Annotated in this window: 54 protein-coding genes, 1 rRNA gene and 1 pseudogene (1 of these 56 running past the window's edge); 33 read left to right on the top strand and 23 right to left on the bottom strand. The window is 62.9% G+C overall.

The features are described 5' to 3' along the window. Positions 1-344 precede the first annotated feature (344 nt). A complete protein-coding gene (locus AC56LY_RS18525; RefSeq protein ID WP_499582115.1) occupies positions 345-1271 on the bottom strand; it encodes a LysR substrate-binding domain-containing protein in 927 nt (308 codons plus the stop codon). 97 nt (positions 1272-1368) lie between these two features. On the opposite strand from AC56LY_RS18525, the gene AC56LY_RS18530 reads away from it, so the two are divergent. Beyond that, positions 1369-2244 carry an aldo/keto reductase family oxidoreductase gene (locus AC56LY_RS18530; RefSeq protein WP_499582117.1) on the top strand — a complete coding sequence of 292 codons (876 nt, stop codon included), beginning with the start codon at positions 1369-1371 and terminating at the stop codon, positions 2242-2244. Here AC56LY_RS18530 and AC56LY_RS18535 read toward each other — a convergent pair. The 5 genes from AC56LY_RS18535 to AC56LY_RS18555 all read right to left on the bottom strand — a co-directional run bounded on the left by AC56LY_RS18535 (position 2228) and on the right by AC56LY_RS18555 (position 6636). Beyond that, a complete protein-coding gene (locus tag AC56LY_RS18535) occupies positions 2228-4639 on the bottom strand; it encodes a penicillin acylase family protein (protein WP_499582118.1) in 2412 nt (803 codons plus the stop codon). The two genes, AC56LY_RS18530 and AC56LY_RS18535, sit on opposite strands and share 17 nt — an antisense overlap. A 189-nt stretch (positions 4640-4828) precedes the next feature. Next, a 5S ribosomal RNA gene (gene rrf, locus AC56LY_RS18540) occupies positions 4829-4941 on the bottom strand. A 107-nt stretch (positions 4942-5048) separates the two neighbouring features. Then, entirely contained in the window at positions 5049-5861 is an 813-nt protein-coding gene (locus tag AC56LY_RS18545) for a M48 family metallopeptidase (protein ID WP_499582119.1), read from the bottom strand. Beyond that, positions 5858-6322, bottom strand: a complete 465-nt coding sequence (locus AC56LY_RS18550) for a YbjQ family protein (RefSeq protein ID WP_499582121.1) — start codon at positions 6320-6322, stop codon at positions 5858-5860. The genes AC56LY_RS18545 and AC56LY_RS18550 overlap by 4 nt, the downstream gene beginning before the upstream one ends. Further along, entirely contained in the window at positions 6322-6636 is a 315-nt protein-coding gene (locus tag AC56LY_RS18555; protein WP_499582123.1) for a YbjQ family protein, read from the bottom strand. The genes AC56LY_RS18550 and AC56LY_RS18555 overlap by 1 nt, the downstream gene beginning before the upstream one ends. Before the next feature lie 139 nt (positions 6637-6775). On the opposite strand from AC56LY_RS18555, the gene AC56LY_RS18560 reads away from it, so the two are divergent. The 11 genes from AC56LY_RS18560 (at position 6776) to AC56LY_RS18610 (ending at position 16658) form a co-directional block, all read left to right on the top strand. Further along, on the top strand, positions 6776-8290 hold the full coding sequence (locus AC56LY_RS18560; RefSeq protein ID WP_499582125.1) for a B12-binding domain-containing radical SAM protein: 1515 nt from the start codon (positions 6776-6778) through the stop codon (positions 8288-8290). Between the two features lie 52 nt (positions 8291-8342). Further along, positions 8343-9476 (top strand): MlaE family ABC transporter permease, encoded by a 1134-nt coding sequence (locus tag AC56LY_RS18565; protein WP_499582127.1) that lies wholly within the window; start codon positions 8343-8345, stop codon positions 9474-9476. After that, complete coding sequence (locus tag AC56LY_RS18570) at positions 9476-10333, top strand: ABC transporter ATP-binding protein (protein WP_499582129.1); 858 nt, start codon at positions 9476-9478, stop codon at positions 10331-10333. Before AC56LY_RS18565 ends, AC56LY_RS18570 begins: the two co-directional genes overlap by 1 nt. Before the next feature lies 1 nt (position 10334). Continuing rightward, positions 10335-11282: an MlaD family protein gene (locus AC56LY_RS18575; protein ID WP_499582131.1), complete on the top strand. Its 948-nt coding sequence runs from the start codon at positions 10335-10337 to the stop codon at positions 11280-11282. Positions 11283-11290: 8 nt separating this feature from the next. Next, positions 11291-11914 carry an ABC-type transport auxiliary lipoprotein family protein gene (locus tag AC56LY_RS18580; RefSeq protein ID WP_499582133.1) on the top strand — a complete coding sequence of 208 codons (624 nt, stop codon included), beginning with the start codon at positions 11291-11293 and terminating at the stop codon, positions 11912-11914. After that, complete coding sequence (locus AC56LY_RS18585) at positions 11911-13053, top strand: VanZ family protein (protein WP_499582135.1); 1143 nt, start codon at positions 11911-11913, stop codon at positions 13051-13053. The genes AC56LY_RS18580 and AC56LY_RS18585 overlap by 4 nt, the downstream gene beginning before the upstream one ends. Positions 13054-13086: 33 nt before the next feature. Continuing rightward, complete coding sequence (locus AC56LY_RS18590; RefSeq protein ID WP_183555244.1) at positions 13087-13410, top strand: (2Fe-2S) ferredoxin domain-containing protein; 324 nt, start codon at positions 13087-13089, stop codon at positions 13408-13410. 2 nt (positions 13411-13412) lie between these two features. After that, entirely contained in the window at positions 13413-14042 is a 630-nt protein-coding gene (locus AC56LY_RS18595) for an alpha/beta hydrolase (protein WP_183555243.1), read from the top strand. 103 nt (positions 14043-14145) lie between these two features. Further along, positions 14146-15291 carry a D-alanyl-D-alanine carboxypeptidase family protein gene (locus AC56LY_RS18600; protein WP_499582137.1) on the top strand — a complete coding sequence of 382 codons (1146 nt, stop codon included), beginning with the start codon at positions 14146-14148 and terminating at the stop codon, positions 15289-15291. Between the two features lie 129 nt (positions 15292-15420). Next, entirely contained in the window at positions 15421-16347 is a 927-nt protein-coding gene (locus AC56LY_RS18605; protein WP_499582139.1) for an aldo/keto reductase, read from the top strand. Continuing rightward, a complete protein-coding gene (locus tag AC56LY_RS18610) occupies positions 16347-16658 on the top strand; it encodes a metal-sensitive transcriptional regulator (RefSeq protein WP_183555322.1) in 312 nt (103 codons plus the stop codon). Before AC56LY_RS18605 ends, AC56LY_RS18610 begins: the two co-directional genes overlap by 1 nt. A gap of 32 nt (positions 16659-16690) precedes the next feature. Here the strand turns inward: AC56LY_RS18610 and pssA are convergent, their stop codons facing one another. Further along, positions 16691-17473, bottom strand: a complete 783-nt coding sequence (pssA, locus tag AC56LY_RS18615; RefSeq protein ID WP_499582141.1) for a CDP-diacylglycerol--serine O-phosphatidyltransferase — start codon at positions 17471-17473, stop codon at positions 16691-16693. A gap of 140 nt (positions 17474-17613) precedes the next feature. Between pssA and AC56LY_RS18620 the strand changes: the two genes are divergently transcribed. Both AC56LY_RS18620 and AC56LY_RS18625 read left to right on the top strand, forming a co-directional pair. After that, entirely contained in the window at positions 17614-18588 is a 975-nt protein-coding gene (locus AC56LY_RS18620) for a CAP domain-containing protein (protein ID WP_499582143.1), read from the top strand. A 62-nt stretch (positions 18589-18650) separates the two neighbouring features. Then, positions 18651-19217 carry an Hpt domain-containing protein gene (locus tag AC56LY_RS18625; protein WP_499582145.1) on the top strand — a complete coding sequence of 189 codons (567 nt, stop codon included), beginning with the start codon at positions 18651-18653 and terminating at the stop codon, positions 19215-19217. On the opposite strand, the gene AC56LY_RS18630 is transcribed toward AC56LY_RS18625, so the two are convergent. Together AC56LY_RS18630 and AC56LY_RS18635 are read right to left on the bottom strand one after the other, a co-directional pair. Further along, on the bottom strand, positions 19207-19422 hold the full coding sequence (locus AC56LY_RS18630) for a hypothetical protein (RefSeq protein WP_183555324.1): 216 nt from the start codon (positions 19420-19422) through the stop codon (positions 19207-19209). The genes AC56LY_RS18625 and AC56LY_RS18630 overlap by 11 nt on opposite strands. 212 nt (positions 19423-19634) lie before the next feature. Further along, the gene (locus AC56LY_RS18635; RefSeq protein WP_499582147.1) at positions 19635-20216 is read right to left on the bottom strand and encodes a DUF1439 domain-containing protein; all 582 of its coding nucleotides are present in this window, start codon (positions 20214-20216) and stop codon (positions 19635-19637) included. Between the two features lie 206 nt (positions 20217-20422). On the opposite strand from AC56LY_RS18635, the gene AC56LY_RS18640 reads away from it, so the two are divergent. Further along, positions 20423-20815: a Rap1a/Tai family immunity protein gene (locus AC56LY_RS18640; RefSeq protein ID WP_499582149.1), complete on the top strand. Its 393-nt coding sequence runs from the start codon at positions 20423-20425 to the stop codon at positions 20813-20815. Further along, positions 20796-20930, top strand: coding sequence for a hypothetical protein (locus AC56LY_RS18645; RefSeq protein ID WP_499582151.1), 135 nt, complete (start codon positions 20796-20798; stop codon positions 20928-20930). Before AC56LY_RS18640 ends, AC56LY_RS18645 begins: the two co-directional genes overlap by 20 nt. Before the next feature lie 80 nt (positions 20931-21010). Here AC56LY_RS18645 and mnmE read toward each other — a convergent pair whose 3' ends face one another. From mnmE to rpmH, 5 genes are all read right to left on the bottom strand, one after another. Beyond that, a complete protein-coding gene (mnmE, locus tag AC56LY_RS18650) occupies positions 21011-22390 on the bottom strand; it encodes a tRNA uridine-5-carboxymethylaminomethyl(34) synthesis GTPase MnmE (protein WP_499582153.1) in 1380 nt (459 codons plus the stop codon). A gap of 103 nt (positions 22391-22493) precedes the next feature. Further along, a complete protein-coding gene (yidC, locus tag AC56LY_RS18655) occupies positions 22494-24173 on the bottom strand; it encodes a membrane protein insertase YidC (protein ID WP_499582155.1) in 1680 nt (559 codons plus the stop codon). 8 nt (positions 24174-24181) lie between these two features. Next, positions 24182-24454, bottom strand: coding sequence for a membrane protein insertion efficiency factor YidD (gene yidD / locus AC56LY_RS18660; protein ID WP_499582157.1), 273 nt, complete (start codon positions 24452-24454; stop codon positions 24182-24184). Further along, complete coding sequence (gene rnpA / locus AC56LY_RS18665) at positions 24451-24846, bottom strand: ribonuclease P protein component (protein ID WP_258838052.1); 396 nt, start codon at positions 24844-24846, stop codon at positions 24451-24453. Before rnpA ends, yidD begins: the two co-directional genes overlap by 4 nt. Positions 24847-24873: 27 nt before the next feature. Continuing rightward, positions 24874-25008, bottom strand: a complete 135-nt coding sequence (rpmH, locus tag AC56LY_RS18670; protein ID WP_040378179.1) for a 50S ribosomal protein L34 — start codon at positions 25006-25008, stop codon at positions 24874-24876. 358 nt (positions 25009-25366) lie between these two features. Here rpmH and dnaA point away from each other — a divergent pair, with 358 nt between their 5' ends. The 4 genes from dnaA (at position 25367) to AC56LY_RS18690 (ending at position 31275) form a co-directional block, all read left to right on the top strand. After that, on the top strand, positions 25367-26794 hold the full coding sequence (gene dnaA / locus AC56LY_RS18675; RefSeq protein WP_183555234.1) for a chromosomal replication initiator protein DnaA: 1428 nt from the start codon (positions 25367-25369) through the stop codon (positions 26792-26794). A gap of 96 nt (positions 26795-26890) precedes the next feature. Then, positions 26891-27997 carry a DNA polymerase III subunit beta gene (gene dnaN / locus AC56LY_RS18680; protein ID WP_499582159.1) on the top strand — a complete coding sequence of 369 codons (1107 nt, stop codon included), beginning with the start codon at positions 26891-26893 and terminating at the stop codon, positions 27995-27997. A 92-nt stretch (positions 27998-28089) separates the two neighbouring features. Next, a complete protein-coding gene (gene gyrB / locus AC56LY_RS18685) occupies positions 28090-30594 on the top strand; it encodes a DNA topoisomerase (ATP-hydrolyzing) subunit B (RefSeq protein ID WP_183555232.1) in 2505 nt (834 codons plus the stop codon). Between the two features lie 243 nt (positions 30595-30837). Next, positions 30838-31275 carry a hypothetical protein gene (locus AC56LY_RS18690; RefSeq protein WP_499582161.1) on the top strand — a complete coding sequence of 146 codons (438 nt, stop codon included), beginning with the start codon at positions 30838-30840 and terminating at the stop codon, positions 31273-31275. Between the two features lie 123 nt (positions 31276-31398). Here AC56LY_RS18690 and AC56LY_RS18695 read toward each other — a convergent pair whose 3' ends face one another. Together AC56LY_RS18695 and AC56LY_RS18700 are read right to left on the bottom strand one after the other, a co-directional pair. Then, a complete protein-coding gene (locus tag AC56LY_RS18695; RefSeq protein WP_499582163.1) occupies positions 31399-31722 on the bottom strand; it encodes a hypothetical protein in 324 nt (107 codons plus the stop codon). 26 nt (positions 31723-31748) lie between these two features. Continuing rightward, on the bottom strand, positions 31749-32855 hold the full coding sequence (locus AC56LY_RS18700) for an NHL repeat-containing protein (protein ID WP_499582165.1): 1107 nt from the start codon (positions 32853-32855) through the stop codon (positions 31749-31751). 545 nt (positions 32856-33400) lie between these two features. On the opposite strand from AC56LY_RS18700, the gene leuA reads away from it, so the two are divergent. Further along, on the top strand, positions 33401-35083 hold the full coding sequence (gene leuA / locus AC56LY_RS18705; protein WP_183555319.1) for a 2-isopropylmalate synthase: 1683 nt from the start codon (positions 33401-33403) through the stop codon (positions 35081-35083). A 33-nt stretch (positions 35084-35116) separates the two neighbouring features. Here leuA and AC56LY_RS18710 read toward each other — a convergent pair whose 3' ends face one another. Next, positions 35117-36754: an ATP-binding domain-containing protein gene (locus AC56LY_RS18710; RefSeq protein WP_499582167.1), complete on the bottom strand. Its 1638-nt coding sequence runs from the start codon at positions 36752-36754 to the stop codon at positions 35117-35119. 189 nt (positions 36755-36943) lie between these two features. Here AC56LY_RS18710 and AC56LY_RS18715 point away from each other — a divergent pair, with 189 nt between their 5' ends. The 8 genes from AC56LY_RS18715 to AC56LY_RS18750 all read left to right on the top strand — a co-directional run bounded on the left by AC56LY_RS18715 (position 36944) and on the right by AC56LY_RS18750 (position 44197). Further along, positions 36944-39724 carry a DUF6701 domain-containing protein gene (locus AC56LY_RS18715; protein WP_499582169.1) on the top strand — a complete coding sequence of 927 codons (2781 nt, stop codon included), beginning with the start codon at positions 36944-36946 and terminating at the stop codon, positions 39722-39724. Then, the gene (locus AC56LY_RS18720) at positions 39721-40212 is read left to right on the top strand and encodes a pilus assembly FimT family protein (protein ID WP_499582171.1); all 492 of its coding nucleotides are present in this window, start codon (positions 39721-39723) and stop codon (positions 40210-40212) included. Before AC56LY_RS18715 ends, AC56LY_RS18720 begins: the two co-directional genes overlap by 4 nt. Continuing rightward, positions 40202-40654, top strand: a complete 453-nt coding sequence (locus tag AC56LY_RS18725; RefSeq protein ID WP_499582173.1) for a prepilin-type N-terminal cleavage/methylation domain-containing protein — start codon at positions 40202-40204, stop codon at positions 40652-40654. Before AC56LY_RS18720 ends, AC56LY_RS18725 begins: the two co-directional genes overlap by 11 nt. After that, complete coding sequence (locus AC56LY_RS18730; RefSeq protein WP_499582175.1) at positions 40651-41493, top strand: type II secretion system protein; 843 nt, start codon at positions 40651-40653, stop codon at positions 41491-41493. Before AC56LY_RS18725 ends, AC56LY_RS18730 begins: the two co-directional genes overlap by 4 nt. After that, a complete protein-coding gene (locus AC56LY_RS18735) occupies positions 41490-41993 on the top strand; it encodes an MSHA biogenesis protein MshP (protein ID WP_499582177.1) in 504 nt (167 codons plus the stop codon). The genes AC56LY_RS18730 and AC56LY_RS18735 overlap by 4 nt, the downstream gene beginning before the upstream one ends. A 98-nt stretch (positions 41994-42091) precedes the next feature. After that, on the top strand, positions 42092-43006 hold the full coding sequence (locus AC56LY_RS18740; protein ID WP_499582179.1) for an AraC family transcriptional regulator: 915 nt from the start codon (positions 42092-42094) through the stop codon (positions 43004-43006). Between the two features lie 64 nt (positions 43007-43070). Then, positions 43071-43694 (top strand): HAD hydrolase-like protein, encoded by a 624-nt coding sequence (locus AC56LY_RS18745; protein WP_499582181.1) that lies wholly within the window; start codon positions 43071-43073, stop codon positions 43692-43694. Between the two features lie 86 nt (positions 43695-43780). Next, entirely contained in the window at positions 43781-44197 is a 417-nt protein-coding gene (locus AC56LY_RS18750; RefSeq protein ID WP_499582183.1) for a hypothetical protein, read from the top strand. A 52-nt stretch (positions 44198-44249) separates the two neighbouring features. Here AC56LY_RS18750 and AC56LY_RS18755 read toward each other — a convergent pair. Continuing rightward, a pseudogene (locus tag AC56LY_RS18755) lies at positions 44250-44525 on the bottom strand (transposase); the annotation flags it as partial. Positions 44526-44611: 86 nt separating this feature from the next. Beyond that, entirely contained in the window at positions 44612-45178 is a 567-nt protein-coding gene (gene folE, locus AC56LY_RS18760; protein ID WP_482896576.1) for a GTP cyclohydrolase I FolE, read from the bottom strand. 143 nt (positions 45179-45321) lie between these two features. On the opposite strand from folE, the gene AC56LY_RS18765 reads away from it, so the two are divergent. After that, positions 45322-46233, top strand: a complete 912-nt coding sequence (locus AC56LY_RS18765) for a hypothetical protein (protein WP_499582184.1) — start codon at positions 45322-45324, stop codon at positions 46231-46233. Positions 46234-46260: 27 nt separating this feature from the next. Here the strand turns inward: AC56LY_RS18765 and nudC are convergent, their stop codons facing one another. Continuing rightward, positions 46261-47082 carry an NAD(+) diphosphatase gene (gene nudC / locus AC56LY_RS18770; RefSeq protein ID WP_499582186.1) on the bottom strand — a complete coding sequence of 274 codons (822 nt, stop codon included), beginning with the start codon at positions 47080-47082 and terminating at the stop codon, positions 46261-46263. A 431-nt stretch (positions 47083-47513) separates the two neighbouring features. Between nudC and AC56LY_RS18775 the strand changes: the two genes are divergently transcribed. Next, positions 47514-48338: an AraC family transcriptional regulator gene (locus AC56LY_RS18775; protein ID WP_499582188.1), complete on the top strand. Its 825-nt coding sequence runs from the start codon at positions 47514-47516 to the stop codon at positions 48336-48338. A 90-nt stretch (positions 48339-48428) separates the two neighbouring features. Here AC56LY_RS18775 and AC56LY_RS18780 read toward each other — a convergent pair whose 3' ends face one another. The 3 genes from AC56LY_RS18780 to AC56LY_RS18790 form a co-directional block, all read right to left on the bottom strand. Further along, positions 48429-49589 (bottom strand): MFS transporter, encoded by a 1161-nt coding sequence (locus AC56LY_RS18780; RefSeq protein WP_499582189.1) that lies wholly within the window; start codon positions 49587-49589, stop codon positions 48429-48431. 849 nt (positions 49590-50438) lie between these two features. Then, entirely contained in the window at positions 50439-50864 is a 426-nt protein-coding gene (locus tag AC56LY_RS18785) for an organic hydroperoxide resistance protein (protein ID WP_499582191.1), read from the bottom strand. A gap of 216 nt (positions 50865-51080) precedes the next feature. Then, entirely contained in the window at positions 51081-52091 is a 1011-nt protein-coding gene (locus AC56LY_RS18790) for a LacI family DNA-binding transcriptional regulator (protein WP_499582193.1), read from the bottom strand. 268 nt (positions 52092-52359) lie between these two features. Here AC56LY_RS18790 and AC56LY_RS18795 point away from each other — a divergent pair, with 268 nt between their 5' ends. Together AC56LY_RS18795 and AC56LY_RS18800 are read left to right on the top strand one after the other, a co-directional pair. Next, positions 52360-54783, top strand: coding sequence for a TonB-dependent receptor (locus AC56LY_RS18795; protein ID WP_499582195.1), 2424 nt, complete (start codon positions 52360-52362; stop codon positions 54781-54783). Between the two features lie 86 nt (positions 54784-54869). Further along, on the top strand, positions 54870-56210 hold the 5' portion of the coding sequence (locus AC56LY_RS18800; RefSeq protein ID WP_499582197.1) for a GH1 family beta-glucosidase. Its footprint extends 3 nt past the window's final position; the window shows 1341 of its 1344 coding nt (coding positions 1-1341); the start codon lies at positions 54870-54872; its stop codon lies beyond the right edge, outside the window.

Here is a 56210-nt window from a genome sequence, read left to right on the forward strand (position 1 = left end):
ATGCCGCCAGCGTTCAATCTGAGCCAGGATCAAACTCTTCAGTTCAATCTCTGTTTGTTGGCATTTCTGCCACCCTACCTTACGGCAGGGGTCGCTCACTCAAAATACTGACCGTTACTCATTGCTGAGCAACGTATTTCTTTTTTGTGAACATTTGATAATTTAAGTAATCAAGAACCGAAGTTCTTGGCACCTTCATCAAACGCCCACACTTATCGACTGTTAATTTTTAAAGAACTTATTCGGTGCTGCTTCATCTGCCGTTTGCTTCGAATCGTTTTGTTCGCTGCAGCAGAGGAATGAGATTATGCTCGACTAGCTGAGCTTCGTCAACAGCTTATTTTTCAGTTGTGTGACAAATGTGGCCCGTTTTCACGCTCGCTGCGGATGAAGTCAACGAAGGCACGCAGCGGTGCCGGCACCAGCTTGCGGCCCGAGTAATACAGGAACGGGCCGGAGAACTGCGGCCACCATGGCTGCAGCACTGGCTCGAGCAGCCCCTGCGCGACATACGGCGCCAGCCAGTCCTCGAAGAGGTACACCATGCCCAGACCCTGCACGGCCGCATCGATGGACAGGTCCAGCGCGCCGCCGATCTGCACCAGCAATTGTCCGTTGGGTTCGACGGTGATGGTTTCTCCATCGCGTTCAAACACCCACTGGATCATCGCCCCGCTGGCAAAGCGCGCCCGGATGCAGGCACCTGGCGACAAGTCACGCGGATGTGCAGGCACGCCATGCCGGGCCAGGTACGCGGGTGATGCCGCCGCCGCCATGCGCTGGATGCGCGGCCCGATCGGCACGGCAATCATGTCCTGCTCGAGCCGCTCTTCATACCGGATACCGGCATCGCACCCCGCGGCCAGCACATCCACGAAGCTCTCTTCCGCGACCACCTCCAGGCGGATCTCCGGATACCTCGCCAGGAATCGTGGCACGATGGCGGGAAGTACCAAGCGTGCTGCACTCATCGGCACGTTCAGGCGTAACAGGCCCGTCGGCGTGTCGCGAAAGCCATTGATCACATCTAAAGCGGCGTCGATCTCCTGCAATGCCGGATCGAGCCGCGCCAGCAGGCTGCTGCCTGCTTCGGTCAGCATCACGCTGCGCGTCGTCCGGTTAAGCAAGCGCACGCCGAGCCGCGTTTCAAGACGTCGCACCGCCTCGCTCAGGCCAGATGCGCTGCCATCCGTCGCGCGCGCCGCCTCACGGAAGCCGCCGGCACGCGCCACTGCGACAAAGGCAGACAACTCTCCCAGATCGGTTTTCATTGTTCGTTTTTTCGTACAACCTGTGTGGATTTGCCTGGATTGTCACACAGACGCATGCGTCGTATCGTGATTCCACTTACCCACAAGAAGGAAAAACATGTCCAACATTGAACAGGCAGGCACCTATACCCTCGGCGACCGCACCGTACGCCGTCTCGGCTACGGCGCCATGCAACTGGCCGGCCCTCACGTGTTCGGTCCGCCGAAGGATGTGGACGCGGCCCGCGCCGTGCTGCGTGAAGCGGTCGAGCTTGGCGTGAACCACATCGACACGTCCGATTTCTACGGTCCGCACGTAACCAATCAATTGATCCGCGAAGCGCTGCATCCTTATCGCGACGACCTGGTGATCGTGACCAAGATCGGGGCGCGCCGCGGTCCGGATGCCAGCTGGCTTCCGGCCTTTTCCGCGCCGGAACTTGAACAGGCCGTGCATGACAATCTGCGCAACCTGGGACTGGATGTACTCGATGTGGTCAACCTGCGCGCGATGTTCGACATGTCCAAGCCGGCAGAAGGTTCGCTCGAGGCGCCGCTGACCAAGCTGGCAGAGCTGCGCCAGCGCGGTCTGATCCGCCATATCGGCCTGAGCAACGTCACGCCGCAGCAGGTGGAAGACGCCCAGCGCATCGTGCCGATTGCCTGCGTGCAGAATATGTACAACCTCGTCCATCGCCAGGACGACGCCCTGATCGATGCACTGGCCACAAAGGAGATTCCCTACGTACCCTTCTTCCCGCTGGGCGGCTTCACGCCCTTGCAGTCGGATGCCCTGTTCGGCGTCGCGCAACAACTCGGTGCGACACCAATGCAGGTGGCGATCGCCTGGCTGCTGCGCCGTGCGCCGAACCTGCTCCTGATCCCAGGCACCTCATCCGTGGCGCACTTGCGCGAAAACCTGGCCGCTGCGCAACTGGTGTTGCCGGACGATGCGATGACGGCGCTGGACGGTATCGCTACTCCCGCAGCGTGACGGTCGTGTAGTTGGGGTCGGCCTTGATCTTCTCTTGCGTAAAAGGAAGGCTTGGCCAGCTCTTGCGCGAATACAGCAACGTCTGGTCGGCATACCACGGCGATGTGGGGTCGACCGACTGCCCATACGTCAGCATCGCCTGCGCCACCGGCCCCTGGTCGTCGAACGTCACGGTCTGCAGATAGCTCTGGCCCCAGTGCGCGCCGACATAGCCTTGGGCCGTCAAGCTGCTGCGCATCGTCAGCGAGCCATACGTGCCTTCCTGATTCCCATTGCCCCCATGCAGTGGAATACGCACGCCGTTGCGTAGCTCGACCTGGTAGTCACCCAGTCGGCCATCGAGTGGCACGCCGAGCGACTGCAGCTTGTCGGCCGCCGTCCTGAGCGCCACCAGCATGGCGGGCATGGCCGCCGGCGCCACGCCGGCCGGCGTGTTGACCGGATCCGTGGGGTCGAACGGCCGCGCCCATTTGTTGGGGATCGCCGTTGCCAGCGCCCAGAATTCGCGGAACAGCACCGCGCCGCGGCTGTCGAGATCGGCGCGCCGGTCCCATGCTTGCAGCGTCGTGCAGGCTTGCTGCACCAGTGTGCTGCTCGCGCTGCTGCAGGCGGTCAACAACTCGGGCAGCACCAGCTCGGCCGCATAGACGCGGTTCGAGAACGCAAGCGCCTGCATGTCGGCAAGGTTCAACTTGTTGCGCTGGGCCAGCAGATCCTCGACCTGGCGGAACCCGATTCGCGTGCGCAGGCTTTGCTCGGCATTCACGCGCCCGTAGAGTGGCGAATAGCCCAGTGGCGCCGGGCCAGTGAGCAGCGCCTTCGGATTGGTTAGCCAGTAACTGTCATTCGAATTGCCGACGTAATCGGTGCGTATCATCCACGGCGCCGTGGCCGGCGCGTAAATGCCGGCCGGCGCGCCCACATCCTGCCCCCAGCCGCAGCTGCTCTTTGACCCGTCGAACAGCAGCGCCGCCTGCAGCAACAGGCAACCATTCCCGAACTTGTCTGCATTCATGTGCGGCACGACACTGGCGTCCGCAAACAGCGTATTGCCGTCGCGGTCGGCCGCCACCGTGTTCACCCATGGCAGCCCCACCACCTTGTCGAGCGAATCCTTCAGCGTGCGCACACTGGTGGCGGTGCCGATGCCCAGCCACTGCTCGAGCATCCGGGTATTGCTGCGGTTTGGGTCGGCCAGTACATAGGCAGCCTGAGACGTCCAGGTCAGTCCCGCCGCCGGCCGGCTGATGACGGCGCCCTGGTGGCTGAAATAAAATGTCTTGGTGCGCCGCCCGATCAGGCCATCGGGGAGCAGCGCCTCGACCGTCACCGTTTTCGACGTCATCGTGCGCCGCGTCCCATCATATAGATAAGTGGTGCCACTGGCGTCGCCGGGATCCAGCGCCAGCCGGAAGGTGGTGAAGTGATTGGCGAACGTGACCGTGTGGCTCCAGGCCACGTCGCGGTTGAAGCCGATGACGACGGCCGGCACGCCGCCGATGATCACGCCCATCGCGTCGTAGCGCCCCGGCACGGTCAGGTGGGCCTGATAGAAGCGGTCGGTCGTGGTCCATGGATAATGCGGGTTGCCCAGCAACAGCCCGCGCCCATTGGCGGACAACTCCTTGCCCACGGCCAGCGCATTGCTGCCGAAACCTTGCCGGTTGAGCAGGTCGAGCTGTGCGACCAGCGACGACGCATCGATCTTGCGTGGCGCCACCTTGGCCAGCGTCACGGTGGCGCCAGGAACCCGGCCAGCCGCAACGAAATCACGGGCGAAGGCTTGGCCCGATGCGTGCAATGCCTTTTCCGCCACCACCAGCATCATGTCGTCGAGCGAGATCGGCCTCACCCATTTCGTGTTGGCACAGGCCGCTGGCAACTTGCTTCCCGCATCCTTCAAGTACCGGTTGTAGCCTTCAACATAGCCTTCAAGCAGGTCGCGTGGCTCTTGTGCACCGCTGGCATAGCCGGCGCGCAATTGCTCAATTTCGAGGTAGCCTTTGAAGAAGAAGTCACTGTCCTCGTTGTTCAGGTCCATGAACCCGCTGCCGCCGCCATACTCGTCACCCGTGCGCTGGCGTGGCCGCGCGTCGGCGCCAAAGAACAGCGAGCGCTCACCGCGCACGGTCAGCACCGCATCGGCGAACATGCAGACATTGTCCTGGGCATACGCGTATGCCAGTCCATAGCCCAGGCTGCGGAAGTCATCGGCCCGCACATGCGGCACGCCATGCGCGGTGCGTGCGAGTTCGACGTTGATGCGGGCGGCGGTGGCTGGCGGTGATGGCAGGACGGCCGGATCGTCATCACGATCCCGACCGCAGGCACCCAGCGCCAGCACGAGTACGATTGCAAGGAGGCGACGGGGCGCAGCAGGATGACGACGTTGCATGAGAGACGCTTTCTGCGGCAGGCGCCGCGCGATCGAACCATGGCGAAGTAAAACTAATGCAATACTTTAAACCTAAAATAGTGCCAGGGTGCTATTTCTCTCGCGTGAATGCAGCATCGATGCGACAAACACGACGCCGCAAAGCAAAAAAGCCCACCAGACACCTGGTGGGCTTTCTCTATATAACTAGCCTGACGATAAACTACTTTCACACTGGTTGCAGCACTATCATCGTCGCAAAATCGTTTCACGGTCCTGTTCGGGATGGGAAGGGGTGGGACCGATTTGCTATGGTCATCAGGCATAACTTGCTGGAAAACTGTTCCTCTACTGGGCAACAGGCTTCCTGAATTCCGGCTCACATTCTAACAAGCAATTTCCGATACCGCCAGCTTTATCGCATACCCCGTCAAAAACGCGGCAACGGCTGCACCGGGCCAGCCTGCAAGCCGGCCTGACGCATCGCCACTTGCACCGCATCGATGCGCGCGGCCATCGACGGATGCGACGCCAGGTAATGCAGCACGGCCGGCGTCTTGCCCTCTTCGCGCTGCAAGGTGGTGAACAATTCGGTGGCGCCGCCAGCATGCCCGTAACGACATTGCAAGATGGCCAGTGCCTTCGCATCCGCAGCGGCTTCACGGCCGCGCGAATACCCCGACTCACCCAGATGCTGCGCCGGCGCCAGCACGCCTGCCGTCCCGCTGCCGTCACCCGTGAGCACGGTGGCAGCGGTAATCAGCACCACGCGCCGCCCGACTGCGCGCAGGTGATCGCGGTTGGCCATATGCGACAGCTCATGGGCCAGCACGAACGCCATGCCGTTTTCGGACTGCACACTGTCGAACAGCGCCGAGAACACGACCACCACGCCGCCCGGCGCAACCATCGCATTGGGCGTGTCCGAGCGGTTCACGCGCACCGTGACGGGCCCGCTGACGCCGGCGCATTGACGCATGCCATCGACCAGATCCTGGGCCCACGCTTCGCGCGTGCGCATTGCCGGCTCGCTCGCGGGCGGCGTCCATGCCACCATCTGCGTCAGTTGCGCCTCGGTCTCCGGTCCCATCCGGTCCACCACCACATCAATCAGCCAACCCAGCACCAGATAACCGACCACCACCGCCGCCGACAGCGCGGCCAGGATCAGCACGAAATCCTTGAGCGGATGGCCGGGCGTGACGTTGTCGTTGTGCTCGGGCAGCGACGCCTGGTATTTCATGGTGCGGCGCTCTGTTCCACATAATAGATGGCGGTGCCGTAGGCCAGCACTTCGACGCCGTTGATCTGCTGCTGGTTACCGGTCAACGGCATTGTTTCGAGGCGCACGTTGACGATCTCGTGGGCGCCCGGGCAGCTTTCCTTCAGGCGCAGCACCGCTTCACGCTTGGCGCGATCGAGCAGCGTTTCATACGACTGCACCGGCCCGCCCACCAGCGAGCGCAGCGCCGACGCCGCCTTCTTGAAGTGATCGACCGCCACCACCACGCTGCCGGTGACCAGTTCGCTGCGCGCCACCGGCGCAGACCCGAGCACGGTCTTCAGCGATGTCGCTGGCAAGCCCAGCCACGTTTTTTCCCTGGCGATGATGGAGCGGTAATGCCTGGCTTCTGCCATGCGTCCAAACACATAGCCGAGCGCAATCGGCACCGACCAGAAGACAATCAGGAAAATCAGGTCCATCAGCCCACCGTCACCGCAGTGCCGTAGACATAGATCTCGGCGGCGCCAGCGGCCACCGACGAGGTCGAAAAGCGCACATTGACGACGGCGTTCGCGCCGATCTGCGTGGCCTGCGCCTGCATGCGCTGGGTCGCCTGGGCGCGCGATTCTTCCAGCAACTCGGTGTAGCCCTTGAGCTCGCCGCCAACCATATTCTTCAGCCCCGCCATGATGTCGCGGCCCACGTGCTTGGAGCGCACCGAACTGCCGGAGACAACGCCGTGGCACGCCGTGATGGTCTTGCCCGGAATGGTTTCGATATTGGTCATCAACATGGAAGACACTTTCTAAATAAGGAGTGGTCGATTGTAGACACCAATCTTTATTTGAAGCAATGTCAACTGCATAGTCACGCGACCATTGGTGGCATCACAGTAAAATACTGCCTTCAAACCCCCTCAGCCTGCCGCTACCATGTCGATCCTGCTCACCACCCTGAACGCCCGCTACACGCACGCCTCGCTTGGACTGCGCTACCTGCTGGCCAATATGGGGCCGCTGCAGGACCAGACCCGCATCCAGGAATTTGTCACCGGCGCCAAGACCGCCGACCTCGTCGAGCGCATCCTGGCGCACGCGCCGCGCATCGTCGGCTTCGGCGTGTATATCTGGAACGTCGAAGAAACCACGCGCCTGGTGGCGATGCTCAAGCGCGTCGCACCCGCCGTGAAGATCATCCTGGGCGGCCCGGAAGTCTCACACGAGACGGGCGAACAGGAAATCGTTCAGCTGGCCGACTACGTCATCACCGGCTGGGGCGACGTCACGTTCCCCAAGCTGTGCGGCGAGATTCTCAATGGTCCCAAGCCCTTGATGAAGATCCACGCCGGCGTGCAACCGCCGATGGACGCGATCACCCTGCCCTATGCGCTGTACAACGACGACGACATCGCCAACCGCACCCTGTACGTGGAAGCCTCGCGCGGGTGCCCGTTCAAGTGCGAGTTCTGCCTGTCGTCGCTCGACAAGACCGCCTGGCCATTCCCGCTCGACGCGTTCCTGGCCGAGATGGAAGCAATGTACGCACGCGGTGCGCGCCTCTTCAAGTTCGTTGACCGCACGTTCAACCTGAACGTCAAGACGAGCCTGCGCATCATGGACTTCTTCCTCGACAAGATCGCGCAGTATCCGGACGACCCGATCTACGCCCACTTCGAGCTGGTGCCCGACCATCTGCCCGATGCGCTGAAGGACACCATCGCCAAATTCCCGGCCGGCGCGCTGCAGTTCGAGATCGGCATCCAGAGCTTCAATCCCGAGGTGCAGGCGCTTGTGAGCCGCCGCCAGAACAACGAGAAGGCGGCCGAGAACATCCGCTGGCTCACACAGCACGCCACCGCCCACCTGCACGTCGACCTGATTGCCGGCCTGCCCGGCGAAGACGTGGCCAGCTTCGCGCGCGGCTTTGACCAGCTGGTGGGTCTGGGCGCCGAGGAAATCCAGTTCGGCATCCTCAAGCGCCTGCGCGGCACGCCGATCATCCGCCACACCGAAGCCTTCGGCATGGTCTACGACCCGTACCCGCCGTACACCGTGCTGGCGACGGACAAGATCGACTTTGCGACCATGCAGCGCCTGGTGCGCTTTGCGCGCTACTGGGATCTGGTGGCCAACTCCGGCCGCTTTGCCAACACCACGCCGGTGCTGCTGGGCGAGGCGCCGTTCGACAACTTCATGGCGTTTTCGGACTGGATCTACAAGCGCACCGATGCGACGCACCGCATTGCGCTCGATCGCCTGGCCAAGCTGGTGGCCGAGTACTTACAGGTGCGCGGCATGGCGGCGCATGAAGCGGCCAGCCTGCTCGCCAGCGACTACGCCGGCAAGGTCGATGCACCGGCGCGCACGCCGCAAGCGGTCGCGGGCACAGTCGCGGATACGGTGCGCGCGGTGGCCCCATCGCGCCAGGCACGCCACCTCGCGGCCTGATCGCGAAACCAACAATGTGGCAGCAGGCGCGATTCTCTTTTACACTGCCGCAATGCAGATTGAAAATGCGCCAACATTAACCATTCAACAGGCCGGCCAGGGGGCGGGCCAATCTGTCATCGCCAGCGGGGTCTGGCAAGTCCACGGCCTGTCGCAGCACGGTATATTGAAGGGCATCACGCGCCAGCTCGCGGGCCTGAAAGACAAATCGGCCTGCACCTGGGACCTGTCCGGCGTCGATAGCCTCGATCACATCGGCGCCCAGATGTTCTGGAATACTTGGAACAAACAGCGTCCGCAGCGCCTCACGCTCGACCCACGCCAGGAAGACCTGTTCAAGCGCATCGAAGCAGCCAGCAAGATCACGCTGCCACGCCAGCGCGTCAGTCCCTTCGACTGGCTGATCAAGCTGGGCGCCGGCATGCTCGACTTTTTCGCGCACCTGCGCAGCTTCATTGGTCTGATCGGCATCGTGATCCAGGACCTGTGGCGCTTTGCGCGCCGCCCTGCCACAGGCCCGTGGCGTGAAATCTCGGCCAATATCTATCACTCGGGTTTCCAGGCGCTGGGCATCACGGCGATCGTGGGCTTCTTGATCGGGATCGTGCTGTCGTTCCTGTCGTCGCAGCAGCTGCGCATGTTCGGCGGCGACGCCTACCTGGTCAACATCCTCGGCATGGCGGTGATCCGTGAACTTGGCCCGCTGCTGGCCGCGATCCTGGTCGCCGGCCGCTCCGGCTCGTCGATCACGGCGCAGCTGGGCGTCATGCGCGTGACCGAAGAACTCGATGCGATGCTGGTGATGGGCGTCTCGCACGGCTACCGCCTGATCCTGCCGAAGGTGATCGCGCTGGCGATCTCGATGCCGCTGCTGGTGGTCTGGACCGATGCGATGGCCTTGCTGGGCGGCATGGTGTCGGCAAAAATCGAGATGGGCATGTCGTTTCGCTACTTCCTGCAAAAGCTGCCCGACGCGGTGCCGTTCGTGAACTACACCATCGGCCTGCTCAAGGGCGCGACCTTCGGCGTGCTGATCGCGCTGATCGCGTGCCACTTCGGCCTGCGCATCAAGCCCAATACCGAAAGCCTCGGGCGCGGCACCACGACCTCGGTCGTCACCGCGATCACGGTGGTGATCCTGGCCGACGCGGTCTACGCGATCATCTTCAGCAACACGGGATTCTGATGGCCGACACCCAACCGCAATCCCCCCAGCGCCTGAACCTGCGGCCCGATGAAGACGTGGGCAAACCCGTCGTCGAGATCCGCAATCTGTGGACCCGCTTCGGTCGCACCGTCGTGCACCAGGACCTGAACCTCGAGATCTACGATGGCGAGATCCTGTCGATCGTCGGCGGCTCGGGCACCGGCAAGACCGTGCTGCTGCGCCAGATGCTGGGCCTGGAGCGCCCGTCGCAGGGCAGCGTGCACGTATTCGGTGAAGACATCAGCGCGGCCAGGCCCGAGCAGCTGCAACGCATGCGCAACCATTGGGGTATGCTGTTCCAGCAGGGCGCGCTGTACTCGGCGCTGAACGTATTCGACAACATCGCCCTGCCGATGCGCGAGCTGCATGCACTGCCCGAAGACGTGATCCGCGACGCGGTGCTGCTCAAGATGGACATGGTGGGGCTAGGGCCGGAGCATGCGGCCAAGATGCCGTCCGACCTGTCCGGCGGCATGGTCAAGCGCGCGGCGCTGGCGCGGGCACTGGCGCTCGAACCGCAGCTGCTGTTTCTCGACGAGCCGACCGCAGGCCTGGACCCCGACCTGTCGGACGCTTTCGTCACGCTGATCCAGACGCTGCACCGCGAACTGAAACTGACGGTGGTGATGGTCACGCACGATCTGGACACGCTGTTTGCGCTGTCCTCGCGCATCGCGGTGCTGGCCGAAAAACACGTGCTGGCCGTCGGACCATCGTGCGATGTGCTCAAGGTCGAGCACCCGTTCATCAAACACTTTTTCCTGGGCCCGCGCGGCCAGCGGGCACTGGAAGTGCTCGACGAGCGCCGGACCCGGAACGAATCGGAGACACACTAGTATGGAAAACAGGTCACATGCGCTGATGACCGGCATCTTCACGATCGCCCTGCTGGTGGCGACGGTGCTGATCGGCCTCTGGTTCAACCGCGACAAGACCGAGCTGGTGCAGTACGAGATCGTCACTACGCAGTCGATCCCCGGCCTGAACCCGCAAGCCACGGTGCGCTACCGGGGCCTGGAAATCGGCCGCGTCGACACGATCGTTTTCGATCCGCGCGTCACCGGCCAGATCCTGATTCGCCTGTCGGTCGATGAAGCCTCACCCATCACCAGCACCACCTATGCCTCGCTTGGCTACCAGGGCGTGACGGGCATCGCCTTCATCCAGCTTAACGACGAGCGCACCGGATCGCCGCGTCTGGCCACCGGTGGCGAGCGCATTGCCCGCATCCCGCTGCGTCCCGGCCTGCTCGACCAGCTGGAAGACCGCGGCTTGGCCATCCTCGACAAGGCCGAAAAGATCACCACCAGCCTCGACGAGCTACTCAGCCCCGAGAACCGCGCCACGATGCTCGGCGCGTTCGAGAGCGTGGACCGCGCCGCCGAGGCCTACGCGGCGATCCCACAGCGCCTCGATCCGGTACTTGACCGCCTGCCGTCACTGGTCACGAAAATCGATCGCAGCATGGACTCGATCGACACGCTGGCCACCAGCGCCACCTCGATGACGCGCAATTACGACAACCTGGCCACGCGCCTGCAAGCGCCGGACGGCCCGATCGAACGCCTGAACAGCACCATCGGTGCGCTCGGCGCGGCCACCAGCGAGCTGGAACTGGAAACGCTGCCGCACGTGGTGCAGATGACCGACGAAGCACGCGCCTCGCTGCGCGCCGTGCGCCGCACCGCAAATTCGTTCTCCGACCGCCCGCAAAGCATCCTGTTCGGCACACCGGGCGACGCGCCCGGACCGGGCGAGCCGGGCTTCGCGCCCCCGACCAAATGAGGACCACCGTGAATCTCCGCCCCTACCGCCTCGCCGTTGCCGTTACCGTTGCTGGCGCCGCGCTGCTGGCCGGCTGCGCCAGCAACAAAGGCGCGCCCAATACCATCTATGACTTCGGCGCGCCATCGGCCCAGGTGTCCACGCCCGTGCAACCGGCGTCGCTGCCCCCGATCGTGGTGATGGATGCCACCGGCGGCGCCGTCCTCGACAACGAGCGCATGGTCTACCGGCTGAATTACGCCGATCCGCTGCAAGCCCGTACCTACGCCGGCAGCCGCTGGAGCGGCACGCCGCTCGCCCTGGTCACGCAGCGCCTGAAAGTGCGCCTGGCGCAGGCCGGTGTCACGGTGCTGTCGGCCACCGACGCCGCCAACCGCGTGCCGATCCTGCGTATCGAGATCGACGACTTCGTGCACGCGTTTTCCAGCACCAGCGCAAGCGAAGGGCAGATCCTGCTGCGCGCGTCGGTCCTGGCCGACCATCGCCTGGTGGCCCAGAAAAGCTTCGCACATAGCGCCCCTGCCCCGAGCCAGGACGCTGCGGGTGGCGTGGCCGCACTGGCCGCCGGCACCGACCGGATCGCGCTCGATCTGAAGAACTGGCTGTCGACCCTCGACCTGCAGGGCAAATGAGCGACGAGGCCATCTCCGCCGAAGTCGCGGCCGGGCGCTCGCGCGGCTCGCCGATCGTGCGCGCCGCGCTGATGGCGTATCTGCTCCTGATCATCTACGCCAGCTGGTTTCCGTTCACCGGCTGGCGCGATACGGGCGTGGCGCCGCTGGCGTTCCTGAACCTCGTCAAGCAGCGCTACTTCACGGGCTTCGACGTCGGCGTCAATATCGTCGGCTACATCCCGTTCGGGATGCTGCTGGTGCTGTCGTTCTATCCCCGTGTGCGTGGCGTCTGGGCGGTGCTGCTGGCCGCGCTGATCGGCATCTTCACCACCGGCGTCATGGAAACCGTGCAGAACTTTTTGCCCAGCCGCGTGCCGTCGAACCTCGACTTCGTCACCAATGCGGGCGGCGCGCTGCTCGGCGCCGTGCTGGGCGCCTTGTGGGCCCCTGGCCTGCTCGATCGCAGCCGCCTGTTCAAGCTGCGCCAGCGCTGGTTCGCACCGCATGCGAGCCAGGGCCTGGTACTGGTGGCTATGTGGCCGCTGGCGCAGATCTACCCGCAAAGCTATCTGTTCGGCCATGGCCAGGTGCTGCCGATCGTCTCCGGCTGGCTGTCTTCGTGGTTCGATACCGACATCGACCTGGTGGCGATGCTGCGCCCCGGCGTGACGATGAGCGTCGAGCAGTACTGGCTGTCCGAGACCATCATCACCGCCTGCGGCATGACCGGCGCCGCGCTCACGCTGATGTGCCTCGTGCGCCGCGGCGCGCCGCGTTTCTGGCTGATGATCGCTCTCCTGGGGTCGGCGCTGGTGCTCAAGGCGTTTGCCAGCTCGCTGCTGTTCCGGCCCGATAACGCGCTGGTCTGGGTCACGCCAGGCGCCGAAGGGGGCTTTTTGATCGGCATGATCATGCTCTCGGGCCTGGTCTTTGCGCCGCAGGTGGCGCAGCGGCGTCTGGCGGTGGTGACGCTGATACTGGCGCTGGTGGTCGTCAACACGATTCCGGTGAACCCGTATTTCTCGTCCACGCTGCAGGGCTGGGTGCAGGGCAAATTCCTGAACTTCAATGGCGCGGCGTGGTTCCTGTCACTGAGCTGGCCGTTCTTCGCGCTCTGGTTCCTGCTGCTGCCGTCACATAAACTCAATCGCCAGTAAGATAATACTTCTGCCTTTTTCGACGAGAACGCCATGACCGACCAACCGTTTTACCAGCACCACGTATTTTTCTGCATGAACGAGCGCGAAGGCAAGGATGCACGCCAGAGCTGCGGCAAGTGCGGCTCTGAAAAAGCCCAGAAACACGCCAAGAAGCGCATCAAGGAACTGGGCCTGAGCGGCGAAGGCAAGGTACGCATCAACCAGGCCGGTTGCCTCGACCGCTGCGAAGAAGGCCCCGTGCTCGTGGTGTACCCGGAAGGCGTCTGGTACACCTACGTCGATAACGAAGACATCGACGACATCATCGATACCCACCTGGTCGGCGGCAAGGTCGTCGATCGTCTCAAGATCTGACCATGAACATCCACTCGCAAAAATTCTATCTGGACGGCGACGCCGGCAAGATGCAATGCCTGCTCGACTTGCCCGACGACGCCCCGCGCGGCATCGCGCTGGTCGCGCACCCGCACCCGCTGTACGGCGGCACCATGGAAAACAAGGTGGCGCAGACGCTGGCGCGCACCTTCGTCACGCTGGGTTACGCCGTGGCGCGCTTCAATTTCCGCGGTGTCGGTGAATCCGAAGGCGTGTACGATGACGGCAAGGGCGAAGTGGACGACATGGCCATCATGTACGAGCACATGCGCGCGCGCTACCCCGACCTGCCGGTGACGCTCGCCGGTTTTTCGTTCGGCACCTTCGTGCAGGCGCAATTCGCGCTGCGCCTGGAAGCCGAGGGTCGCGCGCCCGAGCGCCTGGTGCTGGTGGGTACTGCGGCCGGCAAATGGCCGATGCCGCCCGTGCCGCAAGACACGATCCTGATCCACGGCGAGCAGGACGACACGATCACGATGCAGCAGGTATTCGACTGGGCGCGCCCGCTCGATATCCCGGTGATCATCATTCCGGGCGCCGATCACTTCTTCCATCGCCGGCTCGGCCATATTAAAAATCTGGTCGTTCAACTGTGGCGCCGTGACATTTAACGGTCACAGTCCCCTATAATCATTCCCTTCTCTTGAGGCAGTGCCCCCGGGCATTGCCTTGCGCTCTACCACCGCTTCACCTTTTACAATGACGAACGTTTCCATGAAAAAACTGTTAGCGGCCTTTGCCGCCAGCCTGGTAATGATCTCGGCCAGTGCGCAAACCGTGCCGGCTCCATCCATCGCAGCCAAGTCGTGGTTACTGCTCGACACCACAAGCGGCCAGGTCATTGCGTCGCAAGACCAGAACATGCGCATCGAGCCGGCATCGCTGGCCAAGATCATGACCGCGTATGTCGCGTTTGCTGCAATCCGTGACAAGCGCCTGTCGATGAACCAGATGGTCAATGTGTCCGAGCGCGCCTGGAAAGTCGACAGCAGCAGCTCGAAGATGTTCATCGACCCGCGCGTGCCAGTCTCGATCAGCGACCTGCTGCATGGCCTGATGATCCAGTCGGGCAATGACGCCGCCGTGGCGATCGCCGAAGCCGTCGCCGGCGACGAAGCGACCTTCGTTACGCTGATGAACCGCGAAGCGCAGCGCCTGGGCCTGAAGTCCACGCGGTTTGCCAACCCGCACGGCCTGCCGGACGCGAACAACTACTCGACCGCAGCCGACCTGGCCAACCTGGCCTCGCACGTGATTCGCGACTTCCCCGAGTTCTACAAGATCGACTCGATCAAGCAGTTCACATACAACAAAATCACCCAGCAGAACCGCAACCGCCTGCTGTGGCTCGACCCGACCGTCGACGGCATGAAGACCGGTCACACCGATTCGTCGGGCTACAGCATGATCTCGTCGGCGCGCCGGCCGAATGGCAGCACGGGCGAGCGTCGCCTGGTCGCCGTCGTACTGGGCACCAGCTCGACCGAGGTGCGCACGCAAGAGAGCCAGAAGCTGCTGAACTGGGGCTTCCAGAACTTCGACACCGTCAAGCTGTACTCGAAAGGCCAGGCGATCCAGACCCCGCAGATCTGGAAGGGCTCGCAGCCGACCGTCAAGATCGGCTTCACGCGCGACATCCTGGTGACCGTGCCGAAGGGCGTGGCCGGTAAGCTCAAGCCGGTGCTGGAGCGCCGCGATCCGCTGGTCGCGCCGCTGGCGCGCAATGGCGCGGTCGGCACGCTCAAGATGACGGTCGACGGCAAGCCGCTGCTGGTGCTGCCGGTGGTGGCGCTGGAAGAAGTCCAGGAAGCGAGCATCTTTGGCCGCGCCTGGGATTCGATGCGTCTCTGGATGCAGTAATCCGGTCATCAGTATCTGACAAGCCTGCCCGCGCAGCTGCGCCGGCGGGCTTTTTTCATGGGAGCCCGGCAAGGAGTTGGCGATGGCAGGGCTATAATCGTGCAATCCTGTCATGACGAAAGAAACACGATGTCGCCTGCCCTGCCTGCCGATCTGCACTGCCCCCGCACCCTTACGCGCGAAGGCGGCCCGATGCTCTCGCGCATCGTCGCCGGCATGTGGCGCATGACCGAATGGGCGATGCCGGTCGCGGCGCGCGTCGAGTTCATCGAACAATGCATCGCGCTGGGCGTGACCTCGTTCGACCATGCCGATATCTATGGCGACTACGGCGTCGAGATGCTGTTTGGCGAGGCGCTGCGCGCCCAGCCGTCGCTGCGCGCGCGTATCGAACTGGTGAGCAAGTGCGGCATCCGGCTCATGTCGGCCAAGCATCCTGGCCACACAATCCAGCACTACGACACCGATGCGGCGCACATCATCGCGTCGGCCGAAGAATCGCTGCGCCGCCTGCATACCGATCACCTCGACCTGCTGCTGATCCATCGCCCTGACCCTTTGATGAACTTCGACGAGATTGCCGAAGCGTTTACGCGCCTGCAGGCGGCCGGCAAGGTGCGGCACGTGGGTGTGTCGAATTTCACGCGCCACCAGTTCGAGTCGCTCAATCGCCGCGTTGCCCTGAGCACCAACCAGGTCGAGTTCTCGCCGCTGGTGACGGCGCCCCTGTTCGACGAAACCTTCGACGGCCTGCAAGACCTGCGCATCGCGCCGATGGTCTGGTCGCCGCTGGGTGGCGGGCGCCTGTTCGACCCGGCCAACGAGCGCGCCGCTGTGCTGCGCCAGACGATCCAGGGCATCGCCGAGCGTTTGAACCAGCCGTTTGCCAGCGTGGTGTTCGCGTGGATCATGCGCCTGCCAAGCCGGCCGATCCCGCTGACCGGCACCGGCCGCATCGCGGCGATTGCCGACGCGGTGGCCGGTACCACCTTTGAACTCACGCGTGAAGACTGGTTCCAGATCCTGCGCGCCGCGCGTGGCCACGAGGTGGCCTGATGCTCGAAGCCCACGTCAAGATCGTCGAAGGCAAGGCGTTGACGGCGCCGCAAAAGAAGGATCTGCTGAACCGGCTGGCGCGGATCGAGGGCCAGCTGCGCGGCGTGCAGAAACTGATCGCGCTGGCCGACACGCCATTGGACTGCGACGCAGTGGCGCAGCAGATGGCAGCGGCGCGCAAGGCGCTCGACCGCTCGTTCGTGCAGTTGCTGACCGCATCGATCGTGACGCAGACGAGCGGCGCGGCCGACCTGCCCGAGGCGCGCGAACGGGCCGCGCACCTGGCGGCGATGCTCGACAAGTTCGCCTGAACGAAAAAACGGCCCTTGTCAGGGCCGCCGGTTCACTCTTCGTCGTAGACTTTCGGCTGCGCCACCCCGCGCCAGCCCATCTTCCAGCCAATATTGAGCAGCAGCGTCAGGCTGATGTACACCAGGAAGAACAGCACGAAGAAACGCGTCTGCAGCACGGCCAGCAAGGCCGCGCAGACAGCGACGATGACGATCATCAGCTTGCCGCTCGGGTGCTTGGAGCTGGGGAAGCGGATCGTCGAGACCATCAGCGCGCCGACCACCACCATCAGGCCCGCCACCATGAACGCCTGGGCCATCTGTGTAACCGGATCGGGCCAGGCCACGACCACGGCCGACACGCACGCCGCGCCGGCGGTGATCGGCATGCCGACAAAGTAGCGCGGGTCGGTGCGGCCCTGGCTGATATTGAAGCGCGCCAGGCGCAGTGCGCCGCAGGTGACGAACACAAAGCAGGCCAGGCCACCCATGCGCACCAGCGTCGGATGCACGTCGGTCAGTTGCGTGAAGCCGTAGCAGTACAGCAGCAGGCCCGGGGCGCAGCCGAAGTTCATCACGTCGGCGATCGAGTCGAGCTGCATGCCGAAGCTGGACTGGGTATTGGTGGCGCGTGCCACGAAGCCGTCGAGCGCATCGAACACGCCGGCCAGCACCAGCAGGATCGCGGCCAGGCGAAAGGCCTCCGGATCGCCCACGCGCGCATTGTCGACCGAGATCACGATACTGGCGAAGCCGCAGGCAATCGACAGCAACGTGACGGAACTCGGCAGGGCGAACTTGGCGCGTGCGAGGCGTTGTTGGTTAATAGGCTTCAATGGACGACTCGACAAGATAAATGATGGCTTATTCTACAGCCTGCAAAACAAGGTGGTTGCGCGTTGACGTCACCACCCGCCATGACGTCCAGATTTGCCCTAGAATATCGAATTAAGCCCGTATTGACAGGAGTTGTAAAATGAGCTATACGCTCCGTTGGCAGTTAATGATCCCAGCCCTGGCTGCCGTCCTGGGCCTGGCTGGCTGCGGCAGCAGCGATAGCGACAGCATGACCCGGTCCGGCCAGGTCACCGGCGGCACCGCCGTCAATCCGGATTCCTCCGTCGCCCAGGATCCCACCGGCGTCGCGGCGCCGGCGCAGACCGGCAATATCGCCGTCGACGGGCGCAACTGGATCAATTACCGGCGCGGCCAGATCGGCGTCCCGCAGGTGCCCCAGAACACCCAGATCAACAACGCCGCGCTCGGGCATTCCGAGTACCTGCGCGTCAATAACATCATGAGCCACGACCAGGTCGCCGGACGCCAGGGCTTTACCGGCGCCGACCTGGGCGCGCGCCTGAACGCGGCGGGCTACACGCTGAACCCCGAGCGCGGCTACGCCTATGGCGAAGTGATCTCTGGCAGCAGCAACGGCTCCGGCTTCTACATGGCCGAAGAACTGATCACGGCGATCTACCACCGCTTCGTGATCTTCGAGCCGATGTTCCGCGAAATCGGCACCGGCGCGGCCACGGCCAGCAGTGGCTATCGCTACTTCACCGCCGATTTCGCCAGCCGCGACGGCTTCGGCCCCGGCATCGCACGCGGTACGCTCGTGACCTGGCCGTTCAATGGCCAGACCCAGGTCGTGCCGAACTTCTTCAGCAATACCGAGCAGCCCGACCCGGTCCCCAATGCCAACGAAGTGGGCTATCCGATCAGCGTGCACACCAACCTCGATGCCAACGTCACGGTGACCAGCTTCACCGTGCGCCCGCGCGGCGGCAGCGACCTGGCCGTGCTGCGCATCGCGCCCCTGTCCGACAACAAGCCGGCGGCGGCAATCATCCCGCTCCAGCCGCTGCGCGAGGCCACCGCCTACGACGTCAGCTTCGCCGGCACGGTCAATGGCGCGGCCGTCACGCGCACCTGGTCGTTCACTACCCGGTGACGGACGCGCCGAGCAGCGACACCGGCGCCGTCATCGACCTGGCGACAGCTCTGGAGCGGGTCATGGGCGACCGTGCAATGTTCCTGCGCCTGCTGGCACGCTTTGCCAGTGACTACCGCAACCTGATCGCGCGCCTGCACGGCGCCATCGATGCCGGCGACGCTGTACTGGCGCAACGCATCGCCCACACGCTCAAGGGCGCGGCCGGGATGATCGAGGCACTCCCGCTGCGCCGCCTGGCGCTCGAGGTCGAACTTGCGCTCAAAACGGACGGCGCCGCCCCGGCCGCGCTGATCGATACGCTGGACGTCGAGCTGACACGGGTACTGGTGGAAGTGGATGCGCTGCTGGTGGCGCCGGCTGCAGCGCCTTTGCCGGAGGTGTCGTCAACGGCAGCGCCAGCGCTGCCGGTCGATGCGCGCCACCTGGCGCGGCTGCGCACGATGCTCGACATCGGCGATGGCCGCGCACCCGAGCTGGTGGAGCTGCTACGGCCACGCCTTTTGGTCACGCTGGGCGCTGACCGCATGGCGGCGCTGGAGAAGTCCATCGAACGTTTCGATTTCGAGCATGCGTTGCTGCTGCTGGCGCAGGCAGGCAACGCATCGCCGCTAGACCTCAACGCGTAAATTCGGCTTCTTCGTCAAAGGCATCGGCGCAGGGCTTGCCGCAGAACCGACGCACGCTGTCGAGCGGCTTTTCGCAATACCAGCACGAGCCCTTGGCGGGCAGGTTGGCGCGGGTGGGCGCGGCGCTCACGGCGGCGGCAACCGAGACGGGTGGCGCCTGCAGCGGCCGGCCACCATTCGGAAAACTCTCATAAGTCGTTTCCAAGATCCACCCCCTGATACGGCAACCTGAAGTCAGAGAAAGATTACTTCAGTGGAACTCCATGCCCATGAGAAAGCGCAAGCGGGAGCCCAACTGGCGAACCCATCACTGCGGTTCTTTGCGTATCAGTGTGCTCCGAATGCAATGTGGGTGCAATCCCTGATCTGCCGTGCCGATGCAATTTGACGCAACTGCAACATGCGGATCGGATTGCGTTACTTCGCCGGTTCGAGCGTGACCAGGAGGCCCGTGCGGGTGGTCTGGATGCGCGTCGGGACGAATTGCACGCCGGCGTAACGCAAGTCGCTCTGGTCGAACGCATATACCGGCATGTCGCGCGCGACGGTGTCGATCAGCGTGTTGGCCACGCGCGTCAACTGGCGCTCGGCGTCGGGATTGCCAAGCTGCAGGCGGTCGACGCGCGGCTCGGCCATCATGACGGCGGCGCGCCCCGGATCGATGTACAGGCGGCCCGAGAACGCGACGTTGCCGGCCCAGGCGCGTGCAAACGGCGGTGCGACCGACGCATCGACGGCGAGCGCTACCCGGTCCTGATCCGGCACCAGCGACAGTAGCGGACGCGTGAGCTGGACGTCAAAGATGTCGAGCAGGCGTTCATTGATCGGGAAGCGCTTGTCGAGGCTGGATTGCAGCTTGTGCAACGGCAGCTCGACCTGACGCGGGCCGAGGACGCTGGCGCAGGATGACAACAGAGTGGCGCCAGCCAGCATGGCGGCGAGCCGAAATAGCGTGCGGCGCGCAGGATGGGGGGCAAGGGTCGTGATTCGCGTATTCATAGCAGCAAGCCTAGCATGCCCGGCGGTGTTGGCGCGCGACGCGTCGCGACAACGGCGGTAAGCGATGCGCAAATGCGAGCCGTTGCGCTTTGGACAGCTACCGCTATTCGCACACGCATTTCATACAGTTGATGCGCTGGCGACGCGCAAGACCGTCCCAAGTTTTGGACAACACAATACCCACTCACAATTCATCGGAGGTGGGTATGGCGAATCGTATGAGGTGCGCAGTTCTGTGCGCTGTCCTGACGCTGATAGGCGGCGCTGCGGCGCAGCCGCTTGGCGCATTCACATGGCACCTGTCGGGCGATAGGTTCGTGGCAAAGGTGGCCGGACAGCCAGGCGTGGATAAATGGAGCCAGCAGCCCGATGCGGCGTTCCAGCAGCGGTATGCAGAGGGCTATCAGGCCGGGGTTGTCGATGCAACGCAGGGGCGGCTGTGGTGCGCGCCGCCCGGCATGAAGCCGCTGGAAATCGATGATCGTATATGGGACGAGCTGCGCGGGCGCGCTGGCTCGATGCCGGGCAATGCAGCCGCCGAGCTGATAGCGCTGTATGTGGCTCGCTTCCCTTGCGCTGATGAAAAACTACCCGAGTAACCGCGTCGTCAGCCGCGACACGTTGTTCCAGCAGATCGGGTGGAATGACCTGATCAAAAATTCCGGCTACGGCAATACCTGCGCGATCCGCGTCAGTTTGGCGCTGATCCGGTAGGGCGTCACAATCCCCGGTGGTCGCCTTCCTATCAAGAGGATTGAGCCGGGACAGGCATCGAATCACCCATTGGCGACTATCTATTTCCCAATACAGAATCGCCCAAAAATCACCCCCAGCAAATCATCCGGCGTGAATTGCCCGGTAATGCTGGAGAGCTGATCCTGTGCCAGCCGCAGCTCTTCGGCAAAGAGGTCCAGCGACTGGTCATCCTGCATTGCATGCTGGCGCGCCAGCTCCAGATGGTCGCTCGCTGCGCGCAGCGCAATCAGGTGCCGCTCGCGCGCCAGGAACAGCGATTCGCCCGTCTGCTGCCAGCCGGCGATGCGCAGCAGTTCGGCGCGCAGCAGGTCGATGCCCAGCTTTTCGTGCGCCGACAGATACAGGTGCACGGCGTCCGTGCTTTCATCCTTCGACGGCTTGTGGCCCGACAGGTCGATCTTGTTCCAGATGCGCACCACCGGCACGTTGGCCGGGAAAGCTGCGACGATGGCTTCGTCGGCCGCGCTCGGCCCCAGGTTTGCGTCCAGCAGGTGCAGGATCACGTCAGCCTTGCCCACTTCGCCCCAGGTGCGCTCGATGCCGATGCGCTCGACCACATCGATCTCGTCGCTGATCGCGCGGATGCCGGCGGTGTCGATGATGTTCAGCGGGATGCCTTCGATCTGGATCGTCTCGCTGACCTTGTCGCGCGTGGTGCCGGCAATCGGCGTGACGATGGCGACATCAGCCCCGGCCAGTGCATTCAGCAGTGACGACTTGCCCACGTTCGGCTGCCCGACCAGCACGACATTCAACCCTTCGCGCAGCAGCGCGCCTTGCGCCGCCTGGCGGAACACATGCTCCAGTGCCGTGATGATGCCGGCCAGTTGGCCGCGGGCGTTCGATTTTTCGAGGAAGTCGATTTCTTCTTCCGGGAAGTCGAGCGTGGCTTCGACCAGCATGCGCAGATTGGTCGTCTGGTCCACCAGCGTGTGTACCACTTGCGAAAACGCACCGGACAGCGACTGCGACGCCGACTTGGCGGCAGCTTCGGTGGAGGCGTCGATCAGGTCGGCCACCGCCTCGGCCTGGGCCAGGTCGAGCTTGTCGTTGAGGAACGCGCGGCGCGTGAATTCGCCCGGTTCGGCCAGGCGCAGGTCCATGCTGCTGCCCGCTTCCAGCACGCGCCCCAGCAGCATCTGCAGCACGATCGGGCCGCCGTGACCCTGCAGCTCCAGCACGTCTTCGCCGGTGTACGAATGCGGACCCGGGAAGTACAGGGCCAGGCCTTCATCGATGATGTCGCCGTTGGCGGCCTTGAACGGGATGTAGGTTGCATGGCGCGGCGCGAGCGTCACGCCGGGGAACAGCGCGGCGATCAGCGGGCCGAGTTCCTTGCCGGAGGCGCGCACGACGCCGATGCCGCCGCGGCCCGGGGCGGTGGCGATGGCGGCGATGGGTGAGGTATCGAGTTTCATGGGGCGATTGTAAGGGATGCGCGCAGCCGGGCCTATCGGCGGGCCGCGAAAAACAAAAAAGCCCGCGCACAAGGCGCGGGCTTTTCTCGACGACGCCGGCAGCTTACTTCGCTGCGGCCGTCTCGAACTTGCGCGTGATGACCCACTGCTGCGCGATCGACAGGATGTTGTTGACCACCCAGTACAGCACGAGGCCGGACGGGAAGAAGAAGAACACCACCGAGAACGCGATCGGCATGAACAGCATCATCTTGGCCTGCACCGGGTCGGTCGGCTGCGGATTGAGCTTGGTCGTGATGAACATCGACACTGCGTAGATGACCGGCAGGATGTAGAACGGGTCAGGCTGCGTCAGATCCTGGATCCAGCCGATCCATGGCGCGCCGCGCATCTCGACCGACGCTTGCAGCACCCAGTACAGGGCGAAGAACACCGGCATCTGCACCAGGATCGGCAGGCAGCCGCCCAGCGGGTTGATCTTCTCGGTCTTGTACAGCTCCATCGTGGCCTGCTGCATCTTGACCGGATCGCTCTTGAAGCGTTCGCGGATCGCCTGCATTTTTGGCGTGACCACACGCATCTTGGCCATGCTGCGATAACCTGCCGCCGACAGCGGGAAGAACGCCAGCTTGATCAGGATGGTCAGGGCGACGATGGTCCAGCCCCAGTTGCCCAGCATTGCGTGCAGCTGCGTCATGACCCAGAAGATCGGCTTGGCGATCACGGTCAGCATGCCGTAGTCCTTCACCAGCTCCAGGCCCGGGGTGATGGTTTCCAGCGTGCGCTCGTCCTGCGGCCCCGAATACAGGCGCGAATCAACCGACACGGTGGCGCCAGGCGCCACGGTGCCCATCGACTGCACGGTACCGATCGCATACAGGTTGGTGGCGATCTTCTTGGTGAAGATGTCGCGCGGCGTCCGGTCGACCGGGATGAAGGCCGAAACAAAGAAGTGCTGCGAGATCGCGACCCAGCCGTTGTCGGCCTTCAGCGCGTGATCCGCACTGCCCTTTTCGATCTTCTCGAAGGTCAGCTTCTGGTACTTGTCGGCGTTCGTGTAGAGCGTCGGACCGGTGTAGCTTGGCATGAACCACGAATCGGTGGCCGGCTTGGTGCCGTCATGCTGCAGCTGCAGGTACAGCGATGGCTGGACCGGCGCGGTGCCGATATTGGTCACGTCGTGACGCACGCCGATCAGGTAGTCGCCCTTGCGGAACGTCAGCGTCTTGGTCAGGCGCACGCCGCCCTGCTCCGCATCCATCACGACCTGCACCTGGCCATTGGCGCCCAGCGTACGCACGCCAGGACGCACGGTGAACGGCGTGGTGTGGTTCGGCAGCACGCCAGCGGCGGTGGTGCCGATCAGGCCAGTCTGGCCCAGATACACGTTCGGACCGTTCACGCTGAACAGGACCTGGTTCTTGGTCTTGTCGAAGTGATCGCGGTACTGGAGCATCTCGAGGCGCTTGATCACGCCGCCGACCGGGTCGATGTCGACCTTGACGACGTCGGTGGTCACGGTAACGACCGGGCTCGCCACGGCGGCCACTGGCGCGCCGCCAGGAACGGCAGGCGCACCTGCTGTGGCCGGCACACCGGGCACGGCATTGCTGCCCGCTTGCGGTGCAGCCGGCACATCGGATGTCTTTTGCTGGGCAACCTGGGCCGGACGCGCCGGCGAGAACATCGACTGTTTGCCGTTAGCCACCATCCAATTGTTCCAGAGAACAATCAGGGAAATGGCGAACACGATCCACAGGACAGTACGTTTATTGAATTCCATTGGAGTCTTCAGGAGTGGTTGCAACCGCAAGCGGCTGAATGGGATTCCTTGGCGCCGTGAGGCGGCACCGGGTCGAGGCCGCCGGCGTGCCACGGATGGCAGCGGCCCACGCGGCGCGCGGCCAGCCATGAGCCGCGTGCAGCGCCGTGGACGCGCAACGCTTCGATCGCATAATTGGAACAACTGGGATAGAAACGGCAGCGCGGCCCGAGCATCGGCGAGATCAGCAGTTGATAACCGCGCAGGATCCCGACAAACAACGAGACGAGCAGCCTTTTCATGCCGCGTCCACCGGCGCCGGGCGCCGCAGCTGCGACGCGAACAGGCGCGTCAGTTCCACCTTCAACGCGGCCTTCAGGGCCCGGTTCGTGGCCGGGCCATCCTTGCCGTTGACCGGCCGCGACAAGCGGACGATGCAATCGACAGGCGGCAAGCCGGTGGTGCGGAACAGTTCGCGCGTGATGCGCTTGATCGTGTTGCGCGTGACCGCGCGCGGCGCAAAGCGCTTGGCCGCAACGACGCCCAGCCGCGCATGCGGCAGTGCGTTCGGTCGCGTATAGAGCACGAAATGCGCCGTTTTTTGCGCTGGCCGCAAACGAAAAACGGATGAAAATTCATCCGTTTTAACGATGCGCCGAACGCGCGCGAAGTCGTGCGAACCTTCGCCTGTCATCACTGACCGCAACGTGCGGTGTGTGACTTAGACAGCCAGACGCTTGCGGCCTTTGGCGCGGCGAGCGTTCAGGACTTGACGGCCACCACGGGTAGCCATACGTGCGCGGAAGCCGTGCGTGCGCTTGCGACGGACGACGGAAGGTTGGTAAGTACGTTTCATGGTGGTCTCGCTTAAAGCAAAATAAGATGCAAAATCGGGTCTGACTTGAGTCAGATTCGGCGCCGATGACAATTTCGCAGATTAAGCTCGCGTCATGCCACAGGTCTCTCTTCGCCCGACTACCAGCCGCTGAAATTATCAGCCTGACACGGTGCACGGACGGGGAACCCTGAATTAGACTCTAATTCGCGCCTCAGTGTCAAGGTGGATGTTGTTTCGCAAGCCGCCTTTCTCGCCCTTCCCGGCCCGGTTACCGGGCGCCCCGACAGACCGTTTCGGTGGAAAATATGTGCGTCGCCTGTGGATAACTTTGTCCGGTGCGGGTAAAATAGCGTGTTACGTATCAACAAGCGAAGTAATGGAAAATTTTTGGCAGACCTGTTCCGCGCAGCTAGAGCTCGAGCTCACGCCACAGCAATATAGCGCGTGGATCAAACCGCTGGTCGCCCTCGACTACGAAGACGGCAAGCTGCGCGTGGCCGCGCCGAATCGCTTCAAGCTCGACTGGGTCAAGACACAGTTTGCCACCCGCATCACGGAGTTGGCAGCCCAGTACTGGGAAGCGCCGGTCGAGGTGCAGTTTGTGCTCGACCCCAAAACGCATCCGTCGCGCAACACGGTCAGCGCCGGTGCGTCCGGCTCCACCGCGACCGTCGACTTCAACGCCCCGCGTCCGGCGCCCGGCGCTGAACACCCGAGTCCAAACAGCGGCAATGGCCCGAGCCACAACCAGAATCTGAACATCGCCAACTCGCCGAAACGTGAGCAAAGCCGCATCAACACCGAGCTGACCTTCGACAGCTTCGTGACCGGTAAGGCCAACCAGCTGGCGCGCGCCGCCGCGATCCAGGTGGCGAACAACCCGGGCGTGTCGTACAACCCGCTGTTCTTCTACGGCGGCGTCGGCCTGGGTAAGACCCACCTGATCCATGCGATCGGCAACCAGGTCATGGCCGACCAGCCGAACGCGCGCATCCGCTACATCCACGCGGAGCAGTACGTGCGCGACGTCGTCACCGCCTATCAACGCAAGGGCTTCGACGATTTCAAGCATTACTATCACTCGCTCGACATGCTCTTGATCGATGATATTCAGTTCTTCGGCGGCAAAAGCCGCACGCAGGAAGAATTCTTCTATGCGTTCGAGGCACTGATCGCCGCGAAGAAACAGATCATCATCACGTCAGATACCTATCCGAAAGAGATCACGGGCATGGACGACCGCCTGATCTCGCGTTTCGATTCCGGCCTGACGGTGGCGATCGAGCCGCCGGAGCTGGAAATGCGCGTGGCGATTCTGCTCAAGAAAGCGCAATCCGAAGACGTGACGCTGTCGGACGACGTCGCCTTCTTCGTGGCAAAACACCTGCGCTCGAACGTGCGCGAGCTCGAAGGCGCGCTGCGCAAGATCCTGGCCTACTCGCGCTTCCACGGCAAGGACATCACGATCGACGTCGTCAAAGAAGCTTTGAAGGATCTGCTGTCGGTGCAGAACCGCCAGATCTCGGTGGAGAACATCCAGAAGACGGTGGCCGACTTCTTCAACATCAAGGTTGCGGACATGTACTCGAAGCGCCGGCCGGCCAACATCGCCCGCCCGCGCCAGATCGCGATGTACCTGGCCAAGGAGCTGACGCAAAAGAGCTTGCCGGAAATCGGCGAATTGTTTGGCGGACGCGACCACACAACCGTGTTGCACGCGGTGCGCAAGATCGCGGGCGACCGCCAGAAGAATCCCGAATGCAACCACGAGCTGCACGTGCTGGAACAGACCCTGAAAGGGTAATCCGGCAGCAGCCGGGCAGACGCCTTGTGTTTGCCGCAGGCAATGGCACAATATCGTTTTAGTAATAATTAACCAATCAAACGTACTGAGGATAAAATGCAACTGGTCAAATCCACCCGAGATACGCTTCTCCGGCCACTGCAGATCGTGAGTGGTATTGTCGAGCGTCGGCACACTATGCCGATTCTGGCCAATATCCTCATTCGCAAAGATGGCCAGAACGTGTCGTTCCTGTCGACCGACACCGAAGTACAGATCACCACGCACGCCAATATCGGCGCGGGCGATGAAGTCGCCGGCACGACAGTGGCCGCGCGCAAGCTGCTCGACATCCTGCGCGCACTGCCGGAATCGGGCGACGTCACGATGACGCTGCAAAACAAGCGCCTGGCCGTGCAGAGCGGCAAGTCGCGCTTCGCGCTGCAGACGCTCGCGGCCGAAGAGTTCCCGACCGTGTCGATCGCCGACACCTACAACGTATCGGTCACGCTGCCGCAAAAGACGCTCAAGCACCTGTTCAACATGGTGTACTTCTCGATGGCGCAGCAGGACATCCGCTACTACCTGAACGGTCTGCTGCTGGTGCTCGATGGCAGCAACATCATTGCCGTGGCGACCGACGGTCACCGCCTGGCCTTCTGCTCGGTGGAAACCGAACAGCAATTCGAGCGCCAGGAAGTGATCATCCCGCGCAAGACCATCATCGAACTGCAGCGCCTGCTGGAAGAAAGCGATGAAACGGTCCGCCTGGACATCGCCGCATCGCAAGTCAAACTGACCTTCGCCGACATCGAGCTGGTCTCGAAACTGGTTGAGGGCAAGTTCCCTGACTACACGCGCGTGATTCCAAAGGGCTACAAAAACGACTTCACGATCAGCCGCGATGAGCTGCTGCGTTCGCTGCAGCGTGCCGCGATCATGACCAGCGACAAGTTCAAGGGCGTGCGTTGCATCATCGAGCCGGGCGTCATGAAGATCAGCTCGACCAATGCCGACCAGGAAGAAGCGGTCGAAGAACTCGAGATCGACTACGGTGGCGATTCGATCGACATCGGCTTCAACGTGACCTACCTGCTCGACGTGCTCAACAACCTGAAGTGCGACCAGGTCAACATCGCCCTGGGCGACTCGAACTCGTCGGCGCTGATCTCGATTCCCGAGGTCGGCGACTTCAAGTATGTCGTCATGCCGATGCGTATTTGATGCCTCGAACGGGCCGCTCCGGCGGCCCGGATGCAGCGTACCGCACGCTTCGCGTGCCGGTCTGAAATACTCAGTTTTAAAGAAAGTAGTCCATGTCCGAGAATACCCCAGCAGAAAATATCCCCGCCATCCCGGTGGATGATTATGGCGCCTCCTCGATCCAGATCCTGGAAGGCCTGGAAGCGGTGCGCAAGCGCCCGGGCATGTACATTGGCGACACGTCCGACGGCACCGGCCTGCACCACCTGGTCTTCGAAGTGCTGGACAACTCGATCGACGAATCGCTGGCCGGCCACTGCACCGAAATCCACGTCACGATCCACTCGGACAATTCGATTTCGATCACCGACAACGGCCGCGGCATCCCGGTCGGCCTGAAAATGGACGACAAGCACGAGCCAAAACGCTCGGCGGCCGAGATCGTCCTGACCGAATTGCACGCCGGCGGCAAGTTCGACCAGAACTCGTATAAAGTCTCCGGCGGCCTGCACGGCGTGGGCGTCTCGTGCGTGAATGCCCTGTCAAAACTGCTGCGCGTGACGATCCGCCGCGACGGCAAAGTACACCAGATGGAATTCGTGCGCGGCGTTCCGCAAAACCGCGAACTGGCGATGGTCAACGGCATCGAAGTCTCCCCGATCAAGGTCATTGGCGAAACCGACAAGCGCGGCACCGACGTGCACTTCTGGGCCGACGAGACCATCTTCAATCATGTCGAGTTCCACTACGAAATCCTGTCCAAGCGCATCCGCGAACTGTCGTTCCTGAACAATGGCGTGAGCATCAAGCTGACCGACCAGCGCTCGGGCAAGGAAGAAATCTATGCATTCGAAGGCGGCACGCGCGGCTTTGTCGAATACATCAACAAGACCAAGAACGTGCTGCACCCGACCGTCTTCCAGGCGACCGGCGAGCGCATGTCGGACCAGAATACGAACATCTCGGTCGACGTCTCGATGCAGTGGAACGATGCCTTCAACGAGCAGGTGCTGTGCTTCACGAACAACATCCCGCAGCGCGACGGCGGCAGCCACCTGACGGGCCTGCGCGCGGCGATGACGCGCGTGATCAACAAGTACATCGACGAGCACGAGTTTGCCAAGAAGGCCAAGGTCGAAATCTCTGGCGACGACATGCGCGAAGGCCTGACCTGCGTGCTGTCAGTGAAAGTGCCGGAACCGAAATTCTCGTCGCAGACCAAGGATAAGCTGGTGTCGTCCGAAGTGCGCGGCCCGGTCGAAGAGATCGTCGCCAAGACCCTGACCGACTTCCTGGCCGAAAAGCCGAACGACGCCAAGATCATCTGCGGCAAGATCGTCGAAGCCGCCCGCGCCCGCGAAGCCGCGCGCAAGGCACGCGACCTGACGCGCCGCAAAGGCGTCATGGACGGCCTGGGCCTGTCGTCGAAACTGGCCGACTGCCAGGAACGCGACCCGGCGCTGGCCGAACTCTACATTGTCGAGGGTGACTCGGCAGGCGGCTCGGCCAAGCAGGGCCGCGACCGCAAATTCCAGGCCATCCTGCCGCTGCGCGGCAAGGTGCTGAACGTGGAAAAGGCGCGCTTTGAAAAGATGCTGTCGTCGGAGCAGATCACGACCCTGATCGCCACGCTCGGCACGTCGATCGGCCCGGACGAATTCAACGTCGAGAAACTGCGCTACCACCGCATCATCATCATGACCGATGCGGACGTCGACGGCGCCCACATCCGTACCCTGCTGCTGACGCTGTTCTACCGCCAGATGCCGCAGCTGGTCGAGCGCGGCCACATCTACATCGCGCAACCACCGCTGTACAAGGTCAAGGCCGGCCGCGACGAACGCTATCTGAAGGACGACATCGAAGAAGCCAGCTACATGATGACGTTCGCACTGAATACCGCGTCGCTCATCCCGCGCGATGGCGCCGAGCCGATCAGCGGTGAAGCGCTGGGCGAACTGGCACGCCAGTACAACCTGGCCAACACCATCATGATGCGCCTGACGCGCGTGATCGACCGGGCCGCACTAACCGCGATCTTCAGCGGCGGCGTGGCACTGGACCTGACCACGCTCGAGAACGCCGAGGCATCGGCACAGGCGATGGAAAAATCGATCAACGACCCGGCCGTCAAGGTCAAGGTGCGCTCGGACGACCTGTCCGAAAAGCACGCGCTGCGCATCGAACGCATCTACCACGGCAATGTGCAGGTGACGTCGATCGATGCCGACTTCGTGGCAGGCGCCGATTACGCGGTGCTGGCGAATTCGGCAGCAACGTTCCAGGGCCTGATGGGCGAAGGCGCGATCGTGCGCCGCGGCGAAGGCGAGCGCATGAAGGAATTCGCCGTGCGTGACTTCCACGCAGCGATGCTGTGGCTGCGTGAAGAAGCCGAGCGCGGCGTGTCGAAGCAGCGTTACAAAGGTCTGGGCGAGATGAACCCGTCGCAGCTGTGGGAAACCACGATGGATCCAACCGTGCGTCGTCTGCTGAAGGTGCAGATCGATGATGCGATCGCGGCGGATCAGATCTTTACGACGTTGATGGGGGATGACGTGGAACCGCGTCGGAACTTTATTGAAGCGAATGCACTGCGGGCGGGCAATATCGACGTTTGAGATGTTTGCTTGAACGATCAGCGAGAAGGGGCCAACCATGCGGTTGGCCCTTTTTTATTGGATGCGCGCCAGGCACCGTTACATGGCGTGCAACCCGTGCTAGTATTGACGCTGGGCTGGGCAGGCCGCCCAGCTCTCGCGAAAGCCAATGCACCTGCTCAGGAAAATCCGTTTCAGGAGTCATACCTGTTCAATCACAGTCGCCGTAGCGAGAGCGGCAACATCATGTGAATAGGATCAGGCATGCGCCCCCAAACTCAGCAACAAATCCCGCTCGACACCAACACCGACTTTTTGCGCCGCCACGCCCGTGGCATGTTGCGCAGCGCGCACTCGGACCAACCCAGCAAGGCGCTCCCTATCGTCCGCCGTGTCCACACGGCGCGCGCGTTTTCTATGCCACGCCTGACCGAGCTTTACCATGCTCGCGCCAAACTACAACTCAAGCATATGTTTCGCACTCTGGCAGCAGAACTTGGCTATGCGAGTTGGGATGCCTGCAAGCGCGACATCGATCGTCGCCCGAGCGAGATTCTGGATCGCTTTCGGCTCGACATTGGCGCGTTCGGCGACCATGAGCATGTCTGGTTCGCAGACCAGCTTACCGCAGCTGCGTGGCAGCGCCAGCACGGCGGCCGGATGGTCTTGTACGGTACTCAGGCTGTCATGATGCCGGCTTGAACGGTCAGTATTCGGGATGGCCGGCCGTCTGAGCGGCCATCCTGTTTAATTGGCCTTCAGCGATCAAATGTCGTTCATGACTTAGATGACAATCCGGCTGATCGTCAAGGTGACGGTGTTGGATTAACGTGCCAGCAAACGCTGATTGTCTCGCGGCTCGATCTGTTCGTCATACACGTTCAGCCGTTTTTTCACGTTGGCATCGCTGCCATATTTCTTTTTGAGCGATTGCAGTCGCCGATCAGTACCGCGACAGCGTTTCTCGATCTGGCCAGTGACTTCTCGCATCCGCTCTGCCTCTTCAGGATCGGGTAGCTCGCCGCGAAAATGATCGCACGCGTCGCGTTGCGCAATGAACTGTCTAACATCGTTTGGCAGTTTTTCCGCTGCGACAATGGGCGAGAGGGAGAACAGAAGAAGAGCAGGAATCAGGCCAAGCATCTTCATAAATCTCCCTATCGCCGACGTGCCGTTTACCGCAGCCGAATCTTGACCACCGCATTCCCCGACGTCACATACAGCAGCCCTTTACCGTCCGTAACGATGCCGCGAACATCGCCCAAGCTCCCCGGTAAATCCCCAACCCGCAACGTCGTCGCCCGCGCCGTCCCTGCCACCGTCGTCACCACACTCGTCGGCGTAATCTTGCGCACCAGATTATTCACCGCATCGGCCGCATACAGATTGCCCTGCGGATCAACCGTCAGCGCCACGACCTGCTCGAACCGCGCCGCGTTGCCGGTGCCGTTCACCGCGCCGCGAACGTTCGGCGCACCAGCGATCGTAAACAGATTGTCCGACCCAAAATTGGCTGTCGGATTCCAGCGACTGATCTCACGCTCGAGGTCGAACAAGTACACGACATTGCTGCTGTCCACCGCCACCCCGCGCGGTGCCAGCGTCCGCGTGCCGAACAGGTCGCCCACCGTGTTCTGCCCTTCCAGAATCCCCGTCCCGCCCGCACCAATGGCGAAGCGGCGCGTGCCGTAGTTGTTGGTGATGTAGAGATTGTTGTTGGCGTCGACGGCAATCGCGCCTGGCGTGACGTCAGGCCGGCTCGCTGTCGCGACGTTGCTGCCAACCGGGATCGTGGTCACCGTCGCGACCTGACCACCCGTTGTGATGCTGCGGATATTCACATCATCCGCGACATACACCGTGCCGCCACTCCCCACCGTCAACGCAACCGGATTGACGAAGCGCGCATTGGCGGCGGCGCCATTGGTCAGCCGGCTCTGCCCTGCGCCGCCGGCCAGCGTGGTCACCACACCGTCCGGCGTGATCTTGCGGATGACGTAGTTGCCGCGATCTGCCACGTAGACGTTGCCGCTGCTGTCGATCGCCAGCCCGTGCGGATTGCTGAAGCGCGCCGCCGTGCCGGTGCCGTCCATGGTCCCGTCGGCAGTCGGGTCGCCCGCGAACACCGACAGCGCCGCCGTTGGTGCCGGTGGCGGCTTGTCATCGTCCTTGTCCTTGTCCTTCGGGATGCCGTCACCGCAACCGGCCAGCAGCGCCATCAAACCAAGGGCGCCAAGCAGATTCAAGCGCGAACGGGACACATCATCAACAGGACGGCGCATTGGCAAAATCTCCAGAAAGTATCGCCGTCGATGCTATCACGCGCCATCCTGAGAGCAGGCACTCTCTTCCATGGCACCTGCATAAACGACGACCCAAAAGCCGTATGAGCCACTCAGACTGCCGCCGAGAACTCGCCCGAATTCCCGTACTTTCTTTTCCACACGCGCCTATTGTCCGCTTGACATACGGCGCCGAGTTCCTTAAAGTCGAAATTATGTCTTTCACCCTGCATCTGTCGAACACTCTCCCAGCCGCTGGCGCGCTATCGCTAGCTGCACTGCTACTACGCGCCTGATCGTTCGGCCGTACGCCCGGCACACGCCGGTCCCCACAGCAGCAGGAAAGTCGCAGATGTCTACCACGCCAATTTTCGCTTCATCGTTTTTCCTCACCGGGTCCATCCTGGCGGCGAGCGCTTGCGTCCCATCCGCAGCGCTAAACCTACCGACCGGTTGCCGGGCCTCGCGTTTCGTGGCCCGCCCGGCAGCCTCCGCCACCCAAGGCCCTACCGCCGCCCAGTGACCAAACCAATCAGGAGCACCCGATCATGTTGACCAATCCCGCCGCAAAGTACCGTCCCTTCCCTGCCATCGACCTGGCAGACCGCCAGTGGCCAAGCCGCACCATCACCACGCCGCCGATCTGGATGAGCACCGACCTGCGCGACGGCAACCAGGCATTGATCGAGCCGATGAGCCCGGAGAAGAAGCTGCGCTTCTTCAAGATGCTGGTCAAGATCGGCATCAAGGAGATCGAGGTGGGCTTCCCATCCGCGTCGCAGACCGACTTCGATTTCGTGCGCATGCTGGTCGACGACAAGCACATCCCGGACGACGTCACCATCATCGTGCTGACCCAGTCGCGCGATGAGCTGATTCGCCGCACTGTCGAATCGGCCGTCGGCGCCAAGCGTGCGATCGTCCACGTCTACAACTCGGTCGCGCCCGTGTTCCGCCGTGTGGTCTTCAATATGGAGCGCGACGAGATCGTGCAGATCGCGGTCAAGGGCACGCAGCTGATCAAGGATCTGACGTCCCAGCATCCGCAGACCCAGTGGGGCCTGGAGTATTCGCCGGAATCGTTCTCGACGACCGAGCTGGATTTCTCGAAGCAGATCACCGATGCGGTCAGCGCCGTCTGGCAGCCGACGCCGGCCAACAAGATGATCGTCAACCTGCCGTCGACCGTCGAAGCGGCCACGCCGAATGTCTACGCCGACCAGATCGAGTGGATGTGCCGTAACCTGAATAACCGCGAATCGCTCGTCATCAGCGTCCACCCGCACAACGACCGCGGCACCGCCGTCGCCGCTGCTGAACTGGCCGTGATGGCCGGTGCGGACCGCGTCGAGGGCTGCCTGTTCGGTAACGGCGAGCGCACCGGCAACGTCGATCTGGTCACGCTGGCGATGAATCTGTACACGCAGGGCGTGCACCCGGGCCTGGACTTCTCCGACATCGATGCCGTGCGCCAGCTGGTCGAGGACTGCAACCAATTGCCGGTGCACCCGCGCCATCCGTATGCGGGTGATCTGGTGTTCACGGCGTTCTCGGGTTCGCACCAGGATGCGATCAAGAAGGGTTTTGCGAAGCAGCAGGCCGACGCCATCTGGGAAGTGCCGTACCTGCCGATCGATCCGGCCGACCTGGGGCGCAGCTACGATGCGGTCATCCGCGTCAACAGCCAGTCAGGCAAAGGCGGCATGGCGTATCTGCTCGAGCAGGAATACGGCCTGCAACTGCCGCGCCGCCTGCAGATCGAGTTCTCGCGCGTCGTGCAGCGCCAGGCCGACGAGAGCGGTCGCGAAATCAACCCGGCCGATTTGCACGCGCTGTTCGCACGTGAGTACCTGGATCAGCAGGAGCCGTATCACTACATCGCGCACCGCATGACCGAAGACAGCGCGCACGACGTGCAGCTCGAAGTCGATGTGGCCCGTCACCATGCGCCGCAGGTGTTCTCTGGTCGCGGCAACGGCCCGATCGATGCATTCGTCACGGCGCTGGGCCTCGAGATTCGCCTGATGGATTACCACGAGCATGCGATCGGCTCGGGCGCCGATGCCCGTGCGGCGTGCTATGTCGAGCTGCGGGTGGGCAATGGCCCGACGTTGTTCGGTGTCGGCATCGACAGCAATATCGTGACGGCGTCGTTCAAGTCGGTACTGTCGGCAGTGAACCGCCATGTGGTCAGTGCAGAGCCGAATTCGGACGCATTGGCGGCATAACGAGATCGCATGGACGGGGCAACCCCGTCCATCTCACCGCCCGCTCATCCGATCCACAATCTGCAACGACGCGCGCTCGCTCATCACCAGCACGAGCTTGAGCCGCGCGCGTGTCATCCCCACAAACAGCTTGCGCAGCGTCTGCTCGTCGAGCTCCGCGAAATCGATCTCCGTAAAAATCAGCGCCGGCGCCGACTGCCCCTTGAAGCGGTACACCGATTCGGCCAGCAATCCGCCTTCGCGGAACACCGGCGTGCCGAACAGGTCATACGCCCCCGTGAACGAGCGCAGCGAGTGCGCGTCGCTCAGGCGATCGAGCTGCAAAATCGCCGACTTTTCGCGGCCGCGAAATGCGCAGATCGCGATGTCCTGGCGCCCGAAGCCGGCCGCCAGGCACGACGTCACGGCGCGCCGCGTCTGCGCCAGCATCGCCTCGACGTCGCCTTCGGGATAGGTCAGCTCTTCGATGTCGGCGCCCTTGAACGGGCTGCCCGCCTCCACCGGCTGGTGCGATGCGCCGATGGACGTGAGCATGTCGACGATCTGGCGCGGGCTGCGGTAGTTGACATGCGAATGCAGCGTCACCCAGCCCGGCAGCGGCACCATCCCGCGGCCGTACAGGTTCTGGTCCGGGTCTTCCATCCAGATCGCGCGGCCCCCCTCTTTCAGCATGCGCAGCACGATATCGCGCCACGCCACCGAAAAATCCTGGCCCTCGTCGACGATGACGACGTCGAATTGCCACGTCTCGGGCAAGGTTGCGTCAGCCATCGACGCTTCGATCTTTTCCCACACATCCGCCGCTGCGTAATCGGGCGTGATGTCCTGCGCGCGCAACCAGGCGTCCGACAGCATGTGGAAGGTCGCGACCCGCCCGCCGGCCGGCACCAGCCGTTCGATGTGGTCGGCCAGCGGCCGGTTGAAGCAGACATACAGCGGACGCAGGCCGGCGTCGATGGCGGCGCTGTATTCGGCCAGCGCCAGCTGGGTCTTGCCGCTGCCGGCGGTGCCGATCACGTGCAGCCGGAATGGCGAGAAATCGAGCCGCCGCGCCCAGGTGGCCAGGCCGCCCGAGAGTTTCGTGACCATCGCCTCGGCATTGCCGATCATGGCGCTCGGATCGGGCCGCAGGTTCAGCGTGTCGCCCAGGAAGCGCGTGACCTTGTCGAAGTCGTCGGTGCGCTCGGTGATGGGCAGCGCCTCGCGGATCACGCGTGCCAGCTTGGGTTTGTTCGATGCATCGATGATGTGGTCGGCATCGATGCCGGCCAGCGGCTGATCGCGCACGATGTAGTCGGGACAGTACAGCAGGTAGTCGATCGACAGCTTCCCCTGGAAACGCTTGGCCAGGCCCTCGATCGTGGCCAGGATCTGCGTGCGCACCTTGCGCGGCTTGCCCTGGTAGCTCTTGACCAGGCCTTCCGGCGTCTCGTTCAAAAAGCCGGCGACCTGCTCGATGACCAGGATGCGGCCATTCGGCGCGAGCACGATGAAGTCGACGTCGCCGTACACCGAATAACCCTGCTCGACATTCGTCCAGTGCACACCGTGGTAGATCACGTAGGGCGTGTCGGCCAGGCGCTGCTCCAGGTAGGCGAGCGTCTCGATTTCGCGGGCGGCGGCGCCCGTGACGGACAGTTCGCGCCAGCCGCTTGGTTGGATATAGGCCATGGTGTCCGCTAACGTTAATAAGGTGGAAACTATTGTAAGACTGTTTCCACGATAGCCACACACCGTTGTCCATACCACGCACCCGGTGCGCGGAAAGCTGTCGAATGGTTGCCTGAGTGAAAAATCTATTGTGGCTGTACGGCAATCCAGTGCACACTTTCGTTCATCCCGTTTCGTGCAGGTTTCCTTGTGTATTTCACTTCCCCGTTCTCGCTGATCCTGCGCACGGCGCTGGCCCTGTTCGCCCTGCTGCTTGCAACCGGCGCCGCCCAGGCCGGCACGACATACCGCTTCGGCGGTGCCGCAGTGTATGGCTGCTCGCTGTCGGGCAAGGTCTACACCTGCCCCAGCAGCGCAGGAATCGCAGGGGACGACCGGATCGTCATCGACACTGGTTATACCGTCAGCGTGCAGTCCGATTTCACGTTCGGCTACAACCAGGGCCTGACGATGTCGGGCACCGCGCGCCTGACCAGTACCGGCAACCTGAGCATTGCCGATCTCCCGCCTGGCAACCTCAATGTGTCCGGAGGTTCCTTCAGTTCTGCCAAAACCTTCACCGCTGGCAATCAGGTGCAGACGTTCAAGGCGGACATCAGCGCCGCGACGCTGGTGCTGGGCAGCGGCTCGACCTTGCAGATCACCGGTACGCTGGTCTCCACTGGTCCTGTCACCATCGGGTCGAACACGACGATCACCGGCCCTGTCACCGGTACCGCCATCACCATTGGTACGCCGGTCAAAATCACGGGCGACGTCAAGGCGTCCACGAGCCTGTTCCTGGGCTCGGGCAGCACGATCGACGGCAACGTCGACACCGGCCAGATGACGCTGCAAGCCTCGGACGCGCTCATCACGGGTAATGCAGCGGTCGACTTTGCCAAGCTGGAGTGGAATGGCCGTGTGGCCAAGAAAATCATCTGCAAGACAGGCACGCGCCCCGGCATGTGCGACTGCGTGGACAACCAGAGCGGCAATCCGGTCGACACGCCCAAAGGGCCGACATGCGAGGCCGCCAAGCCGGCGGCGGGCACCTTGCAATACCTGTTGATCACGCACGACGGCAGCGCCGGCACCTGCACCAGTGAAAGCGTGACCGTGACCGCCTGCGCCAACGCGGGCTGCAACGCACCGCACTTTAGCGGTGGCGCCAGTGCCACGCTGCAACCGGGCGGCGCTGCGGTCGTCATCGGTTCGACTGGCACCACGACGGCCAATGCGACGAGCATCGCGACCGGCGTCACCAGGCTCGCGCTGACCGGCACCTCGGCCCCGGTCCAGTGCTATAACAGCGCGACCAGAACGTCGAGCTGTGACATGAACTTTACTGGCGACGTCAATTTCGAGATCAAGGTGCCCGACCATAAAGCCGGCAACACGATCAATGCCACGATCCAGGCGCTCAAGGCGAATGCAACGGCCACCGCCTGCATCCCGGGCTTTTACAACGAGACGAAGAACGTCGAGTACAGCTGCAACTACGTGCTGCCGACCTCGGGCACGCTCAAGATGGGCGTGAACGCCCAGTCGTTCGCCTGCAATGCCACCGGTACCACGTCGCTGTCGACCAGCTTCGACAGCACCGGCACCGGCAAGCTGACGCTGGTCTACCCCGACGCCGGCAAGGTCGCGCTCAATGCCAAGCTGGACAAGGTCACGGGCAAGAAAGAGTTCATCGTGGCGCCGGATCATTTCGACTTCGAGTACCCCGCATCGATGCGCGCAGGGGCCGACTTCAACGTCAAACTCCTGGCCAAGAATCTGGCAGGCGACCCCACGCCGAATTTCCATGCGGCCGGCCTGAACACCGATACGGTGCTGGGCAAGAACGCCACGCTGACGACGCTCGGCCCCGATTGCATCGGCGGCGGCTTGACCGGCAACCTGCCGCCGGTGTCGGTCGAATTCACGCAAGGCGTGGCAACGGCCACGATGAATTTCAACGAGGCGGGCTACCTCGATCTGATCGCCGCCCGGAACGATTTTCTGGGCAGCGCCATCGACATCAGCAGCACGACCGGCGGCCTGGTCAACAACGTGTGCGCGGCCAGGGTCGGCCCGTTCGTGCCGTGGGCCTTCCAGGTCGAGTTGAACGATGCGGCGCGCAAGACCGCCAATTTCTACTATGCGGGCGAGCCGGTCATGCTCAGGCTCACGGCCATCAACCGCAAAGGCGCGCTGACGAAAAATTATCCGAAAGGAGTCGGCGCCGGTCAGACCATCAAATTCAGCGCGCTGCAGGAGGACGGCACGGCCTTCACCACGGCCCCCGGCACGCTGAGCGGTACGTATGCGGCCAATGGCTTTTCGTCCGGCATGACGCCGCTGTCGGGGACGTCGATCCCGCAGGCTACGTATGCGTTCACGAACGTCAGGCAGGCGCCGGTGCAGATCCGCGTGCGCGCCGACAATGGCGAGACCAAGCCTGAACTGTTCATCACGTCCGCCACCGCGCCCGTGGGGACAGGCCTGGCCGGGACGGAGCAGGTGCGCCCCTGGATCCGTACCGGCCGTGTACGCATCGGTAGCCGCTTCGGCCGCACCGGCACGAGTCCGGTCGAGATGCCGGTGACGGTCGAGTACTGGAGTGGCAGGAGCTGGGTGCTGAACGATCAGGACGGCTTTACGGTGATCCCGGCGGATGCTTTCGCACTGACGGCATCGACGGGTAACACGCTCTCCACCAGCAAACAGACGGTCAGACTCACGCGAGGTGCAGGCGTGCTGCCACTTACAAGCAGCCAGCCAGGGTCGATCGACGTTGCCATCAACCTCGGCGCGTCCGGACCGGACACCTCGTGCCTGACAACCAAGGGTTCCAGCATCGCCAGCAAAATGCCCTGGATGCGCACAACGATCACCTGTCCAGGGCAGACGCCAAGACAGGCAGATCCATCTGCACGCGCCACCTTCGGCATCTTCCAGGCCGAAAACCGCCGCATCATCCACGTGCGCGAGGTGTTCAATTGAGGCGCCAGCGCGGCTTCACGATGGTCGAGCTGATCATGGTGATGGTGATGGTCGGCGTGCTGGCGGCGATCGGCATTCCCAAACTGATGGGCGGGAATACCACCGGCGCACTGGTCTTTGGCGACCAGGTGGCCAGTGCGCTACGCCATGCACAAACGTCGGCAGTGTCGCATCGGCGCGTCGTGTGCCTGGCAACTACCGAGCGCACGCTGGTCATGCGCATCCGTACCGCACCTTCGACCACGACCGAGCCCTGTACTGCTGCCTTCGGCCCGCTGCTGCAACGCGCCGACAACGACACCTACGACAGCAGCGATACGACGGTCACCATGACGGGTGCCCCTGCCAATCTGTACTTCCAGCCCGATGGCACGATCACCGACGCGCCCGCCGGCGCGCCGCTTGGCAACGTCAGTATCGCCATCCAGCTTGCTGGCAAGACCCAGCGCACGATCGCCTTCGAAGGGAGCACCGGCTATGTCGAATAAGCGCCGCATGGCCGGCGTCACGCTGGTCGAACTGGTGGTGGCGATGGTGATCGTTGGTATCGCACTGGCGGGACTGATGACGGTCTATAACCGCGCCAGCATCGCCAGCGCCGATCCCCTGATCACGCAGCAGATGCTGGCCATTGGCGAGACCATGATGGAAGAGGTCATGCTCAAGCCGTACGAGTCCACGACGGGCACGAAATCCACGCGTGCGCAGTTCGACGCACTCGATGATTACGCCAGTTATGCCAAACAGACCGTGACCGACGTCGACGGCAATGCCATTGCCGGCCTCGAACTTTACCGGGTCGCCGTGACGGTGGACTCTACGGGGCAGACGCTGCCCAGCGTGGCGACTTCGGATGTGAAACGCATTGTCGTCACTGTCTGGAACGGCGACCAGAACCTGGTCCTGACCGGGTGGAGAACCAAGCCATGACGCAATCGTTCATCAAGTCACAACGCGGGTTCTCGCTCGTCGAGCTGATTGTCGTCATCGTCCTGATCGGGATTCTCGGCGGCATCTTCGCCATGCAGGTGCTGCCGGCGATCCGCGCCTATCTTGCGGTGGGCCAGCGCGCAGCATTGACGGGCCAGGCCGATACCGCGCTGCGCCGGATCGTGGCCGACGTGCGCCGCGCCGTGCCCAACTCGCTGCGGGTCAGTGGCAACCAGTGCCTGGAGCTGGTGCCCAGCAGCGATGGCGGGCGCTATCGCAGTGACCAGGATTACAGCACGGCGACCGCGTCGGGCGACTTTCTCGATGAAACCACCAAAAAAACCAGGTTCGACGTTTTGACCAGGTGGAACAAGCAGCCGAGCGAAAATGACAGGATCGTCATCGGCAACCAGAATGCAAATGATGTGCATAGCGAGAAAAATGTCGGTATGGTGCAAAGCGCGGTCCTGTTGTCCACCCCTGTTGCTGCTTACAGCATCACACTCAAAGGCACCGGTGTGCGCGCCCCGGACAACTACACGGGCGCACGCTTCTCGGTCGTGCCAGCCGCCGAGCAGACGGTCGCCTATGTCTGCAATATCAGCGCGGGTACGCTGCGCCGCGTTACCTATCCGTCCCTGTCGCTGGCGCCGCGCTGCGCGGCACCGACGGGTAATTCGGCGCTGGTCGCCACCGGCGTCACTGCCTGCAACTTCGTCTATGCCGCCAACCAGGGCGCCACGCAGCAAAGCGGTTTCGTCCAGCTCCAGCTGACCCTGAGCGGCAAGGGCGAATCGGTGCCGCTCACGCTCGGCGCCCACGTGGACAACACGCCATGATCCGCTTGTATACAAATGTGCGTGCCCAATCCGGGTTCGCGTATATCGCGGCGATCGTGCTGCTGGTGGTGGTGGCCGGGATGGCGACTGCGCTGCTGCGCCTCACCGGCACCCAGCAAAGCACGGTGAACCAGGCGCTGCTCGGCGCCAGGGCGAGCCTGGTCGCGCGCGCCGGCATCGAATGGGGCTTCAAGACATGCCCAACAGCGTCGGGCATGACCGACTTGGGCCAGTTCAAGAACGAAACCGGATTTAACGTCAGCGTAGACTGCCAGTTCACGGACTACCAGGAGGGTGAGCGCGCATCCGGGCAGACGAGCGTGTCGCAGGTAAAACGCATCGTGCAGATCAGGGCCGTCGCCTGCAATGGCGGCGCCGCGCGCTGTCCGGAGTCCAATGCAGGCATCGTTGCCGGCGCCGAGTACGTCGAACGCGCACGGATGGCCACCATGTGCATCGTACTCAATGCGGGTGTTCCGGATGGCCCGTGCGAAACCTGATCCTGCGCGCCGCCGGAGGATTGTGCAATCTTCCCGGACCATCGCACGCGCTGCCGGTGGTCTAATGGCACGTTGTCCACCGACCCGAGAAACTGTCCATGCAAGCGATCCGCGACCTCGCCACCCAGATTGCGCAGCACGTCCCAGGCGACGGCCTGCACGAAAGCCCGGTTCCCGGCATGTGGCTGATCCGCAGCGGCCAGACCACCAAGCCGCTGCGCGTTCTGCATACGCCGGCCGTGTGCATCATCGCGCAGGGCGCCAAGCTGGTCTCGCTGGGCGGCACTGACTACCGTTACGACACGGCCAAGTTTCTGGTGGTGTCGGTCGACCTGCCGGTGACCGGCTGCGTGACGCTGGCGACCGAGGATGAACCCTATCTGTGCCTGCGGATCGACCTCGATGCGCAGTTACTCGCCACGCTCGACCTGGAACTGCCGGCGCGCCCGGCCGCGCGCGGCATGCCGCCGGCACGCGGACTGTTCCTGAGCGAGACCACGCCTGCCCTGCTCGAGGTCGCCAGCCGCCTGGTGCGCCTGCTCGATGCACCACACGACATCGCGGTGCTGGCGCCACTGCTGCTGAAGGAATTCCACTATCGCCTGCTCACCGGCGAGCAGGCCGACACGGTGCGCTACTGCGCGCGCGGCGACGGCCGCATGGCGCAGGTGACGCGGGCGATCTGCTGGATCAAGAACCATTACAACCGGCCACTGAGCGTGGAGCGCCTGGCTGGCGAGGTGGGCATGAGTTCATCGACACTGCACGAACACTTCAAGACCGTGACGTCGATGAGTCCCCTGCAGTACCAGAAGCAGCTGCGGCTGCAGGAAGCGCGGCGCCTGATGCTGGCCGGATCGACCGATGCCGCAAGCGCAGGCCACGCGGTCGGCTACGAAAGCAGCTCGCAGTTTTCACGCGAGTACGCGCGCCTCTTCGGCATGTCGCCGGGGCGCGATGCGACGCGGTTGCGCCAGTCGCTGCAGGCGGGCGGTACGCAGGCCATGCGCTGACGGCGACGTGCCGGCTCTGCGGTCTCTATAATCGCCGCATGACTTCCATTCCACTGACCCGCGCATGAGCTATCGCCTGGCGATCTTCGACTTCGACGGCACGCTGGCCGACTCGTGGCCCTTCTTCATGAGCGTGTTCAACGAGATCGCCGACCAGCACGGTTTCCGGCGCGTCGACGCCGCGCAGGCCGAGCAGCTGCGCCACTACGGCCCGCGCGACATCATGCGCCATGTCGGCATGCCGGCCTGGAAACTGCCGATGGCCTCGCGCTCATTCATCGACCGCATGCGCGGCGCCACCGGCCGCATCGCGCTGTTCGACGGCATCGCCCACACACTGCGCGAGCTCGACCGCAACGGCGTGCGCCTTGCGGTGGTCTCGTCCAATGCCGAAGACAATGTGCGCGACGTGCTAGGGCCGGAACTGGCAAGCCTGATGGGGCACTATGAATGCGGCATGTCGATCTTCGGCAAGGCGGCGCGCATCCGCAAGGTCGTGCGCCATGCCACAGTGCCGGCGATCCAGGCGCTGTATGTCGGTGACCAGACCACCGATGGCGATGCCGCGCGCCGGGCCGGGATTGCGTTCGGGGCGGTCGGCTGGGGCTATGCGTCGATTGAAGCGCTGCGCCGGGTGGCACCGGAGCGCGAGTTCGGGACGCCGGCGGATCTGCTGTCGCTTGCATGATAAGCGTGCCCCCACGGAATTGCCCACGCGCATAGGCCAGTTGCTATACTCGGCAGCAACTGCATCAATGAACAACGGACTTGCCCATGCGCCTTCCACTCATCTTCCTGGCCCCGCTGCTGCTGAGCGGCTGCTTCATCGAAACGTCGACGTACGTGATCGACCTGAATACCGATCACGCGATCACGCTGAAGGTGGAGAAGGACAATTTCTGGACGAAAGAAGGCACGCTGCGCGTTGTCATGTCGCGCCTGCCTGAGTGCCAGCGCCAGTACGAACTGGGCTCGGTGTGGCTGGCCGACTTGCAGGTCGAACTCTTCGGCAACGGCAACAACGTCTACACGCTGCGTGCAGACGATCAGGCGTGGCAGATCGACACCACCACGTGCAGTGAGTTGAAGGCGCCCGACGCGGACGCAGTCACCGGCCTGCCACTGGGCATCTTCACGCTGGACAGCGACAACAAACTCAGTTTCGAGAAGCCGGAAGCGGCCAGGGAGTAACCGCTCAGTAGCGCTGCATCAGCGCGCGCAGGCGTGTCAGCTCGAGCTCGCGGCCTGATTTTTCAAGCACGTTTTCAAGCAGCGACTGGCCGTTCTCGCGTTGCATGGTCCACTGGGTGAAATACTCGTGCACCGTGCGCCACGGCGGGAAATCCGGCGGCATCGCGCGCCAGGTGGCGCCGTTGTGCAAAAAGTAGAGCACGGCGCAAAACACGTCGTACAAATCGTGCTTGCGCGGTCGTGTCTTGCGGCGCGCCGCTTCAAGCATGGCACGCACGCCCTCGAAGTGTTCGCGGGGAATATCGCTGGGGTAGACAGCTCGGTCCATGGTGACCTCCAAAACAGCTTGGAGGCCCGGATCTGGAACAGGTTCCCTAGCTGTATTTACAGTCTACCCAAAATCGTTGAACGACGCTAGTCTCGCGCCAGCGCCAGGAACTCGGTGCGCAACGCCAGGTTGGGTTGCAGCTCGCCCAGCAGGGTCGATGTGATGGTTTCTTCGCCGATGGCGCGGATGCCACGGCTTTCCATGCACAGGTGGCGGCATTTGATGACCACGCCCACTGCTTTTGGTTCCAGTACTTCCATCAGCGCATTGGCGATCTGCATCGTCATGCGTTCCTGCACCTGCAGGCGCTTGGAAAAGATATCGACCAGACGGGTCAGCTTCGACAGGCCGACGATTTTGCCGTTCGGCAGGTAGCCGACGGTGGCCTTGCCGAAGAACGGCGCCAGGTGGTGCTCGCAATGGCTGTAGACCGGGATGCCACGCACGACGATCAGCTCGTTGTATTCTTCGGCGCCATCTTCGAACGCCTTGAGCACTTCCACCGGGCTCTGTTGGTAGCCCGAAGTCCAGTGTTTCCAGGCCTTGGTCACGCGCGCAGGCGTTTCGATCAGGCCGGGACGGTCCGGATTTTCGCCCAGCGATGTCAGCAGACGACGCCAGTCGTGTTCGGTGAAAGCTTCTTTGTCAGACATGGTGCACCCTAAAATAACGATTGCCGCCAGTATATAGAAAACGTCTGACCCCGGTCGGGGCAGCCCTATTCTTGCGCTAAATCATCCTCTGCATGCGACATATCTCATAACGTTGAACACGGCCACCACTCGGGGAGAGCGTCATGTTCGGCAGCACGGTCATGGAAGTCGTCATCGGCATGGCATTCTGCTACGGCTCTTTGGCGCTGACAGTCGCCACCTTGCAAGAGGCATTGTCGGCTGCGTTCGGCCTGCGCGCCGGCATGCTGCGCGACTGCATCCAGCGCATGCTGCGCGACCCGCAGTTCACCGGCACGGCGCGGGCGGTCTACGCACACCTCTTGATCAGTGCGCATGACGATCTCACCGACCCGCATGCGCCGCGCCATCCCGGTCCATCCTACATCGAACCGGTCAACTTCGCGCTGGCCCTGATCGACGCGATTCGCGGGGGCGGCGCAGCGCTCGATGCCGCCATCACCGCCGTGCCCGATCCGCAATTGCGGCGCACGCTAAGCACGCTGTACGTGCAAACCGGCGGCGACGTGCAGCGCTTCCAGGCGGCGCTGGGCGGCTGGTTCGACAGCGCCATGGCGCGCCTGTCGGGCGCCTATAAACGGCGCCAGTTGCTGGTCTCGTTTCTTCTGGCGCTGTTGCTGGCAATCCTGCTCAATATCGACAGCATCCACCTGTTCCAGACGCTGTGGCGGCACCCGGCCCTGTCCGCCGGCGTCCACGCCGTACCCGCCGCGCTCGATGCGAATCTGGTGAACGATCTGGCGGCGCTGCCGATCGGCTGGGGCAGCTTTCCGCCGGTCCCGGATGCCGCATTCGCGCTGCAGGTCGCCGGCTGGCTGATCACGGCCAGCACGACACTGTTCGGCGCGCCGTTCTGGTTCGACATCCTGCAGCGCGCGATCAACCTGCGCAGCACGGGCACCAAGCCGGCCCCCGTGCGGGTCGGGCAGGCCATGGCGCACCACGCCGGCCCGGCGGCGCCGCAATCCGGTCTCACAGCCGGTGGCGTCCCTGCCAGCGTGCCGGTGGCGCCGTAGCGCCACGTCAGGCGTTACGTCCAGGCGTTACGTGCCGGGCGGCCGGTGCGCGTCAATCAGCACGCTCGAGATCGAGATCTGCGGTACCCGTTCCGGCCACTCGTCATCCGGACCGAACCAGCGCGCCTCGGCGATTTCGGCCGGGTCCACCCGGATCTCGCCATCCAGATAATCGGCCGTGAAGGCCAGCATCAGCGAATGCGGGAACGGCCATGACTGGCTGGCAAAGTAACGCGGATTGTGCACGCGCAGGCCGACTTCTTCGAACACTTCGCGCGTGATGCATTCTTCGATCGACTCGCCCGCTTCCAGGAAGCCTGCCAGCGGCACGAAACGCTGCGTTGCGTGCAGCACGTGCTTGGCCAGCAGCACCTGATCGCCCTTGCGGATCAGCACCATCATGGCCGGCGAGATGCGCGGATAGGCCATGTGCCCGCACTGCGGACACTTGAAGCAGCGCTCACCGGTGGCCAGCACCGTGCCGCTGCCGCACACGCCGCAGAAGCGGTGGGTGCGCGCCCATTCCGCGACCTGGGCGGCGCGACCGGCAACGCCCACCAGGGACTCGTCCATCACGCCAAACAGCGCGCGCAGGCCACGCCAGGCATACCCTGCTGGCAGTACCGGTTCAGCATCGAACCAGCCGGTCTGGCAATAGCGACCATCGAGCAGGCCGAGCGGCTGCAGGTAGTCGCGCAAGGCGCCAACCTGTTCGAGCAGCGCGGCATCGGGCAGCGCCGGCCCGTCTTCACGCACCAGCAATTGTCCCTTGTAGAACAGGAAGTTCAATGGGGCCGGATCGGGATGCGGCGCAAACAGTGGCGTAAAGGAGGCAGGCGTATGCAGCATGGTGAATAAACGGTCAATGAGATCGTCAAATGATACCGCCTTTCATCGTTCGGGATTTGGGGTGGCTGCCCACACATTTATGGAGCGAACGGATGGATTGACCAGTATGTGTACTGAGTGTTTGCCTTCTCATAGCCACCATAGACCAGCATTGACGGCAACAGACCGGCAAGCACATTGAACTGAGATTGAACCGGTCGAATCGATGAAATCCGCCCTACATATGTATAGACAGGTTATGTTGCATTCTGTCACTGTCCGTCTCGCTTTCTTCGCAACCGATTATTCTCTAAGTCGTTAATTTATTAGAGAAAATTGTGTGGTCTTCGTGACCAGAGAGCGTTGTATTCCGGATGAAATCTCACGGATTTCCACGCAGAAATATCGCTTTTCGTCCAGAATAGGTAGCTATCTATCTAAATCGTACTGTCATGGACAAACTGTCATCACTGGTCGGTCGCCACTCTTTCAATGCCCGTCTTTTCTACAACGGTGCGTTTTGCGATACCAATCAATTCACCGAAAACGGTGTCTCCGGCCAGCTGCACGTGGTGCGCGAGGGTCCAGTCGATTTCATCCATGAAGATGGCGAGGTCATCACCGTGACCGAGCCGTCGCTGCTGTTCTATCCGCGCGGTGCCAGCCACCGTCTGCAGGTACATCCCGGCCACACCGCCAACCTCCTGTGTGCCCACATCCAGTTTCAGGACGAGATGAGCAATCCGCTGTCGCGCGTGCTGCCCAATTGTCTCGTCATGCTGCTGAGCGAAATGCCCGGTCTGCGCTCGACGCTCGACCTGTTGTTCAGCGAAGCCAGCCAGACCGAACCGGGCCGCGAAGTGATCCTCGATCGTCTTTGCGACGTGTTGCTGATCCAGGTGATCCGGCGCGAATTCGACAGTGGCCGCTTGTCGCTGGGCCTGCTGGCCGGCCTGTCGGATCGCCAGTTGTCGCTGGCACTGACGGCTATCCACGAGCGCCCGCATGAGCCATGGAGCCTGCAATCGCTGGCCAAGGTGGCTTGCATGTCGCGCGCCGCGTTCACTGAACGCTTCCGCGACGTGATGGGCATGCCACCGGGCGAATACCTGACGCGCTGGCGCATCGGTGTCGGCAGCCGCCTGCTGCGCCAGGGCATGCCGGTCAAGCAGGTCAGCAGCCGCGCCGGCTACACCAGCCCGTCCACGTTCACGCGCGCCTTCACGACCATGATGGGCGCCTCGCCGCGCGAGTGGCTCAAGCAAGCAACGGGCTGAGCCAGAAACGACAATGCAGACGGGCCTTGCGGCAACGTCTGCATCGATGTTGGCAGCTCAGGCATGCGGCCATTCAGGGCCGCACATCCATCACTTCAGCATGCGGGTACGGCATGCCACCATCGCGATCACGATCGACAGCGCGCCGATATAGGCAATGGCTGCCTGCATGCCGATAAAGTGGGCGACGGCGCCGATGGCTGGCGGGCCCATCAGGCTGCCGCTGTAAGCCATGCTGGCCACTGCGGCCAGGGCCGCCGGGCCTTGCGCGCCGGCCGCGCTGAACACGAACGGGAACACCAGCGCCAGGCCAACACCCGCAACCGCGAAACCGATCAGCGCGACATAGGCGTTCGGGGCCAGCACTGCGAAGAACAGGCCGGCGGCCGCGACCATGGCGCCGGTGCTCACCAGGCGCTTGGCGCCGTGGCGCTCTTTGAGTTTGTCGCCGAACATGCGCGAGATCAGCATCATCACCGAGAACGCCGACAGCGACAGCGGCGCGAGGCCATCCGATGCGCCGAAGTGTTCTTTGAGGAACATGCCGCTCCAGTCGGCGATGCTGCCTTCGGCCATCGAACCGAAGAAGCCCAGCAGACCCAGCAGCACCAGCGGACCACGTGGCAGTGCAAACGATTTTTTCTCGACCTGGACGCCGACTTCATCGGCTTCCAGCACGCTAAAGGCCATCCACAGCACCACCGCCAGGGGACCAGCCAGCATCAGGAAGTGGGTTGCCGGTGCGATCTTGAGGCTGGCCATCAGGCTGCCCAGCGTGGCGCCAACCAGGCCGCCGGCGCAGCACAGGCCGTGCAGACGCGACATTTCCGACTTGCCACTGACTTTTTCGCGGCGCGCCGCTGCCGAATTCATTGCCACGTCGAAGATGCTGGCGGTCACGCCCAGCATCAGCACCGACATCATCAGGCGCGGTACCGTCGGCGCCATGCCGATCGACACCAGCACACTCAACAGCGCCATGCCTGCGAGCAGGATGGTCTTGCGGGCGCCGAAGCGGCCCATCATGAACGATGACACCGGGTACGACAGCACGGCGCCGAGGCCGCCGCAGACCAGCACCATCGACAGTGCCGCATGCGACACATTGACGCCGGCGGCCAGCGCGGGGATACGGCCAGCCCACGAACCCATGATCAGGCCGAACAGTGCAAAGACGAGTGGGAGGGAATATTGCTGGGCTTGGGCGAGGACAAACGACGAACGGCGCGGCGCGGAAACAGGGGTGTGCATGAAAGCGGTGAATTGTTAAATTATTGAGGTGTCAAAGGATTGCCAAAGTGCTCTTCAGAAGCCAGCCGCGCGTGAAATATTTACTTCAGGCATCTGATGGAGCGCAATTCTAAACACCTTTTTTCGCTATGGTTTTCAAAGCGGAAAAATATTTTCAACCGTTGTTTTGCATTCACACATAAATGATGAAAGCATTGGCTCGAATACATCACCAAATAACAATATCATATCAAAAATCACAAAAAAATCCTGTAAATCGCGAAATATGTAACGATATATTGCGTCTCTTGCGGTATTAGAGAGCTTGGTAGTCACAATCAGGATTTGCTGCGTCGCACCAAAAAGCGCAGATTCTGGTGCCAAAGCGGCAGTTGATGACCTGCCAAAGAGAAGAAAGTTTCATGGCAAAGGTTTTTCTTAGGAAATTACCTTGCTTCGCGCAGCCCCTCAACTAAAGCCAAGGCCAATTGTTAAATCCTGACTAAAAAATGACATTGATTTTTAGTGCGGGCGCACGAAAAAAGGCTGCCCCCAGGCAGCCTTTTTCATCATCGGCACGATCTTGGTTCCCAAGCGGCCTGCTTTTCAATCATTCGCAACAGATCACGGCCGGGGTCAGGTCTGACATTCAGACACGACCTCAGCCTTAACCACTTCCAACGGTACCATGCCCGGTATCAGACTGGCCCGGTATCAGCCGTTCCAACTACTCGACTGTCGAGATCGTGTCCGAATGTCAGACCTGACCCCGGCTTTTTCTACCTGACTGTCGAGATCGTGTCCGAATGTCAGACCTGACCCCGGCTGTTTCGTCATTGGCATGGTCCTGGTTTCCCAGGCAACCGGGGCTTATACCAGTTGCAGCGTTACGTCGATATTGCCGCGGGTCGCGTTCGAGTACGGGCAGACGATGTGCGCGCGGTCGATCAGCGTTTGCGCTTCATCGGCCGGCACGCCTGGCAGGCTGATCTTGAGCAGGACTTCGATGCCGAAGCCGGTCGGGATCGGGCCGATGCCGACCGTGCCTTCCACCGCGACGTCCGGCGAAATCTTCAGCTTGTCGCGGTTGGCGACGAATTTCATCGCGCCCAGGAAGCAGGCCGAGTAGCCTGCCGCGAACAATTGCTCAGGGTTCGTGCCAGGCAGACCATTGCCACCGAGTTCTTTCGGGGTGGTCAGCTTCACATCCAGTGCGCTGTCGGACGACACGGCGCGGCCCTCGCGGCCACCCGTTGCGGTGGCGTTGGCGCGGTAGAGAACGTTTTCGATTGCCATGATGAGACTCCTTGAGAGGGTGGCGGAAGACCGCCGAACTATTTAACGCTATTATATAGCGCGCTATTTAAATGGTTGTTGCCTTGGCCCGCCGACCCGCTTACCTGTTGCGGAGTACGTTCGGCGCTGCCATGAACAACATATTACATAGCTCGCTATTTAATAGCAAGCGATTTTATTCGAGCATGTTGCGCCAGCTTGCCAGCAACACGGCGTCTACACCAGCCGCACCGACTCCCGCACCACCAGACTCAACCCCGGCACATCGGCTGCCGGTTGCTGATGCCCCAGCATGGCCAGCATGCGCTGCCCGATCCCGGTGCCGACTTCGTACAGCGGCTGGCGCACGGTGGTCAGTGGCGGCGTCGTGTACATCGAGCTTTCCAGATCGTCGAATCCGACCAGCGAGATGTCTTCGGGTACCCGGATATTGCGCCGGTACAGCGCCAGACGCGCGCCGTAGGCTGTCAGATCGTTGGCCGCGAAGATCGCGCTGAAACGGACATTGGCCACCAGCAGGCTATTGAGTGCCAGCAGGCCGCTGGATTCGCTGAAGTCGCCCGTCACGACCAGCCTCGGGTCGCTCGCGATGCCGTGTTTGGCCAGCGTGTCGTTGTAGCCCGCCAGGCGCTCGCGCGCATCGCGATGATCGGGTGGTCCGGCGATATGAGCGATGCGCCGGTGCCCCTGGCCGATCAGGTATTCCACCGCTTCGCAGGCGCCGCCGTAGTTGTCCAGGCAAAACGCCTGCGTGCGCTCGCCCTGCACTTCGCGCCCGAACGCCACGATCGGTACGCGGCGCGAAAAGTCGAGGATCTGCTTGTCGCTCATATTGCCGGTCAGGATCGCCACGCCATCGACGCGGCGCCCGATCAACAGCTCGACCCGCTCGGCTTCTTCGTCGGCATGCCAGTGGCCGCTCATGATCAGGAGCGCATAGCCGGAGGCCTTGACCGCATCCTCGATGCCGACCATGGCGCGGTTGAAATAACCGCTCTCGAGCGACTGGGTCAGTACGCCAATGGTGTTAGTGCTGCCCATCTTGAGGCTTTGCGCCAGGCGGTTGGGCTTGTAGTTGAGCTCATCGATGACACGCTCGATCGTGCGCCGCTTGTCGTCCGACACCTTGGCGGTGCCGTTCAAGAAACGCGAAACGGTGGCCGGCGACACGCCTGCCCTGCTGGCGACCTGGTACAGCGTGGTGATACCGCTATCGATGTTTTTCATGAAGCGTTCTGGACAGGTCCGGGGCAATTTGTTGCTTGAAGTATATCACGCAGCTTTCCAATAAAACGGCGGCTGAACCATGCTTATGAAACGCTTTCATAAACAATCCGTCGTTGACCTGCAACAAACCCACTACTCCCTATCATAAATACTAATTGACATTTTTTTACCGTTGAAATTACTATGAAACCGTTTTCAAGATTGATGAAACCGATTTCTTATCAGTCCTAACGCAAGCAGCATCCATAAAACTATATCGGAGACAAGCATGACAACCATGACGCCCCAACTGGCAGGGGTCCGTACGCCCTCGTCCGCCCCTATCCGCCTGGCCATCCTGACGCTGCTCGCCAGCATCGGTACAGCCCACGCACAATCGGCTGCCGATCCGGCCTCGCCCGCCGCCGCCACCCCGGCCGCCGTCGTCGACAACGGCCGCATTGCCGAAGTGGTCGTGACCGCCACCAAGCGCTCGACCTCGCTGCAGCGCACCCCGATTGCGGTCACCGCGCTGACCGCCGCCACGCTGGCCGACAACCATGTCCAGACCCTGCTCGACGTCGTCGCACTGGTCCCAGGCTTCCAGGCCACGGCCCAGGGTGACCACGGCGTGACCACGATGACGCTGCGCGGCATCGGCAACGACAGCGCCAAGACCGAATACGCCGATCCTGAAGTCGCCTCGTTCGTCGACAACGTGTATTCGCCACGCGCCGAAGGCGCCACTGCCCTGCTGTTCGACGTCGAAGGCATCGAAGTGCTGCGCGGCCCGCAAGGCACGCTGTGGGGCCGCAACTCCACCGTCGGCGCGGTCAATATCCAGACCGTCAAGCCAGAGCTGAACAGCCGCTCGGGCTATGTTGAAGGCGGTATCGGCGACTACAACCGCATTGGCACACGCGGCGCGGTCAATGTCCCGCTGTCCGAAACGGCCGCACTGCGCTTTGCCGTCGTGCACGAGCGTCATGACGGCTATGTCGATTACCAGCAATTCCCGAACCCGTCGATCGCGCAACAGCGCGCTGCCTACCTGGCCGCCGGCGGCGCCGCTGCCGGCTTCCGCCCGATCAACCCGAACAACTACGTCTCCGGCGGCGACAAGTACAGCGCCCAGGACCAGACGGCAGCGCGCATGTCGCTGCTGTGGCATCTGGCGCCGAACCTGCGCTGGAACATCGCCTACGAAAAATTCATCGACCGCGGCACCCCAAGCGCCAACCTGATGCAGACGCCGCGGGCGGGCCAGGACCACTGGTCGACGCTGTCCGATTCGTCGCCATGGGTCAACCGTGACAGCGACAATGTGCGCAGCCGCCTGAGCTGGGACATCAGCCCCGACCTCGCGCTGCAATACGTGGCCGGCTGGTCCAAGTACAGCGGCGACATGCGCTTCGACCAGGACGGCGGCACGATCCTTCCGACCTCGATCATCTCGGGCGGCAAGTTCCAGGAACACACCACGACCGACTCCAACTACCGCAGCTACAGCCACGAAGTCCTGCTGCAGTCGGTCGGCGCGCGCACCATCGACTGGCAGGTCGGCGCCTACTACGGCAAGGAAAAGAACAACATCCGCTTCGACATCGGCGGCATGAACGGCACCGAAGATGGCACCGTGGCATGGCAGGGTTCGTTCATCCAGCCGGACCAGACCGTGGAAAACTCGGCCGTCTTCGGCCAGGCCACCTGGAACATCACCGACGCCTGGCACCTGACCGGCGGCGTGCGTTACACCCACGACAAGCGCGTCCACATTGGCGGTCGCGGCTACACCTGGGCTTACGACGCCAGCGCGCCACAATTGCCGCTCAATCCGCAGATCGATCCGCGCGATCCGGTCAACGGCTACCAGTCCGGCGTGCCGAACGATGGCCGCTACAGCGACAACAAGGCCACCGGTCTGGTGCGCGTGAACTACGACATCGACCGCAACAATATGGTGTATGCGAGCGTGTCGACCGGCTACAAGGCGGGCGGCGTGCAGGATCGCGGCTTGCCATACCAGCCAGAGACGCTGACCAACTTCGAGATCGGTTCGAAGAGCACCTTCATGGATGGCGCGCTGCGTATCAACAACGCGCTGTTCTACATGGACTTCAAGGACTTCCAGTTCAATTCGCCGGTCAGCTTCTCCGACGGCAGCCGTGGCCTGGCCATCGAGAATGCCGATGGCGCCAAGGTCACGGGCCTGGAAACCGAGATCGCCGCCCGTATCGCGAAAGACGGCCGCCTGTCGATCGCACTGGCCGTGCTCGACACCAAGCTCGGTCACCTGGTCGCCGGCTCGAACGACTATGCGCTGCCACCGTGCACGGTCGACACCCGCATCGAGACCTGCCTGGACGTGAGCGGTCACAAGCTGCCGCACGCACCGAAGTTCTCGACCACGGTACAGTACCAGCACACGTTCCGCCTGGCCGATGGTGCTACCCTGGTGCCGCGCATCACGGCGCGCTACGAGGATGACGTCAGCCTGAGTGTGTTCGACCTGGGTCCGGAAGACCGCCAGAAAGCCTACGCCAGCGCCGACCTTGGCCTGCGCTACGCGAAGGACAAATGGTGGGTCGACGCCTTCGTGCGCAACGTCGGCGACAAGAAGATCAAGACCAGCGCCTTCAACGGCTTCGGCCCTTGGCTGGCGCAGTACAAGCCACCACGTACGGTTGGCGTGAATACCGGCTTTGATTTCTAAAAGCTGAAGCATGGCAAGCGCGCCCGGTGGGCGCGCTGCTTTTTTTGTTTGACCTGAATCTGCACCAGCAGTGATCCGAGAGTTCCATGACCAACAGCCCCGACTTCGACTTCCGCAATAATTTTCCTTCCGACTTCACCTGGGGCGTGGCCACCAGTTCCTTCCAGATCGAGGGCGCTGCCGCCGTCGATGGCAAGGGGCCGTCGATCTGGGACACCTTCTGCCTGGACCAGAACAATATCAAGGATGGCAGCGACGGCATTGTCGCCTGCGACCACTACCACCGCTACCAGGAAGACGTCGGCATCATGGCCTCGATCGGCGTGGACGCCTACCGCTTCTCGTTCGCCTGGGCGCGCGTGCAGCCGGATGGCAAGGGCGCCTGGAACGAAGCGGGCTTCGATTTCTATGACCGCCTGCTGACCGAACTGGCGAGCAAAGGCATCCGCGCGCACGCGACCCTGTACCACTGGGACCTGCCGCAAGGCCTGCAGGACGATGGCGGCTGGCTCAATCGCGAGACCGCCTACCGCTTCGCCGATTACGCGCGCGAAATCGCGCGCCGCTTCGGCAACCGGATCGAGGCGATCGCCACCCACAATGAGCCGTGGTGCACGGCCAACCTGGGTTACGGCAACGCGCAGTTCGCACCCGGCGTCGCTGACCTGAAGCAATCGATCCAGGTCTCGCACCACCTGCTGCTGTCGCACGGCCTGGCCATGAGCGCGATGCGCGAGGTTGGCAGCAGCGCGCAGCTGGGCATCGTATTGAACCAGTGGACCGCCGATGCGGCCACCGATTCGCAGGCCGACCGCGACATGGCCGAATTCGAATATGCACGCTCGGTGCAGTGGTTCATGGACCCGATCTTCAAGGGCCGCTACCCGGAACTGGCACTGCGCGGCCATGGCGAGAACGCCCCCGTCGTCGCTGACGGCGACCTGGCCATCATCCACCAGAAGATCGACTTCCTCGGCTCGAACTATTATTTCCGCTCGTGGTGCAGCGCCAGCACCCCGCCCGTGCCGGCGCCGGCGCGCCACGGCGTGACCGACATGGGCTGGGAAATCTTCCCCGAAGGCCTGTCCGAACTGCTGCTGAAACTCAAGGCCGAGTATCCCGACCTGCCGCCGGTGTACATTACCGAAAACGGCATGGCCAATCCGGACGTGCTGGAAAACGGCCGCGTGCACGATACGGCGCGCATCGCCTACGTGCGCAGCCACCTGGCCGCGCTCAAGGACGCGATGGACGCAGGCGTCGACGTGCGCGGCTACTTCCTCTGGAGCCTGCTCGACAACTTCGAGTGGAATTCGGGCTACGCCAAGCGCTTCGGCATCGTGCATGTGGACTATGCGAACCAGCAGCGCACGCTGAAAGACAGCGCGCTGTGGTACCGCGAATTCATCGCCAGCCGCATCAAGGCT

Source organism: Telluria sp. ZT3P25 (assembly GCF_059685895.1).

What these genes read in the sequence shown, in the direction of transcription:
- AC56LY_RS18790 (WP_499582193.1), bottom strand. Translation starts at nt 52,091, where the DNA reads ATGAAAAACATCGATAGCGGTATCACCACGCTGTACCAGGTCGCCAGC.
- AC56LY_RS18525 (WP_499582115.1), bottom strand. Translation starts at nt 1,271, where the DNA reads ATGAAAACCGATCTGGGAGAGTTGTCTGCCTTTGTCGCAGTGGCGCGT.
- AC56LY_RS18710 (WP_499582167.1), bottom strand. Translation starts at nt 36,754, where the DNA reads ATGGCCTATATCCAACCAAGCGGCTGGCGCGAACTGTCCGTCACGGGC.
- AC56LY_RS18610 (WP_183555322.1), top strand. Translation starts at nt 16,347, where the DNA reads ATGCTCGAAGCCCACGTCAAGATCGTCGAAGGCAAGGCGTTGACGGCG.
- yidD (WP_499582157.1), bottom strand. Translation starts at nt 24,454, where the DNA reads ATGAAAAGGCTGCTCGTCTCGTTGTTTGTCGGGATCCTGCGCGGTTAT.
- AC56LY_RS18585 (WP_499582135.1), top strand. Translation starts at nt 11,911, where the DNA reads ATGAGCGACGAGGCCATCTCCGCCGAAGTCGCGGCCGGGCGCTCGCGC.
- AC56LY_RS18595 (WP_183555243.1), top strand. Translation starts at nt 13,413, where the DNA reads ATGAACATCCACTCGCAAAAATTCTATCTGGACGGCGACGCCGGCAAG.
- dnaN (WP_499582159.1), top strand. Translation starts at nt 26,891, where the DNA reads ATGCAACTGGTCAAATCCACCCGAGATACGCTTCTCCGGCCACTGCAG.
- dnaA (WP_183555234.1), top strand. Translation starts at nt 25,367, where the DNA reads ATGGAAAATTTTTGGCAGACCTGTTCCGCGCAGCTAGAGCTCGAGCTC.
- AC56LY_RS18570 (WP_499582129.1), top strand. Translation starts at nt 9,476, where the DNA reads ATGGCCGACACCCAACCGCAATCCCCCCAGCGCCTGAACCTGCGGCCC.
- AC56LY_RS18640 (WP_499582149.1), top strand. Translation starts at nt 20,423, where the DNA reads ATGGCGAATCGTATGAGGTGCGCAGTTCTGTGCGCTGTCCTGACGCTG.
- AC56LY_RS18785 (WP_499582191.1), bottom strand. Translation starts at nt 50,864, where the DNA reads ATGGCAATCGAAAACGTTCTCTACCGCGCCAACGCCACCGCAACGGGT.
- AC56LY_RS18635 (WP_499582147.1), bottom strand. Translation starts at nt 20,216, where the DNA reads ATGAATACGCGAATCACGACCCTTGCCCCCCATCCTGCGCGCCGCACG.
- AC56LY_RS18535 (WP_499582118.1), bottom strand. Translation starts at nt 4,639, where the DNA reads ATGCAACGTCGTCATCCTGCTGCGCCCCGTCGCCTCCTTGCAATCGTA.
- AC56LY_RS18695 (WP_499582163.1), bottom strand. Translation starts at nt 31,722, where the DNA reads ATGAAGATGCTTGGCCTGATTCCTGCTCTTCTTCTGTTCTCCCTCTCG.
- AC56LY_RS18700 (WP_499582165.1), bottom strand. Translation starts at nt 32,855, where the DNA reads ATGCGCCGTCCTGTTGATGATGTGTCCCGTTCGCGCTTGAATCTGCTT.
- mnmE (WP_499582153.1), bottom strand. Translation starts at nt 22,390, where the DNA reads ATGAAACTCGATACCTCACCCATCGCCGCCATCGCCACCGCCCCGGGC.
- AC56LY_RS18750 (WP_499582183.1), top strand. Translation starts at nt 43,781, where the DNA reads ATGCGCCTTCCACTCATCTTCCTGGCCCCGCTGCTGCTGAGCGGCTGC.
- AC56LY_RS18735 (WP_499582177.1), top strand. Translation starts at nt 41,490, where the DNA reads ATGATCCGCTTGTATACAAATGTGCGTGCCCAATCCGGGTTCGCGTAT.
- folE (WP_482896576.1), bottom strand. Translation starts at nt 45,178, where the DNA reads ATGTCTGACAAAGAAGCTTTCACCGAACACGACTGGCGTCGTCTGCTG.
- AC56LY_RS18575 (WP_499582131.1), top strand. Translation starts at nt 10,335, where the DNA reads ATGGAAAACAGGTCACATGCGCTGATGACCGGCATCTTCACGATCGCC.
- AC56LY_RS18545 (WP_499582119.1), bottom strand. Translation starts at nt 5,861, where the DNA reads ATGAAATACCAGGCGTCGCTGCCCGAGCACAACGACAACGTCACGCCC.
- AC56LY_RS18780 (WP_499582189.1), bottom strand. Translation starts at nt 49,589, where the DNA reads ATGCACACCCCTGTTTCCGCGCCGCGCCGTTCGTCGTTTGTCCTCGCC.
- rpmH (WP_040378179.1), bottom strand. Translation starts at nt 25,008, where the DNA reads ATGAAACGTACTTACCAACCTTCCGTCGTCCGTCGCAAGCGCACGCAC.
- AC56LY_RS18690 (WP_499582161.1), top strand. Translation starts at nt 30,838, where the DNA reads ATGCGCCCCCAAACTCAGCAACAAATCCCGCTCGACACCAACACCGAC.
- AC56LY_RS18605 (WP_499582139.1), top strand. Translation starts at nt 15,421, where the DNA reads ATGTCGCCTGCCCTGCCTGCCGATCTGCACTGCCCCCGCACCCTTACG.
- AC56LY_RS18625 (WP_499582145.1), top strand. Translation starts at nt 18,651, where the DNA reads ATGGGCGACCGTGCAATGTTCCTGCGCCTGCTGGCACGCTTTGCCAGT.
- AC56LY_RS18645 (WP_499582151.1), top strand. Translation starts at nt 20,796, where the DNA reads ATGAAAAACTACCCGAGTAACCGCGTCGTCAGCCGCGACACGTTGTTC.
- AC56LY_RS18745 (WP_499582181.1), top strand. Translation starts at nt 43,071, where the DNA reads ATGAGCTATCGCCTGGCGATCTTCGACTTCGACGGCACGCTGGCCGAC.
- AC56LY_RS18620 (WP_499582143.1), top strand. Translation starts at nt 17,614, where the DNA reads ATGAGCTATACGCTCCGTTGGCAGTTAATGATCCCAGCCCTGGCTGCC.
- AC56LY_RS18740 (WP_499582179.1), top strand. Translation starts at nt 42,092, where the DNA reads ATGCAAGCGATCCGCGACCTCGCCACCCAGATTGCGCAGCACGTCCCA.
- AC56LY_RS18565 (WP_499582127.1), top strand. Translation starts at nt 8,343, where the DNA reads ATGCAGATTGAAAATGCGCCAACATTAACCATTCAACAGGCCGGCCAG.
- AC56LY_RS18730 (WP_499582175.1), top strand. Translation starts at nt 40,651, where the DNA reads ATGACGCAATCGTTCATCAAGTCACAACGCGGGTTCTCGCTCGTCGAG.
- AC56LY_RS18560 (WP_499582125.1), top strand. Translation starts at nt 6,776, where the DNA reads ATGTCGATCCTGCTCACCACCCTGAACGCCCGCTACACGCACGCCTCG.
- AC56LY_RS18725 (WP_499582173.1), top strand. Translation starts at nt 40,202, where the DNA reads ATGTCGAATAAGCGCCGCATGGCCGGCGTCACGCTGGTCGAACTGGTG.
- gyrB (WP_183555232.1), top strand. Translation starts at nt 28,090, where the DNA reads ATGTCCGAGAATACCCCAGCAGAAAATATCCCCGCCATCCCGGTGGAT.
- AC56LY_RS18530 (WP_499582117.1), top strand. Translation starts at nt 1,369, where the DNA reads ATGTCCAACATTGAACAGGCAGGCACCTATACCCTCGGCGACCGCACC.
- AC56LY_RS18795 (WP_499582195.1), top strand. Translation starts at nt 52,360, where the DNA reads ATGACAACCATGACGCCCCAACTGGCAGGGGTCCGTACGCCCTCGTCC.
- nudC (WP_499582186.1), bottom strand. Translation starts at nt 47,082, where the DNA reads ATGCTGCATACGCCTGCCTCCTTTACGCCACTGTTTGCGCCGCATCCC.
- AC56LY_RS18600 (WP_499582137.1), top strand. Translation starts at nt 14,146, where the DNA reads ATGAAAAAACTGTTAGCGGCCTTTGCCGCCAGCCTGGTAATGATCTCG.
- AC56LY_RS18555 (WP_499582123.1), bottom strand. Translation starts at nt 6,636, where the DNA reads ATGTTGATGACCAATATCGAAACCATTCCGGGCAAGACCATCACGGCG.
- AC56LY_RS18550 (WP_499582121.1), bottom strand. Translation starts at nt 6,322, where the DNA reads ATGGACCTGATTTTCCTGATTGTCTTCTGGTCGGTGCCGATTGCGCTC.
- AC56LY_RS18775 (WP_499582188.1), top strand. Translation starts at nt 47,514, where the DNA reads ATGGACAAACTGTCATCACTGGTCGGTCGCCACTCTTTCAATGCCCGT.
- AC56LY_RS18590 (WP_183555244.1), top strand. Translation starts at nt 13,087, where the DNA reads ATGACCGACCAACCGTTTTACCAGCACCACGTATTTTTCTGCATGAAC.
- yidC (WP_499582155.1), bottom strand. Translation starts at nt 24,173, where the DNA reads ATGGAATTCAATAAACGTACTGTCCTGTGGATCGTGTTCGCCATTTCC.
- rnpA (WP_258838052.1), bottom strand. Translation starts at nt 24,846, where the DNA reads ATGACAGGCGAAGGTTCGCACGACTTCGCGCGCGTTCGGCGCATCGTT.
- AC56LY_RS18765 (WP_499582184.1), top strand. Translation starts at nt 45,322, where the DNA reads ATGTTCGGCAGCACGGTCATGGAAGTCGTCATCGGCATGGCATTCTGC.